This window comes from Cupriavidus sp. UYPR2.512 (assembly GCF_000379565.1).
Classification (GTDB): Bacteria; Pseudomonadota; Gammaproteobacteria; order Burkholderiales; family Burkholderiaceae; genus Cupriavidus.
In genome coordinates, this window is the sequence record NZ_KB903155.1 from 1 (window position 1) to 46,652 (window position 46,652).

The following is a 46,652-nucleotide window of genomic DNA, read 5'->3' on the forward strand; positions in this document are numbered from 1 at the left end:
AATCTGTTCAAGCACAAGAAGGCTCGCTACAGGGGATTGGCCAAAAACGGTGCGCAGTGCGACACCTTGTTTGCGCTGGCCAATCTGGTGATTGCAAAGAAAGCGTTGCTGCAATCAATGGACAATTCCGTCTGCAAGGCGGCATAAGGCGTGAAACCCGGGGCAAAAGCCCCAAAAAATGAAAATTTCCAACTGGCAAGCCGTCAAATCTGCTGTTGGTTGACAAAAAAAATCGGCATCACACTGGCAACGCTGCGCGCTGACGCTTTGTTCAGCGATTCCCTAGCACTCCTAGGAAAGCTGTTTTCGAATCAACGCTACCTTTGCCTGAGTGCCATTCACCCAATAACCACCCAAGAAGCATGAGCTCCACATGGAACAGACCGTACGGGAACGGGCGAGGAGTCAGGACGCTTGCCAGAGCAATCACCAGGATGCACGTGGTCCATGCCGCGTAAATTCTGCTCGGCCATGTGTTCCAGCCGAGAAATACGAATATCGTCATAAGAGCGTAGAAAGCCATTTCGAACTTCAGGCTCCAGAATACGCCGATCAGGTTACTCACCCCGACAAAGCCTTGGAGCATTGTCAGATTCACAAGCACGTCAACCGAACCTGCCCCCGTTGGCAAGTCAAATACTCCGGCCGCGCTCATGAGCACGGCAACGGCGATCGATATCCAATAAATAGGATACAGCCGCATGATGCGGTGCCCCCAAAATACACCCAAACTTGACGCTCCGTTTATGGAGCGCGGAATGATGTACCCGCTGATCAAAAAGAACAGCGAGACGCCAGCCTGGCCAAATTGGAAAGTTGAGCTGATGAGGTCTCGCAAAAACTCGGAATGCCCCTCGCCGAAGTGAGAGAGAACCACAAGCAGCACCGCAACACCGCGCAGCGCATCCAGAAATTGCAACCTATTTCTATCCACCTCGCACCCCCTCCATGATTTCCCCTGAACCTTATCGCATCTGATCGGTCCACCATAGACGAGCCTCAACTTTGGGGGATCTGGGAAAAGCAAGCCACGGACTACGTCGCCATCTCATCCGACATGAAGCCGACAAATACCTGCTGCTTTGCGAACTCATCATATGCCTGCGCGATGAAGTTCGAGTCCATGGAAGGGGTGAAACTTACGTATCAATTTTCGACGTGCTGCCATGTTTCCCCGCCTGTGATCTTCGCGGGGCGAAGTCAGGCTACGCGACCGTAATGATCCTCAAAGCGTACGATGTCATCCTCGCCGAGATAAGAGCCAGACTGAACCTCTATGAGCTCAAGTGGAATTTTTCCAGGGTTCTCTAATCGATGGGTTGCGCCAATGGGAATATACGTAGATTGGTTTTCGGATAGAAGCATTTCTTTATCGCCATTGAATACTTTGGCTGTACCTCGCACCACAATCCAGTGCTCAGCTCGATGGTGATGCATCTGAAGACTGAGTGAGGAATTTGGATTAACGATGATTCGCTTCACCTGGAAGCGATCACCTCGATCAATTCCTTCATACGAACCCCACGGACGAAAAACTTTACGATGTGTGATCGATTCCTGCCGGCCGCTAGCTGCTAATCTAGCGACTACCTTTTTAACATCTTGGGATTTATCTTTGGTCGCGACGAGAACGGCATCGGCAGTTTCAATAATAATTAGATTATCTACGCCAATGGCCGCAACCATGCGATGCTCTGCTCTGATGTAGGTGCTATTCACTTCTTCGATCAAAACATCGCCGATTAGGCTGTTTTCGTTTGGATCAACCGGGGCCACAGCCGCAAGAGCATCCCAAGAACCAACATCGCTCCAACCTAGGTCAGTTGCTGCAACGACGACTGCGCGCTCGGTTTTCTCCATTACGGCGTAGTCAATGGAGACGTTTGGCGTTGTTTCGAACGCGGCCCTATCGAGTCGGATGAAATCCAGATCACGGGTACTTTTCGTTAGCGCCGCCTCGCACTGATCCAAAACAGCCGGGGCGTGGTGTCGAAGTTCGTCGAGATAAGTTGACGCCTGCAGCATGAACATCCCGCTGTTCCAGAGATGGCTGCCATCCTTCAGAAACCGGCTAACCGTAGCCGAATCTGGCTTTTCGACAAAATCCTCTACTAGATATACACCATCTTCCGGACTCAAGGATTTGCCGCACCGGATGTAGCCATAGCCAGTGTGGGGTTCGGTCGGTCGTATGCCAAATGTTATCAGATGGCCATCTTTGGCGATCTCGGCCGCGGCGGTGGCTAACTCAACAAAAATCTGATCGTTCCGAATAATGTGATCCGCGGGTAATACCAGCAGGATGCTGTCCGGGCTTATCTCCGTCGCGAGAAGCGAAGCCACTGCTGTGGCAGGAGCAGTGTTTCTGCCGACGGGCTCGAGTACTATTGACGACGGGATCACGGCGATGTCGCTTAGTTGCTGAGCCACTAGAAAACGTTGCTCCAAGTTCGTCACTACGATAGGTTGCCTGACGTTCTTGATTCCATTCAAGCGAAGGACCGTCTGCTGGAGCAACGTATGGTTGCCAACTAGTTGTAGATACTGCTTCGGATAGCCACCGCGCGACATTGGCCAAAGCCGCGTTCCGCTTCCACCACAGAGGATGACAGGGTAAATGTTCATTCTCTTCCTAAAATTCAAATAGGGGACTGGGTGATTAGAGATGCATAGACCTTAGTCACCAACTACAGATGTGGCACGTGCAGACTCAACGGTTGCGGTGTTACTAGCGGAAGCTGCCAATGAAAGGAGCAGGCTTTCGTAGGAATTTAGTATCTTATCCCACGTGAAACTATCCGCGTGGCGCTTGATGCTGGATTTCCGCATCTCCGAGAGTGGTGCATTCCCGTTGATAATTTCCTCGATTCGCATTTCGCATTCATCTTCATCTGAAAAATACAATGCTTTAGACCCAGCAACCCAGCGATTAAATGAGTTGTCATGCGCGAGGACGGCCGAACCGGCCCCCAAGGCCTCAACTAAAGAGGGGTTCGTTCCGCCGACTGTATGTCCATGGATGTATGCGGAATTGTAAGCACGCAATGCAGAGAGTGTTTGCTTTTCATATATGGCGCCAGGAAATATTACCTCGGAACTGGCAGAGTCGAGAACTTCACGATGAAAACTATTGGAGTCGGGCGTATACTTTCCTAGAACAACAAGCTTGCTGTCGCGTTTCTTTCTGGAGAACGCTTTTACTATTTCGAGTATTGAATTCTCCCGTTCCGGGCGAGCAATTATTGTGAAATAGTTGAACGGTTGAAGTCCGAGCTTCTGTAGATCGTCAATGTTTGCGGCGTGAATCGGATCGGCCCCATAGGGAATCATGGTGATTTTGTCTCTGCTCACCCGCGTTGCGAGATGAGTAGCGATATCAGGATGATCGGCAATCAGATGGTTGCCGACGATGCAACCGATTCTTTCGTTAAACCACAACCAGAGTCGCTCGTGAGTTTTCCACTTGTCTCGCTTCCACTCAATGCCATCCATGTTGATGACGTTGGTAATGCGACTGAAACGATATGGTGCACAAAAAATAGCCGTGTTGTAGCCGAGCGTCAGAACGAGGTCGTAGTTGGATTGTAAAACGTGTCTTACTGAGCGCCAGTCGAACGATATCGTTCCCAAGGCGCCAGTCCGGCCGACGGGAATTACGACACGGTCGATGCCTTCCCATCGGTCCGTGCGTATTGACCCGGGTTGCCCTTCTTCCTGGCAATATACAGTTACCTGCCAGCCGACCTTTACCAGGTGGAGTGCCAGGCGTTCAGCGAATGTTTCAAACCCACCATGGCGGGCAGGTACGCCTCGGGTCCCGAGAATGGCTAGACTCTTCCTCGCAGTAGTCTTGGGCATGAAGTGTATTCCTTGGGTCGACTCGAGTTTTGTGCAAACTATTAATATTCTTTTGGCAAAAAAACATTCGACGGATTTATGCAGTCCGTTTATAGGAAATAATCAATTTCTTTGAATGTTTTCCCTTCTGCATCTTTGGCGGAGACTACAGGTGTAGCTGTGATCGGCCATTGAATGGAAAGTGATGGGTCATTCCAGAGCAGTGATCGTTCGTGCTCCGGATGCCAATAATCGGTTGTCTTGTAAAGAAACTCAGCCGACTCGGATATCACGACAAATCCGTGCGCAAAGCCCTCGGGCACCCAAAGCTGCCTCTTGTTCTCAGCCGACAGCGTAACACCCACCCACTTGCCAAAGTTCGGTGAGTTGCGACGCAGGTCCACAGCTACATCGAAGACTTCCCCGGTCACGGCGCGGAGAAGCTTGCCTTGAGGGTGCTCAATTTGATAATGCAGCCCGCGCAAAACGTTGCGCGCCGAGCGCGAATGATTATCCTGCACAAATTCACGCTTGAGCCCAGTCGCAGCTTCAAAGGACTTTTTATTGAAGCTCTCAAGGAAGAATCCACGTTCGTCGCTAAATACCTTGGGTTCGATGATTAGAACCTCGGGTAGGGCGGTGGGAATAACATGCATGCTCATTTGATAGCTTCTAAAATGATTTGCGTCAGGTATTTGCCATAGCCGTTCTTCGACAGCGGTGTGGCGAGTCGAGCCACCTGCTCGGAATCGATCCACTTGTTGCGGTACGCGATCTCCTCAGGGCACGCCACGACGAGCCCCTGCCGATTCTGCAGCGTGGCAATAAAACTAGCAGCTTCGAGCAGCGAGTCGTGGGTGCCGGTATCCAGCCAGGCGTAGCCGCGGCCCATGATTTCAACGTCGAGCTGCGCCATGCTGAGATAGCGCTTGTTGACATCGGTGATTTCGAGCTCGCCGCGGGCCGACGGGTTGATGTCCGCCGCAATGTCGCAGACCTGGTTGTCGTAGAAGTACAGGCCCGTGACGGCATAGTGCGAGCGCGGCTGGGCCGGCTTTTCCTCGAGTGAGACCGCGCGGAAGTCTTTGTCGAACTCCACTACGCCGTAGCGCTCAGGGTCGTGCACGTGATAGGCGAATACCGTGGCGCCTTCCTTTTGTGAGGACGCGCGCTCGAGCTGGCGCACAAGGTCGTGGCCATGAAAGAGGTTGTCGCCCAGGATGAGCGTAGAAGGATCGTTGCCGATGAAGTCGCGGCCGATAATGAAGGCCTGCGCCAGGCCGTCCGGCGAGGGTTGCACGGCATATTGGAGGTTGATGCCCCAGTCGCTGCCGTCGCCGAGCATGTCGGCGAAGCGGGGCGTGTCCTCCGGCGTGGAGATGACGAGGATGTCGCGGATCCCTCCCAGCATCAGCGTGGACAGCGGATAGTAGATCATCGGCTTGTCGTACACGGGCAGCAGTTGCTTGGACACCGAGCGGGTGATCGGATAAAGCCGAGTGCCGGAACCGCCGGCGAGAATAATGCCTTTGCGCATGGTGCGAATACTCAGTGGAGGATCTGGTCCAGCAGCAATCGAATGCCTTGTTGCCAGTCCGGGAAATGGATGCCGAAGGTCTCGCGCAGCTTGCTGGTATTCAGCCGTGAATTGGCAGGACGTGGCGCCGGCAATGGGTACGCGGTAGCCGGAATTGCTTCGATGTGCTCCAGGTTCACCTGTAGCGGGACGCCCCGAGCTGCTGCCATGCGTAGCACCTCAGTGGCATAGCCATGCCAGCTTGTCTCGCCAGCGGCCGCCAAGTGGTAGACGCCGGCGGCAAACGCGGCTGGCCCACCAGACAGCCAGTGGCGCGCCACAATCTGGGCAGTTACGTCGGCTATCAACGAGGCGGTTGTGGGCGCACCGAACTGGTCAGCGATAACGCGCAAGCTGTCGCGCTCGCGGCCGAGCTTGAGCATGGTCTTGGCGAAGTTGCTACCGTGCGCGCCGGCCACCCAGCAGGTGCGCAGCACTAAGGCCTGCGCGCCGGCCGCGGCGATGGCCTGCTCGCCGGCGAGTTTGCTCTTGCCATAGACGGATTGCGGGTTGACTATGTCGGTCTCAACATAGCTGCCGTCCTTGCTGCCGTCGAATACGTAGTCGGTGGAGTAGTGCACCAACAAGCTGCCCAGCGTCTTGGCTTCCTCGGCCAGGACGCCCGGCGCAACACTGTTGATGGCGTAGGCTGCCTCGATGTCGGTCTCGGCCTTGTCCACGGCGGTGTAGGCGGCGGGATTGACGATCACGTCTGGGCGAAGCTCGCGCACAACGCGGCGCAATTCGTCCGGTCGCGAAAGGTCGCAGCCGGCGCGATCGAGTGCTACCACGCGACCCAGCGGCGCCAAGCTGCGGCGCAGTTCGAAGCCCACCTGACCGCTGCTTCCCGTTACAAGGAGCGTCGGGATTGAGGGGGTCTTATGCCGCATATTGCTTTGCCACCCAGTTGCGATACTCACCTGACATCACATCCTGTACCCAGCCTTGGTTATCCAAGTACCACTGCACGGTCTTGCGTAGGCCGGTCTCGAAGGTCTCAGCCGGCCTCCAGCCGAGTTCGCGCTCGAGCTTGCGCGCATCGATGGCGTAGCGCCGGTCATGGCCGGGACGGTCCTTAACAAAGGTGATCTGGTTGCGATATGAACCAGCAGCCTTCGGACGCAACTCATCGAGCAGGTCGCACAGCGTGTGTACGACGTCGAGGTTGGTCTTCTCGTTCCAGCCGCCCACGTTGTAGGTCTCCCCCAGGCGGCCATGTGCAAGCACCTCGCGAATGGCGGCACAGTGGTCGCCCACATAAAGCCAATCGCGCACGTTCAGACCATCGCCGTACACGGGAAGCGGCTTGCCGCCTAGCGCATTGGAGATCATCAGTGGAATCAGCTTCTCGGGGAAGTGATAAGGGCCATAGTTATTCGAGCAGTTCGTGGTCAGCACCGGCAGCCCATAGGTATGGTGATAGGCACGCACGAGATGGTCGGATGCCGCTTTGGAGGCTGAATATGGGCTGTTAGGCGCATACGCGGTGGATTCCGAGAACTGCCGGTCATTAGGGCCGAGCGAACCAAATACCTCGTCGGTAGACACGTGGAGGAAGCGGAAGGCCGCACGGGCTGCGTCGTCCAGGCCGCCCCAGTAAGCGCGTACGGCCTCCAGCAGCGTGAAGGTGCCGACGATATTGGTCTGGATAAACTCGGCGGGGCCACTGATCGAGCGATCGACGTGACTTTCAGCGGCGAAATGCACCACGGCGCGCGGGTTGTAGGTGGTCAGCAGGCGGTTCAGGGCGGCACGGTCGCAAATATCCGTCTCCGAGAAAACGTGACGGCTATCGCCGTCGAGCGAGGCCAGCGTCTTGAGATTGCCGGCGTACGTGAGCTTGTCGACGTTGACTACTTCGTCGGCGTTGGCATCGGCCAGCCAGTCCAGAACGAAGTTGCCTCCGATGAAGCCCGCACCGCCCGTAACGAAAATACAGTTGCGCATAGATGAATAAGGGAAAGGGTTAGGCGGAGGCGGCCATGGATGTGGTCGCACCCACAAGCGGGGTGCTACTTCTGCCACCGCGAAAAGGCGCCCAGGTGCATCAGCTTGTTGTGAAACTCCCGATTGAGCGCCTGCGCTTTGCCCGGGATACTTGCCCACCACGAGCAGAGCTAAAGAACACGATGGCGGGTGCGAGATATAACCCCACGGCGTGAGCTGTGCGGTAGCCTTGAGGCTCGGACGGACAGATCAGTACGCATTCCGCCCCGTCCACCCCTTGAACGCCGTCCAGAAAATAATCCTCACATCCATCCAGAACGACCAGTTCCGGATATAGAAGATGTCGTGCTCCACCCGCTTGGCCATCTTGTCCAGGGTGTCGGTCTCGCCGCGGTAGCCGTTGATCTGGGCCCAGCCCGTGATGCCGGGCTTGACGCGGTGACGCATCATGTAGAAGTCCAACTGCTCCTTGTACATATTGTTATGCGCCATGGCATGCGGCCTCGGGCCAACCACGCTCATCTCGCCCCTGAGCACATTGATAAACTGCGGCAGCTCATCCAGGCTGGTGCGGCGCAGGAAGGCGCCGATCGGCGTGATGCGGCTGTCGCCTTTGGTGGCTTGCGTGACGGTGCCATGCTCGGCGTGGACCTTCATGCTGCGGAACTTGTAGACGTGGATGACGCGGCCGTCCATGCCAAGGCGCTCCTGCTTGAAGAAGACGGGGCCGGGCGAGTCGCGCTTGATCAGGATGCCAATGATCAGGAACAGCGGCGACAGGGCGATGAGGACGAGCGCAGCAAAGGTGCGGTCGAAGATGGCCTTGATCGTGCCGCGCACGCCGAGCGCGGGCGGTCTGTTCATTTCCACCGCGGGCATGCCGAGGAAGTTGCCGACGTTGTGGTTGAGCAGGTCGAAGTCGAGCACGCTCGGCATCCACTTGATGTCAATGAAGTCATTGCGCAGGGAGAAGTTGATCTCCTGCATCAGGCGGAACTCGCTCATCGGCAGGGTCAGCCAGATCTCATCGATCCCCTGATCGCGTGCGAACTCGGGGATTTGGGCGCTATCGGTGATGCGCCGGCGTCCTTCCGGAGTGGGCTCGCCTTCGGGGGCGTAGATGCCGCTGATCTTGAATCCGGTGGCGTGGCTGGCGGTCGCGCGGCGGTACATCTCCTGTCCGGTACGGCCATAGCCAACGATAAGCACGCGCTTGCTGTTGGCGCCGGTGACGCGCAACAGGTTGAGAACGACGCGGCTGGCCACGCGCAGGCCCAGCAGGCCGGCCAGCGAGAAGGCGTACCAGTAAACCATCCACAAGCGGGAGAGGGCGTCGGCCTGGTGCAGCAGGTAGGTCAGCAGAACGCTGATCAGCCAGACCAGGCTCCAGGCGGACAGCAGGCGCGTGGCGAGCGAGAACAGGCTGCGGCCGCGCCATGAGCTGTAGAGGTCGAACCCGGGCAACACGATGAAGGCGATCGCGCAGCCAAAGTACTGGACGAACAGGTGGATCGGGGCGTGCGCGCTGGCAAAGCGCGCTTCAGTGGCCAGTATTGCCGCAAGCCAGATGGCGCCGGCGTCGAGCAGGCGAACCATCAGCGCGAGCTGATCGTGATGCCTGGCAAACATATCGCGATAGACACCCATTTGCTTCCCCCGAAGCGTTCGCGTAATGGGCGCTCAAGCGAGTGCCCATACCTTTTGTCTCCTCCGAACTTGCAGGCCGCGCACAGGGTCGGCCAGGCTCGTCGCTGGCATGCATCTTGGTGTGCATGCTCTTGGCGCGGACAAAGCAGAGTCGTGCGGGACTGCATTGCGGCAGTCGGTTCCATGGCGTGGCTGCGGTCAGCTAGCGACCGGCCACTGGCCGCATCCTTGAGTGCCGTCCCTGGAACTGCAACGCTCTCTTCCTGCCGGCGCGCTGGTGGCGCCGGTGTGCTTCGTGTTTCTGGTGCGAATAGTGCGGTGCAGCGTGACCCGTCGGTACCCTGCGTAAGAAGGGAAAGTGGGGCGATGTTTGTGTGGCACCTTTACGTCGAGACCTTCCGTTTTGAGACGCATGGTCAAGTGCGAGGGGCCGCCACGGCTAGAGTCTTGCGTTGGCATTGCGCGCAACGCAGTAGTGCCGATCTCAAGCCGGTGTCACGGCAATCTTCAGCAGGATGCAGCAAGACATGAAAGGAAACGTTTTTACCCGCGATGAGCTGGATGCCTATTTTTCTTCCTTCGTGGGCATGGAGGGAGGCAACCCGGCGGCAGCGGTCTGGATTTGCGATCATGTGCCCACCACGGTGGGCTTGCCGCTGGCGGCGCCGCTGGCTCCGCAGCGAGTGCCGAACGCCTGGGACGCGCACTTTCGTGTCGCTCACGCACACGATATGGCAAGGTGGCAGACGCACCAGCGCATCGCGCGCATCATGTCGGCGGCCTGGGAAATGGTGTTGTTCGCCCGGCGCGATAACTGCAGCTGGCAGCGCTATCTTGCCGAGTATCTCTACCGTGCACGCGGCTGGGAATTCAAGCTGAGCCTGTTTCCGTTGCCGACTCGCGCGGACAACGGGCTGCCCTGGAAGCGGCTGTATGGTCAGCAGCCCGAACTCAATCCCAAGGTCAACTACCTGTCAATGTGCCGCAACGGCGGACGCTTCCGCTTCATCGAGGCATTGCGCCGGCGCCAGCGCCCCAAGGTGGTGATCTGCCTGGGCGAGCGTCACGAGGATGACTACCTGCACGCGTTTGGCATGCGCGGCCAGCCATACACCGAGCATGTCCTGAAGCCGGCTGACCAGGTACGGGTACTGCGCGTCTACCAGGACCAGGGCACGCGCCTGGTTGTCTGCCCGGCGGTGGCCGGCGCTGCCGGCCTGGGATCAGACGTCCTGTTGAATGCAATGGGGCACTTCATCAGCCAGTGGCTGACGATCGCCGATTTCCAGATGCGGCCAGAAGAGCCCGATCGGCGCCGACAGGAAGAGACCGAAGCCTCGGTGTGACACCGTTTGGCCACTGCGGCCGCGGTGTCATCACGCGGCATGACGCTGCATCCATTGCTGATAATCCTTGCCCTGGACTGCGTTCGCGGCTTGCCAGAAGGCACGGTTGCCGGCGTCGGTGGCGTAGGCCCGCAGGTCGCGCGGTGACATGCCGAGGGTGCGGCGGAATGCGCGCGTAAAGTCGGACGGGCTGTTGAAGCCCAGCCCGTAGGCGATGTCGTTGACAGCCAGGTGAGGGTAGCGCACCAGGTCCTGCGCGGCAGCCCGCAGCCGGCTCTTGCGGATATAGGCTTGCACGCCGCCTTCGGGTTCGAACAAGCGGTAAAGGGTGGCTCGCGAGATTTCCAGCTTTGACAGCAGCCTGGTGGGCGACAGTCCGGCCTGGCCGGGATCGGCGTCTATCAGCCGACGGGCGCGTGCCAGTACGGCGCTGCGCACCGCGGCGCGAGCGCTGCTGTCCAGGCCCACGCCTCGCCGCAGGGCCCCGACCAGCAGCTCCACGCCGGTGTGCATGGCGTGCACGGCGGCCTCGGGTGTCATGGTTGGCAGATCGCGACTGAGCGCGACGGCGTGTGCGACGGCCAGTCGGCTCAGCGGTGTGTCGGTTTCGACGATGCGTCCGTGCGCGGCCTCGGCTTCCATGAAAATGGCATCCATCGTTATGCGCGGGACGAAGAACGAGAGCGCGCGTGTGGCCTCGCGCCGCATCTCAATCGGCTGCCCAAGGTCCGTCAGCAGAATACCTCCGTGGCGCGGCTGCGGATTGCGGCGCTCACCCACCACTAAGCCGGCGCTGCCTTCGACGAAGACCTGTATCGCGTGATGCCGTGCCGAGTCAGTCGAGATACGCGCGAGGCTGCGTTGCAGCGTGACGCCGTCACAGCGGCAGTCCGTGAAGGACATGTCCGCGATCAGGTAGCGGTCAATGGCTGCGTGGAAGGGCGCAAGGAGGCTGTCGCGCGTGACGTCCAGGTCCATGACGTGCCCAACGCGTTGTCGCCACGCAAGTATCTGACCTCTGGCGGCCTGCGATCCATCGGCACCTACCTCGAAGTGGCTGTGCGGCAAGCGTTCGGGTTCGGCGCGCGTGAGCCGGCTAGCGCGGCGCGGTGAGGCAGGGACGTTTAGCACTATCGATGACGCGAAGCTTGGTGACTGGTTACCGGCCGGTGCAGAACAGAACATCGGCGCACGAGGGCGACTTTAACCCAAACGCACGACGTACGTGTGACAGGCGGGCACGCTTGTAGCTTGACTTGCTATGGGTTTATTGAGGCCTCGCGCGCGTAATTGCCGTGATATTGCGTTGAACGTTACCCCGCTTACGAAGGGAAACGAGATGACAACGTATCCCTCGAATGGGGGGAGAAAACACGCGGATTCGCGCGCAGAATCCGGCCGCTGCCTAGTTTGTGTGGTGCAACAAATCGCTGAGCGGGGGCTCAGCCTTTTGGCATCCTTTACTCACCCACGCGGTAGAGGCATGAAAACAGAACCGAATACAGTGTTTACGCGTGAACAGCTCGAAGAATATTTCGCGTCGTATGTAGGGATGGAAGGGGGAAATCCGGACGCGCCAGTCTGGTTTTGTGACAGTTCACCGCATCCGAGAGCCGAGTCGATGGTGGCGCCGCTGGTTCCGCACGCGCAACCCAGTGCGTGGGACGCTGCGTACCGCCACAAGCACCGCGACCACATGGAGCGCTGGCAGTCGCACCAGAAGATTGCAAGGATCATGGCCGCAGCGCGCGCACATTTCTTCAACACGTCCCTGGGCGAGCGGGACTGGAAGCATTACTTCGACCATCATCTGTACGCGCCGCACGGCGCGGAGTTCAAGCTCAGCCTGTTTCCGCTGCCAGCGCGCCTGATTAACCAGACACCGTGGTCGACGGCATTCCGCGGCCAGCCGGAGCTTGTGCCCAGGCAGCGTTACCTCGAGCTTTGCCGCGACGGTCAGCGTTTCGCCTTCATCGACAGGATCCGCCGGCTCTGGAAGCCAAAGGTGGTGGTATGCCTGGGCGAGCGGCACGCCGACGATTTCGTGCAGGCGTTCGCTCTCGGGAATGTGCGCGGCGCCGACCACATCCTGCAGCCCGCTGACTTGCCCAAGACCCTGCGCGTGCTGGAGCACGACGGCACCACGTGGATTATCTGCCCGGCATTGGCCGGCGCAGCGGGATTGACGTCAGACGTGTTGCTTGACGCAATGGGGCAATACATTGCCGGCTGGCTGGGACCGGGCGATTTCCCTGCGCTCTGCTCTGGTGCAGACGGCTGTTAGCAAGGCCGTAGTGAGTCACGGCGGACGTGCGTTGGCGATGCTGCAGTGCGGCTTACGAGGCTGCGCGCAAGCACAGGCTATCCCCCGCCAAGTAGGGGTGACACAGATTTGGGGATTTGTTTATCTGTGTGCTGGCGCGATCTGCAAGCTGCTGCAGCAAAAACCGCTTGCGAGCCGAAGCGTGGCACGACAGGGCAGCGTAGGGCGCCGGAGACTGTGTGCGGCAGTATTCCGTCGCAGGATTACCCACCATGTATCGACGTACCGAAGTATCGATCTCAGGAGAGAGAAGCGTGCAAACCAAAACCCGGAACATCTTCACCCTCGGCATCATGGCTGCCGCCGCGGCAACGCTTGTTGCTTGCGGTGGCGGCGACGATTCGCCCTCGCCGTCCCAGCCTTCTGCCACCGTGAGCGGCAAGGCGGTGGACTTCTACCTGTCCGGCGCGACGGTCACCTTCCTCGATTGCAGCAACAAGACCGCGACGACGAATGCAACCGGCGACTTCACCTTCCCGGCCGGTTGCACCACGAGCGCGCTCAAGGTGACCGGCGGCACCGATATCGGTACTAACCAGCCGTTCACCGGGGTGCTGCAGGCACCGGCGGTGACGTACAAGGAGGGCGTGACACCGGTGATCTCGCCGCTGACCACGCTGGTGGCGCAACTCGGCCCGACCCAGGCCGCAGCACTGGCGGAGAAGCTCGGCCTGGCAGGCAAGGACCTGGCCACGCTGGACCCGATGCAGGACGCTGCCACGCTCAGGGCGGCGGTCGTGGTACAGCAACTGGTCGACCAGGTCGCCAAGACGCTGACGGGCCTGGCCACGGGTGGCACGCTGACCGCCGAGGCTGCGGCCGCAGCGGCTGCCAAGGCGGTCGCCAGCGCCGTGGCCGGCGCGTCGGGCACGGCTGACCTGGCCAGCAGCGCGCTGGTGTCGAACGTGGTGTCTGGCGCTGTGCAGAACGCCCAGAGCGGCCTGCCCGCGAGCCTGCAGTCGAACATTGCCGCCGTGGCAGCCAACGTGGCCGCACTGGCCGGCCCGCTGATCACGAGCCAGGTGTTAAGCGTGAGCACGGCGCTGAACGACATCGCGCTGAGCAGCAGCCCGGCTGATACGCTGTCGCAGCTGAAGGCAAGCGGATCGATCAACGTCGTGACCGAGAGCGCCCAGTCCTCCACGACCACCGCGCTGGTCAAGGCCGTGACGCCGACCGCTCTGACCGATGCGTCGAACGCGGCCAAGCTGGCCGCGCTCGGCGACGCCGTGTCGACCGGCAATACCGCCGAGATCCAGCAGGCAGCCGCGGACCTGGGCAGTGCGGTGGACAGCACCGCGATCAACAACGTGGCGAACGCGGTCAAGCTGACCAACTACGTCCTGCTGTCCAACCTGACGATCAACGGCCAGGCTTACCCGATCACCGACACGATCTCGGTCACGGGCGGCACGCTGAGCTCGATCAAGGTCGCGCTGACGCAGAATGGCGATGCCTTCAATGGCGGCCCGTCGCAAGTGCGCGCTGGCCTGAGCTATGCCTACGGCGGCAACCAGGTCGACGTCATCATCGAGAACGTGACGCTGACGTTCAACGGGTCGCAACTGGTGGATGTGGTGGTGCCGGCCAACACGACTTATTCGTTCGAGATCAGCGGCAATGTGTCGGCTGCCGCAAGCCTGACCAATGGCGTGGCGGACAACCTGTTCGACAGCGCCAATGGCGGCTCGCTGAACCTGCCGTTCACGGTGTTCCTTGGCAAGCTCAAGTCTGCCGGCGCGCTGAGCCAGGCGCAGGTTGACGCCCTCACGCCGAAGTCACCCAGCACGTTCCCCGTGACGTTTGCGCTGACAGGTATTAGCGGCAAGGACGTGAAGCTGGGTGCGCTGGTCGACGGCAACGTGGAGAACGCCAAGACGGCGTCGGTGAGGACTGACGCGGCCAAGGTGACCGGCGACGGCCTCAAGACTACGGTTACGCTCAACCCCTGACCGGCGCGTAGTGGTGCCTTCCGCCAGGATGGGGAAGGCCATGCCCCCGGTCATCCGGACGCATGCCTCAGGGCAGTGCCACGGGTGGCCGGGTTCTTTTTGTGTCTGCGTCGAGTCCCTGGGGACGCGCCACGAATGAGGCTTGCCCCGCGGCCTCGGAGTCTTCTATGCAGCTGTTTCGCAAGCGCCGGCTGGATCAAGCCTGCGCGCTGATGCTGGGCCTGTCGTGCGCGGGCGCGGCCAGCGCCGCGCCGGACGATGTATTCATGCTGGCCGAGCCCGCCACGGGCGAGTTCACCTCGGTGCGGGTGGAGGCCAGCTACGACATGGTCAATAGCACCGTGGATGTCTTCAACCTGCGCGGGCGGCAGGGCCCCGTGTCGGACAACGCCGGCGACTATAGCGGTGGCAAGCTGATGCTGGGCTACAAGTTCTCGCCGTATTGGTCGGGGTCGGCCACGTACTGGCGCCGCGGTATCGATTACGGACAAGACCATAACCAGATCGACAGCTGGATGTTGGCCATGCACTACGACCCGCTGGCCGAGCCTGGCGCGCGCGATCGCATCATGGTGCGCTTCTCGCTATGGGGAGACCACTCCGGCAGCCTGAACCGCTCGACGCCGGTCACGGTTCGCAACACGACCTTCAACAGCCTCACGGTGAACAATGCGAATGACGTCCAGGGCCAGGCCGACGTCATCTTCTCGGGCGAGCTGACCGAGCGCAACCAGCTCACGGGTTTCGTCGGGCTCGGGATCAGCCGTGTGAGCATCGGGAGCATCAATACCCGTCTGCAGCAAGGCAATTGCAACTTCAATGTTTCCATCGGCTCTGACAATATCGCCAACGGCGCGCTGGCCGCACCGTGCCGCGCTGGCAATGCCACCCTCCAGTCGGCCTCGTTCGCAGTTGATGCCAGCCGGTTCGGGATCAATTTCAACGACGATTTCAACTACACGGCCGGCTACCTGAACCTGGGCGGCTCATGGCGCTGGAAGTACGAGAACTTCGCCGCGCGGCTGGGCTACCAGTTCCAATACCTGCTGCGCAGCAATGTCGATAGCCGCGCGGAAACCTATGGCTACTCGCCGATTCGCTCGAACCATACGCTGGGGCTGGAGCTTTCGTATGCGGTAGTGAAGAACGTGGAGGTGTTCCTGCGCGGCCAGGCGTCGCTGTACAACTTCGTCGGCACCATTCCGTTCCTCTATAACGCCACGACCGCTGGCAAGCTGGACCGGTACTACGGCTACGGCTCGATCGGCATTCGCTTCTCCGGGTTCTGAAATCGAGATCCAGACCCGGTCCCTCTCTTTCAACAGACATAGAATGGCTTGGAGGCGCGTGTAGCTGGCCAAGTAGTAGCGTTGATTCCTGTTTGTCACCAAGCCAATTTCGCTATGTCGCAATACACCCGGCTTGCAGTTCGAACCTTGGGCATCGGTACGCTCATCGTTACCGTGGCCGTAGTCTTCCGGCACGCATATCTGCGCGTTGCCGCCGAGGCCGGCATTGCCAGCCCAGCAGAGGCGCCCAGGGCAACGATGTTGAAGCAATGCGAGGCTATGCACAGCCGCCTGAAGAGTCACCATGTTTCCGAAAAAGCCGCAGAAGCAGACCGGGATCCGCGCGCCCTTTGTATCGAATCGTGATTGCACGGGCGCTGACATCGCTGCTGGATAAACAGCGACGCTTGCAGTCTTGTTCGTGAACCACCGTATGCGAAACCGCACGGACGGTGGTGTGAGAGGGTTGAGGGGGGCTCACCAACTCAATGGCAGGCAGCTTTGTCAGGCAACCACGCTGTCTGCCGGGTGATGGCCATGCTGCTCCAGGTAGCTGCGGAAGTCGGCGCCGACTTCCTGGTGCTTCAGCGCGAACTCCACGGTCGCCTTCAGGTAGCCCAGTTTGCTGCCGCAGTCATAGCGGCGGCCCTGGTAGCGATAGGCCAGCACCTGCTCCTGGCTTAGCAGGGACTGGATCCCGTCGGTCAGCTGGAACTCGCCGCCGGCACCGGGCTTCAGCTCGCGCAGGTGGTCGAAGATGCGCGGCGTCAGGATATAGCGGCCGACCACGCCCAGGTTGGAGGGGGCATCTTTCGGCGCGGGCTTTTCCACGATGCCGGACATCTTGATGACGCCCTCGTCCCATTCGCGTCCGTCGACTACGCCATAGGAGCGGCTCTGCTCCGGCGCGATCTCTTCCACGCCCAGCACCGAGCAGTTGTAGTGGTTGTAGATGTCGACCATCTGCTTCATCACCGGCGGATTGCCGTCGATCAGGTCGTCGGCCAGCATGATGGCAAAAGGCGCGTCGCCCACCAGCTTGGCTGCGCACAGCACCGCGTGGCCCAGGCCCAGTGCTTCGGGCTGGCGCACGTAGAAGCACTCGACGTTGGCCGGCTTGATAGAACGGACCGCGTCCAGCAGCGCCTGCTTGTTCTTGGCCTCGAGCTCCACTTCCAGTTCGTAGGCCTTGTCGAAATGGTCCTCGATCGCGCGCTTGGAGCGGCCGGTGACAAAGATCATCTCGGTAATGCCGGCGGCCATGGCTTCTTCCACGGCGTACTGGATCAGTGGCTTGTCGACGACGGGCAGCATTTCCTTCGGGCTCGCCTTAGTGGCGGGGAGGAAGCGGGTGCCCAGTCCCGCGACGGGGAAGACGGCCTTGGTAACGCGGTTGTCCATATCCTGTGTTCCTTCTGAATGTTTAGTGGTTCAATCAGCTTCCACAACTCGTCATCAATGATCGGTTTTGCTGTCACCCTGATCCGTCGTTACGATGGCTCAGCCAACAACTTCTGCCTGCGGCGCGCAGTTACGACCGACGCGGCAGCATGCACGCTCCAGCCACGTCGCGCGACGTAGCAGTTCGATGCCAGCCCGGTGGCATTTCGCATTGAGCAGCTGTCGGAATTTTGCATAAGGCAGGCTCGAAAGCATGCGGGCGCGATTGGGGCTGGCCTATCCCGGCGCCTTCTTCCTGGCGCTGAAGTCCAGGTCCTCCGCACCAGCGGCTTCCCCTTTGCCAAGGCCTTCGGGGAGCTTTCCCTTTCAAGAATACGTGCGCACTACCTTGGTCTTGAGCGGCCATGGCCGCGCGGCGAGTATCCAGATACAGAGAAGCGGCCCAAGAAGCGGGATCAAGGAAAGATAGGCATATAGCGCGCTGAATCGCGCAGACTTGAACACAATCCGGAATGGAACGAACCACGCCGCCTCGAAGGCGACGAACGCTAGCAAATAGAGCATCGCGGCTTACCGGTGAGGTTGACCCAGAGCGAAGCGCATTCCTGGTTTATTGTGCGCTGCAACTTGATTCTACCTACTCGTCAGCTGGGCCGATCCCCCCTCAGTAAGGGACTGCAAGCGAATGGGTCCGACCTCAAGTCCCTCCCCACTTGACGTTAGCGTGCGGCCGAAACAGCGGGGAATGCACGTGCGCACAGGCCTCGTGAATGTGCCTCGATCATGGTCTGGAAGGGCGCGTGGTTTCCATACGCCGCGGTGGTGACGAGGATGAGCGCAGCAGCGGCGGCAACCGGTCGAAATGGTCTGAATTCAGCGCGCGTGAAAGCGCGAACAAAGAGCGCGCCAATTGCAGCGCCCAAAAACCAGCCCGCGATGACTTCGGGAACCGTATGCGCATGATCGAAGACCCTGGCGACAGCAGTCAGCAGGCCGACAAGCAAGCCGGCGATGGCGCCGATGCCAGCGTTGCCTCCCATGCCCCGGGAGAGGAGTGCGATGGCGACGGTCCAGACAGCAGTCGACAAGGTCGTATGCCCGCTGATCATGCGAAATCCGATCGAGGAAATCTCGAATCCGCATCCGGCGTACAGGACTTTAGTGATGCCGGTGAGTGCCATGCCGGCCGACAGAAGCAGTATCCAGCGGATGGCCAGGCCGGGAGCCGATATTCCCAGCCAGACAGCGCATGCAATGGCGACTGGTAGCGTCAATGCGGCATCGCCGACATCGCTGATTGCGTTCCACATGGTTTCTTTGGGCAGAGAAGATGCCGCAGCTTAGCGCAACCAGAAGAAACTGCGTTCAGAGCAATCGGCGGGCGGTGGCGGCTTGGGGCAAGCTGATATAGCACGACGGCATATGCCGCGATGAGGCGCAGCAGGTCAAGGCAAGATGGCCAGCGGAGTCGCCGGGCGGGTTCTTCATTTCGGAGCCTTTGGCTGCTGGAGTGTAGAACTGCCCATGGACGGGTACAGAGATGGTGAACGCGGCTGGGAACTTGTCATTCCGCTTCTGTCAGACGATGTGTCTCCAAACTGGGAGCCGCCTGCTGTGCCGCTATAGCGCTTCCCAATATCGGCGTTCACGCCACCCGCGGAGTAGCTTTGCATTTGGCCAGAGCCGTAGCTGGCACCGCCGTACTGCGTGCTACCCGTCTGGCCGTAGCTGGCCACACCAAGACGCTGGCCGGCATGGGCGCCGCCGGCAACCAGCACGAGTATCAAGAGGGATGGAAATTTCATTTGCAGCCTCCTAATGAATGGGTGCGCACAGGCCTTGTCTTGAGCGGCCCACGTTGGAACTGCAAGTGATTATTGTGCGCTGCAACCTGATTCTACCGAGTCGTCGGCTATGCCGATCCCTTCGAAGTAGGGGATTCCAGGCGCTTGCTCCGGACTCGAATGGCTCCCCCACCGCGGCCATTCCGAGGCCTGAGCACCCGCCGCAGCCGTCCGTCCGGCTGCGCCTGCTTTCCGATCATTGATGCCGCGCCGGCCGCGCGGCGCAATCAGAACGGCAGTGGGCCCACGGCGGATTGCGGCGGCACCGGCGGGAACGCGATCAGTCCGGTCTGGCGCTGCAGCGCATAACGCACGTAGACGCCGGCATACCATTGGCGATAGTCGCGCGCGTTGTCGATGCCCACCAGGCCGCCCACATAGAGTTGCTGCGCCGCCTGGTATTCGATCGAGCCGACCAGGTTGTAGGCCAGGCCGGTCTTGGACTGGCCCGGGTAGACCGCGCTGGTCGCGTTGGTCAGGCCCTTGCTGTTGGCTGCGGCCACCGCGGCATTGGCCGCCGACTGGGCCGCCGCATCAGTCGGGAAGTAGTTGGAGTCGTCCTCGCTGAAAGCCTGCACGCCAAGCGCGCCACGCACGTTGTAGGCCAGGCGTCCGGCGCGGCCCGACAGCGAGAGCGGCACCGTCACCGCGAAGTAGGTCTGCGGGCTGAAGTACCCGCCCTGGCCGAAGGTGAAGTAGCGCAGGTTCTCCGCATACCCCATCGAGGTAAAGTTCACACCGCTCATCAGGCGCTGGTCTGGGGTGTCGATCACGCGCAGGTAGAAGCCGCCGCCGCCTTCCCAGCGCGTGTTGCGCTTGACGTCGTGGCCGGTCAGCAGTCCGTAGCCGCCGTAGCCGTAGATGCCGAAGAGTCCGTCGTCCCAGCCCACGTCCGCGCGCGCGCTGCTGTTCATCACGCCGCCCCATTGCTGGCCCGTGCGCTCGTCGCGCACGCCCGCATAGGACAGCAGGCTGTCCGTCACTGGCCGGCGCGAAGCGCCGAGCGACAGCGTGGTGCGCTGGGTCAGCGGCAGGTTCAGGCGCGCACCGGCGTTGACGTCGGTGTAGCGGAATCCCAGCGGCGTGCTGCCCAGGTCGGCATTGAAACGGTCGGATTCGTAGGCCACGCCGAGCGACACCCCGAAGGCGTTCTGCGTGCCCGCCGAGGTGGATTTCAGCGGGCTGCCGTTCAGGTTGACCGCCGCGCCGTTCACGCCATAAGCCAGCGGACCGCCGCCAAAGCGCGAGGCGTTGTTGAAGTCGCCGCCGACCGAACCGGCATCCAGCGCCACCGGCGTCACGCGTGCCACCAGCTTGCCGTTGCCCGCCGCCATCTTGGCCTCGGCCGTGACCTGCAACTCGGTGAGCTGGCTCATGCCGGAATCGCCGTTGCGCCCGCGCAGCATGGGGCCGCCCGCGAGCGTGGCGGTGCGCTGGGACTCGATTTCCTGAAGTTCCTGCTGGGCTGTCCTGGGGCCGGTCGGGTTGGCTTGCGAATCGGTGTCGGCCAACCACGGCGCGCGCGACTGGGCACCGAGCGGCTGGCGGGCCGGCACGGCGGATGCGGCGCCGTAGCCGTCGGCTGCGGCCACTGCCTGGGCAGCGGGGTATTGCTGTGCCGGGTATTGCGGCGCCTGATACTGCGCCGCATTCGGAAACGGCGCCGGATACTGCGCGGCCGGCTGTTGCGCCTGCGCGGCAGGATAGGCAGGCGCAGCCGCCACGACCTTCGTGGTCTTGCCGCGCGTGGCGCTGCTGGCGGCCGGCGCGCGCTGCGGTGTGCTGGCCGGTTGCGGGTAGTAGGCCTGCGGCTGGATGGCCAATGCGCCCGCGGCCGGCGCCGTGCCGAGGGGCGCAGGGATATAAGGCTGGCCGTAGGCCTGCGCGCTGGTATGCATCATCACCGGCGGGGGCAAGGCCGCTGCTGCGGTCGGCGCCGGCACGGCCACATAGGGTGCCGGCGAGCCCGGGGGCGGCAGTTGCGAGCTGCCGCGTTGGCCCGGCAGGCCGACAAAGGGGTTGGCAGGGACGCGGTCGAAGCCAGCGGCGTCGGGGCGGGCGCCGGCGGCGCTCTCGGCCGCCACCGCGGCGCGGAAATACTCGGCCGCGCGCGACGTCTTGCCCTGCGCGCGGTAGAGGCGGCCGGCGGCGGTCAGCACCTTGGGCGACCTGGGCGCCTGCGCCAGCGCCATCTGCAAGGTGCCTTCGGCCCAGCTGAACTCCTTGGCAGCGGTGGCGGTACCGATGGCGGCCAGCATCAGGTCCAGGTTGCGCGGGTCTTTCTCCAGCACGCTTTCATACAGCGCGAGCGCCTTCTTGTTCTCGCCGGCCTGCGCGTACATGCGCGCCAGGCTCGCGCGCACGGCGCCGTTGCCGGGGCGCTCGGACAGCGCCGGGGCCAACGTGTCGTAGGCCGCGACCAGGTCGCCGGCTTCGGTCAGCGCATCGGCCTGGCGCACGATATAGGCCACGCGCACGTCGTCGTAGTCGCGCCGCTGGGGCTGGCTCATGCTGGCGCCCGCCAGCTGGCGCAGCACGCCGGCCAGCTCTACGTCCTGCCTGGTCTTGAGCAGGATGGCGGCGTACTGCAACTGCATGCCGACGTCCGCGCGCGGCGTGCGGCTCATCACGCTGCGCATCAGCGACAACGCGCGCACCTCGTCGCCGGCATCGGCGTAGGCCAGTGCCAGCGCGCCAAGCTGGTCGGCATCCTGCTGGGCATAGCGCTCGGCCTCCTGCAGCACGGCCAGCGCGGCGCGCTGCTGGCCGGCGGCGGCCAGCTCGCCGGCGCGCTCGGCCTCGGCGTGCACCCACAGGCGACGCTGCAGCGTGCCCATGTCGCGCGTGCGGTTCTGCGGCGGGATCCGTTCGAGCGCATCGAGCCCGGCTTGCCAGTCGCCGGTCTCGGCCGACAGCAGGGCGCTGGCGTAGAGTGCGTCCGGCATGTCGGGGTTGGACAGCAGCAGGCCGTCCATGATGCCGCGCGCCTGCTCCTTCTGGCCCACCGAGGCAAAGGCGCGCGCCGCGTCCAGGCGTACCCACGGGTTGGTGGGATCGGCCGCCATGGCGTCTTCGAGCGCGCGGCGCGCGCCGGCGGTGTCGCCACGCTTCAGGGCGGCACGCGCCTGGGCACGCGCTTCGTCGGCGCGCAGCTTGCCGAGCGAGCCGACCTTCTCCTGCTGGGCCGGCGTGAGGTTCTGCACCATGGCCAGCGCTTCTGCGCTCTTGTTCTGCGCCGACAGCACGCCCACCAGCCCGCGCGTGGCGTCGGGATTGTCCGGATGCTGCTTGAGCACGCGGCGGTAGGCGGTCTCGGCCTGCGCGTACTGGCCTTCCTCGGCCATCAGGTCGGCCAGGGCGACCTGAGCGGAGGGCTCGCGCGCGTCGAGTTTGATGGCGCGCTCGAGCAGGCGGCGCGCTTCGGCGCGGTTGCCGGTGTTGCGCGCTGCGCTGGCCTGCTCGGACAGCATCCAGTAGGTGGCGCTGTTCTGCGCGGCGCGGTAGCGGCCGCCCGCGCCGCGCCTGGTGGCCTGCTCGAAATAGTCCACCGCCTCGGCAAACTTCTCCTGCTTGAGCCGCAGCACGCCCATGCCGCCGAGCGCGTCGGCATCGTCGGTGTGCTGCGCCAGCGCACTCTGGAAGTGCTCGCCGGCGCGTTCGAGAGCGCCCGCGTCGAGGGCGTCGAAGCCCTGCTGCACAAGCTGGCGCACTGGGCTCGCGCTGGCGCCGGCCACGCGCGCGCCTTCCTGCTGTGGCTGCGGCTGGATCCTGACCGCGTCGAGCTTCGCGCGGATGGTGGCATCGTCGGGATGGCTGGCCAGCCACGCCTGGTACAGCGGCGCATCGGCCGGGCGCCCGCCCAGCCAGGTCAGCGCGCGGCGCCAGCTCTCGCGCGCCTGACCCGCGACGTCGGGGCTCTTGCTGAGCGCTTCGAGCCCGCGGATGCCTTCGCGCCGGGTGGATTCGCGGTAGGTCAGGTGCTGGGCCAGGGCGAGCTGGGCGCCGTGGTCGGACGGATTGGCGCGCGCGAGCTGCTCCAGGCCCTTGCGGGCCTCCTCCCAGCCTTGCGCGGTGCCGCCCAGGGTCTGGTAATACTCGAGCGCGAGGTTGCCCTGCGGCGCGGCGCCGCCGGCGGCCTGCTGGTAGCGCTTGACCGCTTCCTCACTCTGGCCGCTGCGCGCTAGCTGGCGCGCCTGCTCGAGTTGCTGGCCGGTGCCGCCGCTGGTGATGAGCTGCGTCAGCCGCGCCACCAGCGGCGAGCCGGGCTGGGCCTTCTTGAGCCGCTCCAGGTAGGTGCGTGCCGCATCGGCCCGCCCCGACTCGGCCTCGGCCACGCCCATGCCGTACAACGCCTCGGGCTGGTTGGGATTGAGGCGAAGGATTTTCTGCCACGCTTCGGCGGCGCGGTCGCTGCGGCCGCGTTGCTGCCAGTACTTGCCCTGGTCCACCAGCAGTCTGACCGGGTCCTCCTGGGCGGCGGCGGCTGCGGTGAATGCGGTCAGCAGGCTCAGCACGAGCGTTTTCGCGCGCAGTTGCCTGGCGCGTGGCGCCCGCATGGAAATGATCGCGTGTCCGTTCATGGCCGGGCGCTTGCGGTTCGGCATGCTTTCTCCCACTCCAGCTCGAGTTGCCCCGAAGGGGCGAACCGGTAGCGGCCTTCGGCAAAGCCGAGGCCGAATAGTCCCAATACGGTGTCGTAATACGTGGCGGCGGGCTTGCCCGCGGCTGCCGCGCCGAGCATGGCCTCGGCGCGTGCGCGCTGCGCCACGGCGGCCGGCGATCCGGCCGCCTGCAGGAAGGGCACCAGCGCGGCGGAGAAGCCGGCCGGGCCTTCGCCCTCGAGCGCGCCGCTGCCGGCGCGCATGCGCTCGGGCGGGGCAGCGCGCCCCACCATGCGCTGCGCCTGCGGCGCCAGCAGCTTCATCAGCACACGCCCGGCGGCATCGCCGCGCGGCGTCATGCCGGCCCACAGGTATACGCGGATCGCGTCATAGCTGCTCACGTCGCCCGTGACGGGGTCGGCAAGGAAACCCGTGCCGCCCTGGTCGGTGCGGTAGGCAGACCAGTCGGGCACGATGCCCTGTCTCGCCACCGCCTCGACCAGGCGCCCGGCCTGCGTGGCAAGCGTGCCCCACGGCCCGGCCGGATCGCCGCCGGCCAGCCGGCGCAGCAACGGCACCGGCAGGTAGCTGGCGTTGAGGCGCCACTGGCGCGTGCCGTCTTCCTTGCCTTCGGCAAAGCCCTGCGGCCCTGGCAGCAACATGGCACCGAAGCCCGGCAGCAACACCACTTCCTGGCGCGCCACCAGCTTCAGCAGTGCGCGCGCCTGCCCGGCATAGCGCGGCTGGCGCCACACGCGGGCCGCCTCGAACAGCGCGAAGGCAAACCACAGATCGGCGTCCGAGGCGGAGTTGGCGTCGATCACGCCCCACGAACCGTCGCTGCGATGGCCCCATTGCCAGGCCGGCAGCTTGTCCTGCAGGCTGCCCGCGCCGAGGTTGGCGATGCTCCATTGCCAGAGGCGGTCGAAGGTGGCGCGGTCATTGGCGATCAGCGCGAACACCATGCCGTAGGACTGGCCCTCGGAGGTGCTGTGCTGCTCGCGCGTGGACGGGTCCAGCACGCGGCCGTCGGCCTGCACGAAGGACGACAGGAAGTGCTGGTACAGCGGCCAGGGGCAGGAGGAGGGCGCCGCGGCGCCCGCCAGCGCCGGCCAGCCTCCCAGCGCCGGCAGGGCGGCCAGCGGTGCGAGCCGGGCCATCGCGCCAAGCCCCGGCAGGCGCGCCAGCCAGCGGCGGCGCGGCTGGTTGATGTTCACGTGGGTTCTCCCCGCTTGCGCCGGTTGGCGCGCGCGCGCAACGAGACGAACAGCAAGGCCGCCAGCAGCAGCGCGGCGCCGCCGATCATCGGCACCATGGTCAGCGACCGCCGTGACAGCCACCACTGCGCATAGGTCCACGGCGGCAGCTTGCCCACATGGTAGTTCTGCTGCGCCGCCAGGCTTTCGACCTCCTTGCTGTGTACCAGCGCCAGGCTGCCTTGCACGCGCTTCACCTGCTCGGGATCGAGCAGCACCTCGGTCATCGCCTGCAGGCCCTGGGGCGCATTGCTGGCCAGCGCCACCACGCTGCGCCCGGACGCCAGCGGCGACTCGAAGCCGCTGAGCACGGCGTCCGTGCTGGCGCTGGTGAGCGACAGGCGCGTCTCCACGGGACGGTTGCGCGTGCCGTCGGCGCCGTTCCACCAGCCCATCACGGTGGAGACGATGTCGGTTAGCGCAAAGTGTTTTTCATTGCCCGCCAGCGAGACCGGCATGCGCTCGGCCCACTGGCTGAACAGCGGCTGGTTCTGCGTGGTGCCGATCACCAGCAGGTCGCGCGCGGCCATCTTCCCGACCTGGGCCGCGCCGGCCACCGCCACGCCGGTGGCCGGGTAGCCGGTGGATTCGCCCATGCGGCCCATCAGCGTGAGATAGGCGGAGTAGTCCTCGGCGCCGGGCTTGTCCGGAAGGATCACCGCGGTCTCGGCAAGGTCGGCCAGGCGCGTGAAGGGGAAGCCACTGTTGCCGAACACCGCCAGGTCCGGCAGCGCGATAAAGTGCGGCAGGCCAGAGACGTCGATGGTGGAGTCGGGATCGATAGCGCCCTTGACGTTGTCGATCAGCACGTCCTTGCAGGCGCCCTGTTTGAGATAGTCGTAGTAGAAATGGAACTGCAGCTGCGACTGCGCGGGCAGCATGAACAGTGGCAGCTCGATGCGCTCATCCACCGGCACCGACCCGTCCGGCAACACCCTGGCCAGCAGCTGGCTGGCGCGGCCGTCCGGGTTCTTGACCGAACGCAGGGCGTAGGCGCGCAGGAACTGCTGGTTGACGTTGATGTTGAGCGTGGACTTGTCCACCACGGGGCGCGGCGTGTAGCGGTACTTCAGGTCGATCGGGATACCCTTGCTGCGCCAGCCGAACAAGTCCGGCGGCAGGCGGAAGTTCACGCGCACCAGGTCGGGGTTGTAGCCGGAGACGTTGAGGTCGCGCACCTCGACGAGTTCGCCGAAGCGCACCGGGCGGTCGCTGCGGATCCAGTTGGGCGCGTCGTAGGGCACGCGTGGCGCGCCCTCGTCGAGCTTGTTGATGGTGGCGCTCTGGCCGGAGAGAGCGCGCGCGCCCAGCGTGAGTGCGCGCGCGGCGGTCTTGAGCTCGGCGCTGTCGCGGCCCATCACCAGCAGCAACTTGGCGTTAGCATTGCCGGGATTCGGCACCACCGCGAGCGCCGGGCCGTTGATGGCCGGCACCGCCACGCCGGCCGGCTTTTCGTCGTTGGTGACAAACACCACCGCGTTGCCGCCGGCGGGCACCTGGTCGAGGGAGGCGGCAAACGACGCCCCGCGGTAGCCGGCCAGCGCGCCGAACCACGACGACACCGCACCGGCGGCTTCCAGCGTGGCGGCCGAGGGCTGGCCCGCGAACACGAAGGGCAGCCTGAGGCGGCCCACGTCGCGGCGGTCGAAGAATGGCAGCGGCAGCAGCGAGAGTTCATTGGCCAGGGCCACCGGCGCGAGCGTCAGCTCCAGCACGCTGCTGTTGCCCACGGTGGCCCACAGGCTGGAGTGGAAGGGGTCCTCGCACTCAGTGGTGTAGTGGCCGATCAGCTGCAGGTTGAGCCGGTTGAACTCGGTGATCAGGCGCGGCTCGATGGTGAGGTCGCGCTCCAGGCTGGTGCCCGCGGTTTCCCTGGGCACCGGCACGGTGGCAGCGACCTCGCCGTTGACCATGACGTTGATGTGCGAGAGCGACGGGATCAGCGCGGGCGAGTATGTATAGCGCAGCTTGAGCCTGGCCGCGGTAACCACTTCGTCGGCCCGGATCGAAAACGGCACGCCGTTGATGGCGTCCACCCCGCGCAACTGGAACGGGGCGTCGGCGCCGAGCTGCTTGAGCGGGATTTGCACGGTGCGGCTGCCGCTGCGCGGCGCGGCGGGTGCGGGACCGGCAGCCGCCTGCGCGGCAACCGTGTCGCGCAAGATATCCGGCTGAGCGGGGCGCTGTGCGCCGGCGGGGTGCACCGCCAGCATGGCGAGTGCGAACAGGGTGCCCATGCGGGTGAGTGCGGGCAGGCGCGGTGTATGGTTCAAACGCATTCTCTTCTTGTGCCAGTGGTCCGTTGCGTGTGGTGCTTGGCGCGCCGCCGCCCGACGGGAGGCTGCGCGTGAACGGCTCTGGCTGGTCAATTGGCGGAAGCGCCGGGCTCGGGCCGGCGCAGCAGCCGGCGCATCTCGCGGCTCAGGTGGAACATCACGTTATGGAAGCCGAGCAGGCCGATGCGCAGGATCTGGCCGGCCGCCATGCCGGGCGCGTCCGGGCGCTTGCGGCCCCACGAATCGATCCAGGCGTCGGCGCGGGCGAAGGTGCACTGGATAAAGGCCATCTCCTCGCGCGGGCTCATTTCCTCCAGCACCAGTCCGGTGTGCGACTCGCCCTGGAACACCACCCTGGCGGGAAACATGTGCTCGTCGTGTTGCAGGTACAGCGAGATCCGCACTGGCTCGCCCACCCGGGCCTCGACGCCATGCGGCAGCCGGATGCCGATGCCGCCTTCGGCAAAGTCCATGGTTTCGCAGACCACGGCGCGGCCGTCGCCGAAGTGCAATGTGGCCGGCACCTTCATCGCCACGCGGTGCGCCTCGCGGATCTGGCGCGTCTCGCTGGCCGCGGCAATGGACGCGCCCAGGATGATGAGGTTGTAGAAGGTCCAGGTCAGGTTGAGCACCACCGTGGTGGCCTCCTGGTGCCACAGGAACAGCCGCAGCAGGCCCACCACCACGCCCAGCAGGTTGAACAGCAGCAGCACCAGGTAGGGGCGCGAGATGACCCAGTCGAAGTACGCTTCCTCGATCACGCCGCCCTTTGGCGTCACGTTGAACTTGCCGGCCGCCGGGTTGACAAAGGCGACCAGCACCGGGCGCATGATGTACCAGGCCAGCACTGATTCGTAGACCTCGTTCCAGAAGGAATGGCGGAACTTGCCCTGGATGCGCGAGTTGGTCATGTTCGCGTGCAGCATGTGCGGCAGCGCAAAGATGGAGATGGTCAGCGCCGAGGCCTGGATCACGTGTGCGCCGAACAGCAGGTAGGCCAGCGGTGCGGTCAGGAACACCAGCCGCGGCAGCCCGTAGAAGAAGTGCAGCATGGCGTTGAGGTAGCACAGCCGCTGCGGCAGCGACAGGCCCGGGCCGAGCAGCGGGTTGTCCACCCGGCAGATCTGCGCCATGCCGCGCGCCCAGCGGATGCGCTGGCCCACGTGGCCGGACAGGCTTTCGGTGGCCAGCCCCGCCGCCTGCGGAATCGCCAGGTAGGCCGTGCCATAGCCCTTGCGGTGCAGCTTGAGCGCGGTATGGGCGTCCTCGGTCACGGTCTCCACCGCAATGCCGCCCACTTCGAGCAGCGGCTCGCGGCGGATGATGGCGCACGAGCCGCAGAAGAAGGTGGCGTCCCACAGGTCGTTGCCGTCCTGCACCAGGCCGTAGAACAGCTCGCCCTCGTTGGGCACGTCCTGGAAAGTGCGCAGGTTCTTCTCGAACGGATCGGGCGAGAAGAAATAGTGCGGCGTCTGCAGCATGGCCAGCTTGTGGTCCTTGATGAACCAGCCCATGCAGATCTGCAGGAAGGAGCGCGTGGGAATGTGGTCGCAGTCGAAGATCGCCACGTACTCGCCGTGGGTGTTCTTGAGCGCCTCGTTGATGTTGCCGGCCTTGGCGTGGCGGTTGTGGTTGCGCGTCACGTGGGTGACGCCCACCTTCTCGCAGAATGCGCGGAACTCCTCGCGGCGGCCATCGTCGAGCACGTAGACGTTGATCTTGTCGCGCGGCCAGTCCATCGACATGGCGGCGAACACCGTGGGCTTCACCACCGACAGCGGCTCGTTGTAGGTGGGGATGAAGATGTCGACGGTGGGCCAGGTGGCGCTGTCGGCGGGCATCGGCACCGGGCGGCGCTTCAGCGGCCAGGCCGTCTGGAAGTAGCCGAGCAGGAGAACCACGAAGGCATACAGCTCGGCCAGCACCAGGCCGATGCCGAACGCCGCGTCGACCCAGTTGCCCAGGCCGATCGTCTCCGTCAGCCGCCAGTACATATAGCGGCTGGACACCGCAACCGACAGCACCACCATCATCAGGGTGGCGAGATGACCCTTGACCCGGTTCAGCCACAAGGCCAGCACGATGCAGGCCGTGACAAAGCCGACCTGCTGCCAGAATTCCAGCGGCACCGTGACCACCAGCGCAAACATGCACAGCGCCAGCACCAGCGCCAGGGTGCGTACCGGCCTGCTGCTCCACAGCGGCAGTTCCACGAAGCCATTGCCGAACCGCTGCAAGGCCGCCGACAACGCGTTGGGGGAGCGCATGGACTGGTCTGGCTTCACGCGGCTTCTCCATGGGCCGCCATGGCGCGGCGCAGCCACGCGGCGCAGCGCTGCAGGTCGTGCGTGGCCTGGCTATGGGGGTTGTACTCGAGCACGCTGCGGTCGTAGGCAAGCGCCTCGGCCACGGCCTGGTCCTGGTGGATCACCCCCAGCACGCGCTCGCCGAGCTGGGCGCGCAGCACTTGCACCACGTCCTTGCCGAGCTGGCGGCTCACGTCCACCTGGTTGATGACCAGCACGTGGCCAAGGTAATCGGGACGCCCTTCGCAATAGGTGCGGATCAGGTCTTCCATCAGGGGCATGGTGGCGTACGAGGCGGCGTCCGGCAGCGAGACCATCACGCAAAGCTGCGCGCACGACAGCGCCTGCCGCATATAGGGCGAAGGGCCCGGCGGCGTATCGATGACCACCACGTCGTCGCGCCCCAGGCCCAGCGTGCCGAGCTGCGTGCGCAGCCAGCCAGGATGAGTGACCAGATGGGCCTCGAAGGCGGAGCGGTCCCCTTCGTTGAGCGAGCCGAACGGCATCAGCACCACGCGCGAGCGGCCGCGGTACATGCTCTGCTGCCAGGCCTCGCCTGCCAGCGTGGCGCGCGCGTGGCCCGACACCTCGTGCGGCGGCATGCCGAAATGCAGGCGCAATGCATTCTGCGGGTCAAGATCGACCGCGAGGACATGCTCGCCGGCCATGGCCAGGGCTTCGGCGAGGTTGGCCGACAGCGTGGTCTTGCCCACACCGCCCTTGGCCGAGACGACTGCAATGATTTTCACGAGCGATTCAGCCGATCGAGGAAGGAACGGCGGGCGGGCACCCGCTCGCTGGCCGGAGCCGGCTGCGGGCGGCCTTCGAGCCGCGCGAATACGCGCGACAGTTGGGTGCCGGCCGCGACCGGCTGGGTAGGCTGGACCGGGCTTGCCCGCTCCGGCTCGGCGGGCTCGGGTGTGGGCGTCCAGATGGCGGCGGGGCAGGAGGATGCTGCAGGCTCGGCAGCAGGAGTGAGACCGGATGCGTGGCCAGATGAGGGACCTGAAGCGGGCGGCACCGCCGGGACAGCCTGGGCCAGCGCCTGCGGCGCCGGCGGCATGCCTTCGGGCGTGCGAAAGCGCGGCGCCATCGCGGGCGCCTCGACCGGGATTGCCATCGGCCTTACCGCGGCCGTCATGGCCGGCGACGCTACGGGCGCAACGGGTGCCCCCGCAGGCTGTCCAGTGGGATGCACCGGCGGCACGAGGCCGGCGCCGTCCGCCCGCACCGCCGACAGCAGCGGCCAACGCTCGCGCGCTTGCGCCGCGGCGTCCTCGCGCACGATCTCTTTATAGGCTTCCGGCTTGCCGCCAAAGCGCTGGAACAGCTGGGACAGGTCGTCTAACTGGCTCATGGTTCTGACTCACGGAGAGGAGTGCTGTTGCTGGGGAGGCCGGCCAGGCAGGGCGGGCCCGCGTCGCCTCAACGGCCAAACCGGAATTCCAGGCACCCGGCAGCATCGATCGGCGTACTTTGGCTGACCTTCAGGGTGTCGGACGAACCCAGCATGCGAAACCAGTGCTGGTAGGCCCCTTCCAGGAATGCCGGCGACCAGCTGCCGGATGACTCGCCAAGCGCCGCCTGCAGCGGCGCGCAGTAATGCCGGATCACCAGCGCGCCGCCAGCATCCTCGATGCTGGCCCATCCCCAGTCCACGTCCAGCCAGATCTGCGCAAGCGCCCGCTCGAGTTCGGCCAGCGTGGCACAGTTGCCCGGATCAAACCGCTGGGCAAACCGCACGCCAACGCGCCACATGAGGGCGCGCAGGCTGGGCGGGTCCATCACCCCCGAGAGTTCCTCGGCCAAAGCCGTCAGCACGTCACGCCATTGCGAGGAACAGTGGCGCTCGGTCAGATATTGCAAGATCGCTTGATTCATCCCTAAAAAATCCTGTCTCATAAATACCTGGCGCAGCCGCGCCCGTGCTAAGGCGCGCAAGCCCAATTGGCGGCTCCGGCGTCCGCAAATCCGCATTGCGCGGACCCCAATCGGCGAGCCTGACAGCTTCCATCCGCGGTGGGAAGCCTCCCCCTGCTAAAGCGGGGAAACGCAATTTGCGAACATGTGGGAATCCTGATTCGCCACCGGGTCCTTTGTCGCCCCGATATCCGCGAGAAGCATGCGCAATGGTTCAGCGCGACTTTTGCGTCATTGACGTTGACGCGATGATGGCAATCAGGGGAACAGCGTGAACCGGAGCCGCCAGCAGGCGCAAGCACAGCTTTCAATTGATTGACGGGAAATAAGACCGAAGAAGGGCGTTCAAAAAATCTAAAGATGCTAAGCAGCAGTGCATCGTGAAGGGGCGCGAGTACTTCGAAGAAATGGGGAGCGGTACTTCGCGCCCCTGATTTCTATGCAGTGGTACCAACCTGCCTCAGATTCGGCCCACTACCAGCAAGTTGACAGCGCCGGCTTTCTAGCCATCCTTGCAACCACGCCTCCTCCTCACCTGGCGTCGGCCAGGTGAGGCAGGCAGCGATGATGCAGCTTACTGTTACGGAGCAACCACGAACACATCTGTGCGATTCGCCGTATTGCCTGAGTTCGCCTGGACAAAGAAGGGCACAAAGGCATTTCCCATTGTCGCCAACCCTTCATAGTCGCCGACAAAGAAGCCCGATGCCGCGGGTGCCGTCTTCATATCGAAGGGACCGGCCAGATGCACTTCGCCGCCGAACGAAAGGCCCCCGTTGCCCGAGGTGGTGAGCCAGTAGTCCGTCGGCAGCGTGGTGGTGTTGCCGGTGGCCAGGCTGCGGAAATCGTAGTAGGTCACAGCAACGATCCCGGCAGAATTGACTCGCACGGACGGCGTGAATGCGGGACGTCCGGTAGGCGTATTGACGCGAATCGGAGTGCTCCAGGTCTGGCCGCCGTCGCGTGATGTCGACATGGCGATCTCATCGTACAGCCCGCCATTGAAGCGCGAATCCTGCCACACCACATAGAGTTGCCCGGTTGCCGGGTCGATGGCGGGCTCGGGAATGATGTCCCCGGTGCGCACTGCTTCGCCGGTATTGGGATCCGTCACCCCCACCGTGCGCATGTCGGCGATGACATCAGGCTTGGTCCAGCTGGCGCCATCGTCGGTCGACATGACGAACGCGAGCTTGGACGCGGTGATATTGAAGGGCGGCCTGATGAGGTTGAAGAAGTTGTAGAGCGTGCCGTTCTGCGAGTTGACCACGATCTGGTTTCCAATAGTCTGCTGCCGCGATGGGGTGTTCACGATCACTTTCGGCGGGCTCCAGGTCAGGCCGCCGTCGACAGTCTTGGAGAACAGCGCGGGTCCGCGGAAGGCGGCCGTGTGCAAATTGGCATACGGATTGGCATTCGGCTGCTCGAGACGGTCCCATACGGCGTAGGCAACGCCAGGGGTGACCGGATTGGCCGTCACCGATTCCTTGTCGTTGAAGAACTGCGAAGAGGGTTCGTTATCCGCAATGATGGCACTTAGGTTTTGCCAACTCTTGCCGCCATCGCGCGAGACCGCGGCGCCGACCGCATTGCTGTTATTGGAGCGGTTGAACGAAATCGAGATCGCATAGGCGGTGCCGTCGGGCCCGATCGACACCCACGGGTCGGAGGCGCGCTCGTAACCGAGCCCGCCGGCGCAGGCACTGAACGGCAGGACCGTCTGCGTCCAGGTCTTGCCGCCATCGAAGGAGGAACCGGCAACCAGACCACGTGCGCCGCCATCCGACCAGCGGTCCTGCTGCCACACGCCAATGAAATTGGTGGGGTTGGCGGGATTGATGGCCAGATAAGGTTCGACCTCTGCATTCAAATAATTTATGCCGGTGCCGCCGCCAACGGTGCATCCGGCAAATGGGCTGGGGCCGGAAACCAGCGTGGCCGCCTGGGTGGGTGGGCTGACCGTCAAGGCTGCGCAGAGCGCGGTTCCGGCTAGCAACGGGATAAGCTTGTTATTGCAAGGCATGAGGACCTCCTCCAATTGCAGACGGCTCGCCTCAGCTTAGGCAACTTGTCTCGTTGGCAAGATGACGAATTGTTAATTCTGTATGAGACCTCGCTTCTTAACCTCCGGCTTACAAGCGGTGCTTTCCTGATCCATGTTTCGGCTGGGGCCGGGCGATGGCATGGGATGGAGCAGGTGCCGCCCGCGCGGCCCGGCGTTCATGCAATGCAGTTTGCCGCCGCGGCGCTGTCCCTGGGGGGCGACGCTGGGTTATGCCGGTCGCAGCGGCTTGCGCTGCACTGTGCGGTTCGAAGCAAAGCGTGCCTCATGGCTTGTGTTTGCCGCTCGAACAGCCAGCGGTGCCTCCGGCGAGAGCGTCAAAAAGGACAAGAGCGCAACTCACGGCGACGTTGACCGTAATATGGCCGTGCAGCGCCCAAGGCGCTTCGGCAGCGGCCACGCGTAGCCACCCTGCGTCGGCCCCAAAGAGCCAGCCCTGACCTGCGGAGGAGAGGGGCGGTGCAATCAGAACCGCCTTCTTGCTCAAGTAAGCACAACTTCGAGTCAGGTTCGCCGATAGAGAGCACCTCACCGGCCCGATTCGCTGTCAAATTTTATTGAACATTTTGTCAATTTGAATCGAGATTGTATAGCGGTGTTATCCAAGCAAGAATGTTAGGCTGACCGCGATGGGGACCAGCCCACGTCCGAGGAAGCTTCCGCTTCCTTCTGTCGCACCGTCGTCGGCGATGCACTGCAGTCTTCATCGCCGGTACCGACATTCGCGATTCCGGCACGCCGCAGCCAGGGTGCTGGGCTGCGGCAGCCCTGCCGGCATCGCGTGACGCCAGCCCGACATAAGCTACGATTATTCACAGACGGCTCGTGCCTCGAAACAGCCCATGGAGACAAACAATGCAGACGCCTGACCAACCCCAAGGCATCGACTTCCCGCTTGAGGGCGTGCGTGTACTCGACCTGTCGCGTGTGTTTGCGGGACCCCTGTGTGGCCAGGTCCTGGCCGATTTCGGCGCAGAGGTGGTCAAGGTGGAACACCCCGGCCGCGGCGACGACACGCGCGACTGGGGCATGCGCATCGGCAAGACCGAGACCACCTACTACAACAGCATGAACCGCAACAAGCGGTCCATCACGCTGGATCTGCAGAGCAAGGAAGGCGTGCAGATTGTCTACGATCTGCTGCCGCAGTTCGACGTGGTCATCCACAATTTCAAGACCGGCGGGGCCGAGAAGCTGGGCCTCGGCTACGAACAGCTCAAGGCCATCAAGCCCGAGCTGATCTACTGCGCGGTTTCCGGCTACAACAGCAGCGGCCCCGAGGCCAAGCGTCCCGGCTACGACCTGGTGATCCAGGGAGAGGCCGGGCTTATGGCGCTCAACGGCGAAGCCGACACGCCGCCGCTGAAGTTCGGCGTGGCCGTGGTGGACCTGATGACCGGCATGTATGCCGCGCAGGCGGTGCTGGCGGCCTTGTTCCGCCGCGAGCGCAAGGGCAAGGGCCAGCTGATCGAGATGGCACTGTACGACTGCGGGCTGATGGTTACCGGCTATTACGGCCTGGACGCCATGCTGCTCGGGCGCGACCCCGCACGCTATGGCAATGCCCATCCGTCCATCGTGCCCTATGGCATGTTCGAGTCCGCCGATGGCCCGCTGATCATCGCCGTGGGCAACAACAGCCAGTTCGACAAGTTCTGCCGCCAGGTCATCGAGCGTCCTGACATCGTCGAGGACCCGCGCTATGCCACCAATGTGGAGCGCGCCAGGAACCGCGAGACCTTGACCCCGCTGATCACGGGCCTGATCCGCGGTTTTGCGCGCGACCTGCTGCTGGAGCGCATGACGGCCTGCGGTATTCCCTGCGGCAAGGTGGCGGGACTGCACGAGGCATTGACCAGTGAGCGGACCCGCGAGGGCGGCCTGCTGCGCGAGATGCCTCATCCCGTGGCAGGCAGCACGCACGTGTTCGCGCCCCCTTACCGCCTGGATGGCCAGCGCCTGCCGATCCGCAACGCGCCGCCGACGCTGGGCGAGGGCACGCGGGCGGTACTGCAAAGCCTGCTGCAGATGAGCGATGACCAGCTGCAGGCACTGCAGGCCCGCGGCGTACTGACGCTGCCCGAGGCACCACAGAAGGCCTGAGCATTCGCGCCGCGCGGATGCTCATGGACGTCCGCGCAGCCCTGCCCGGCAAGGGGGGCTTGGGTTCCCTTGCACTGATTCAACTGGAACAACAATCGTGCGTACTCGAAATTTCACCCGTATGGTCCACTCCCGGCGCCGTGCCATCCTGGCGCTGGCCGCGGTGCCGCTGCTGGTCGGCAGCGCCTTCGCGCAATCCTGGCCGAGCAAGCCGATCAAGCTCGTGGTGCCGTTCCCGCCGGGCGGGCCCACGGATACGGCGTCGCGCATCGTCGGCCAGAAGCTGGCCGAGCGCCTCAAGCAACCGGTGGTGGTGGAGAACCGCGCCGGTGCATCGGGTTCCATCGCTGCCGCCCAGGTGGCCAAGAGCGCGCCCGACGGCTACACGCTGATGATGCTGGCCACGCCCACGCTGCTGGCGCCGCACCTGTACAAGAAGGCGGGCTACGACACGACCAGGGACTTCACGCCGGTGGCCACCGTCTATGACCTGCCGATCGTGGTGGTAGTCAACCCGACGTTGCTGCCCAACGTGACGGACCTGCCCAAGCTGATCGCACAGGCCAAGGCACAGCCGGGCAAGCTCAACTACACCAGCTCCGGCGCGGGCAGCTTCGGCCACCTGAGCATGGAACTGCTCAAGCAGATGGGCGGCTTCGAGATGCAGCACGTGCCCTACAAGGGCGGCGTGCCCGCGATCAGCGACACCCTCGGTGGCCAGGTCCCGATTATGTACGCCGACCTTGTCGCCGCGCTGCCGCACATCCAGGCGGGCAAGCTGCGTGCCATCGCGGTCGGCTCGCCGCAGCGCGTGAGCATGCTGCCCGACGTCAAGACCATTGCCGAGCAAGGCTTCAAGGGCTACGACGCCGTTTCCTGGGGCGGCCTGCTGGCGCCGCCGGGAACGCCCAAAGAGGTGGTGGACCGCGTCGCTGGCGAGGTCGGCAAGATCCTGGCTGACAAGGATGTCCAGGACAAGCTGCTGAAGGCCGGTGCCATTGCCAACTTCCAGGCGCCGGCGCAGATGGGCCAGCGCATCCAGCAGGACTATGCCAAGTGGGGCAAGGTGATCCGCGACAAAGGCATCGCGGTCGAGTAAGCGTCTGCAAGCCGGGCACTCTGCAATGGCGAGCCCGGTGTCAGTCGGCGAGGGCGGGTTGGGGCGCAGCCCAGCGTAACCCGCCAGGTATTGTCATCCGCCGTAACCCAGGCCGGGACAAGACGGGGGCGCAAGGTGCCGCTCGAACCAGCCGATCGTGAGTGCCGCGATGTCTTCCAGGGCCCTGGGGTCATCAAATCCGCGGCCGCTGGTCGGGATGAGCCTCAGTTGCCGCGGACAATGCATCTGTTCGAATGCAAGATTGTTGATCTGAATGTCTTTTGGATTGCCGCTGGCACATATCAGCAAGGCAGGGACTTCGAGCTGCTGCAGGGCTGCACTGCCCGCGAGATCCAGCCGCCCCGCAACACAGGCTACAGCGCTGAGTTGCGTCGCGCTGCACGCGGCCGAGCGCAGGGCTGCCGCCGCGGCGGTGCCGGTACTGAGCAAGCCCACAGGCAAGCTTGCGCAGGGCGACCCAGTACGCAGGAAGCTCAAGGTCTGGTCCAATCTTGCCACCAGCTCATCGACGTCCGATTCCGGTGCGTCGTCGACGCGGCTGTCAGGCTGCAGGTCTACGAGCAAGGTGGCGAATCCCTTCGCGCGTAGCTTGCGTCCCAGGTAATGGCTGCGGGCTGCGCGGCGTTGCGCGCCACCGGCATGCACCATTACCGCGACGCCGATCGGGTTCGGCGCCGATTCGAGCATGGCCCGGAGCCGGGTAGTCTGATACGGAATCAGCATCGCCTTGCTCAACGACGGCATGCCCGCCACCGCACTTGGCCGGGCGCGGGTCTGCGGTTGCGCTGGCGGTATTCCTGTCAACTGCCGGACGCGGTCGTCGCTGACCAACTGGAACTCATGATAAAAGTGCGCGAGGTTTTCGATGCGGTCCGGCGTATCCAGGCAGATGACTTCGTCGGCCAGCGCGCGGACCCGGTCCAGCCCGGCTGGGGTAGCGATCGGGAGCGCGCATATGAGCCGGGCAGGGTGCCGCTTGCGCAGGCTTGCGAGGGCCGCATACATCGTTGCGCCGCTCACCAGGCCGTCATCCACGACGATCACCACGCGACCGCCCGGATCCGCTAGCTTGCGAACCGGCGTATACACGGCGCGCTGCCTGCGAAGCTGGTCGAACTGGGCATCACGCTGGCCGCTGGTGCCGCCATTTGCGTTCATAGCGTCCGTGCACCATGTCGCGCCAGAGTCGTCCAGTGCTACGCCAGGAGCGATCCTGCGCGCCATCACCAGGTCGAAGTCAGCGCACAGTGCGTCGGCAACAACGCGACCGACCGGCACGCCGCCGCGCGGAATCGCCAGGACCAGGGCACTGGTTCCCCGATACGCGCGCAATGCCCAGGCCAGTTCCGACCCCGCATGCTCACGCGCCTGAAAACGTGTCTGGTAACGGCTCATCGATATATCTGCCAAGGATCTATTGACGGAGTTTCAGGACGGCGGCGCCGGTAAGCCGGCCCTCGCGCAGGTCGGCCAGTGCTTCGTTGGCCTGCTCCAACGGATACGCGGTGGTATGCGTATGCAGAGGGGTCCGGGCGGCGATATCCATCAGCGCGATGCCGTCGGCACGCGTGAGGTTGGCTACGGAACAGAGGCGCCTTTCTTCCCAAAGCAACTGGTAAGGCATGCTTGGTATATCGCTCATATGAATTCCGCCACAGACCACGATGCCGCCCTTGTCCACGGCGCGCAGCGCTTTGGGAACCAGCGCGCCCACCGGGGCGAAAATCAGCGCGGCGTCCAGCGGCACGGGAGACTGGAGCTCGCTCGAGCCGGCCCAGCACGCGCCGGATTGGTATGCGAGTTGCTGCGCGCCTGCGTCGCCCGCACGGGTGAAGGCGTAGACTTCGCGGCCTTGTGCCACCGCGATCTGCGTCACCAGGTGGGCGGCGGCGCCGAAGCCATAGATGCCGATGCGGCGTGCATGGCTGGCTACACCCGCCATGCGCAGCGTCCGGTAGCCGATCAGGCCGGCGCAGAGTAGTGGTGCGGCGTGTTCGTCATCGTAGCCGGGCGGAATCCGGAAGCAATAGCAGCTGTCTGCAACAACGTACTCCGCATAGCCGCCGTCGCGGGTATAGCCAGTGAATATCGGTGCGTCGCAAAGATTCTCGTGATGACGCAGGCAGTAGCGACAACGGCCGCAGGTATGTCCGAGCCAGGGCACACCCACGCGGTCTCCCGGCTTGAAGGCGGTGACACCGGCGCCGCACGAATCCACCTGTCCGACGATTTCATGCCCCGGAATGAGCATCGGCTTAGGATGGCGCAGGTCGCCATCGGCGATATGCAGGTCGGTCCGGCACACCCCGCAAGCTCCCACGGCGATGCGAAGTTCGCCGGCCCCTGGGTCGGGAACCGGCAAGTTGTGAAGGCGCAGCGGCCGGCCTGCGCCCTCGAAGATCATCGCACGCATGGTTTGGTGGCGCATGGCGTGGCACTCCTTCGCCGCCTGTGGCGCCGTGGCGCGCCTAACCTTCGACCTCGCTGCGGACCAGGAGTACGGGCTTGCTGGTCTTGGCAAGCACGCCTTCCGACACGCTGCCCATCAGCAGGCGCCGGACGCCGCGGCGGCCGTGGGTGCCAAGCACGATCAGGTCAGCATTCCACGCATCGGCCTCGGTGACAATGGTCAACGAGATCCGGCCGGGCGCCACCGGCTTTTCATCCAGTTTTACCGAATTGCGCACGCCTGCTTCGCTGAGCCTGGCCGAGGCGGCATCCAGTGCCTTGCGCCCGTGCGCGGTGATGTTGTCGACCAGTTCCTTGGGGTTGAAGTAACTGGCCTCGAAAAACACGTCGCTGTCGTCGACCACGAACAACGCCTTGACCTCGGCCCCGGTTGCCTTGGCGATGATGATGGCCTGGCTCAGTGCCAGGTCGGAAGAACGGCTGCCATCGACGGCGAGCAGGATGCGCTGGTACATGATGGATCTCCTGAAGGGCAAGGGTGCACTCGATGTTGCGATTCGCTGCATTCAGCGTAGGCGCCGGCCTCGATACGCGCTTGATTTACGTCAACCCGAAGGGGCAGGCGTGGCGAGTAATTGACCGCAAACAGAAGTGATGACCGAATGGCTTGACGGCTCCGCCCATTGCTCGCAGTAGCCTCCAACGCACATCAGGGCGATAAGTGAGCCCTGTCGCCGCAGGCCTGGCCCGTTGATCCGGGTCAAGCGCCGGTCAGCCTAGCTGCCTAGACTGGTGTGTAGTCGAGCGAGAGGGCGATCATGGCTTACGACAGCATCCTGGTTCATCTGGACAGCAATCCGCAGGCACGGCAGCGGCTCGAAGTGGCGGGGCGCATTGCGGCGGCCAGCCAGTGCCGGCTGATCGGCATGTACGCCGGTTTCATTCCCGATCCTGCCTGGTTCTACCTCATGGACGGCGCGCAGCAATATGTTGCGGACGATCTGGCCCGGCGCAAGCAGGTCAGGGAGGACGTCCGGGCGCAGTTTCTGGCTGCAACCCAGGCCATGCCAGTGCGCGCGGAGTGGCGCGCTGCGGAGCTGGGGGCCGTGGCATCAGTGCTGCGCGAGGCCCGCGAGGCAGGCCTGGTCGTTGCCGGCCAGTACGATCCCGGCAATACCGAAGGTCCGGTGGCCCGGCAGCTGCTGGAATCGCTGCTGCTGGAGACCGGCCGACCGACGCTCGTCGTGCCGTGCACGGGCACGTTTCCAACGCTGGGTACGCGCGTTATCGTGGCGTGGAATGGCAGCCGCGAGGCGGCGCGGGCGCTTCACGATGCCGTGCCGCTGATGGCCGGCGCACAGGCGCGCATTCTTTGCGCACAGACTGCAGCCAAGGAGGCAAGAGCCGACGCCACCCCGGTCGGCCACGCCGCGCGCGTGCTGGAGCGCCACGGCGTCGCCGTGGAAATCGAACACGGTCCCGGTGGGGTGGACCTGACCATCGGCGAACTCATCCTTTCGCGCGCGGCGGATTTCAATGCCGACCTGATCGTGATGGGTGCCTACGGACACGGCCGCATGCGGGAACTGGTGCTGGGCGGTGTCACGCATACGCTGCTTGACTCGATGACGGCACCGGTGCTGTTTTCACGATAATGTCAAGTCAAACCAAAGAGTGGAATCACGTCATGGACTTCAGAACCATCCTTGTCGACCTCAGCGAAGATGCTGCACGGTCCGCGCGCATTGAAACGGCAGCACGGCTTGCCGCAAAGTTCGGCGGCAGCGTGGTCGGACTGACGGCAACAGGAACGCACCTGGAGCCGTTTCGTGGAGCGGGCGAAGAAGCGGGGCAATACGCTGTGCTTGCCGCGAGCCATGTGCACAAACTGGCTGCCGCTCACAAGAACGCACTCGACACGCTGACCAGGCAAGTGTCGCCGGCCATTCCCACCCGACACATCGTGGTCGACGCCGAGGCTGGCTGGGCGCTTGCCGACGAGGGCCGCTTTGCCGATCTCATCCTGCCCGCAGCGCCCTCGGCGCAGGCCGATGTGCCGGCTCTGCTGGCTGGGGTCGCGGAGTACGCGATGCTCAATGCAGGCCGGCCCATCCTGCTGGTGCCGGGCGCGGCCGGCCCGCGACTTGGTGGCCATGTCGCCATCGCATGGAACGGCGGCCGGGAGGCTGCGCGTGCGGTAGCAGACGCACTGCCGTGGCTTGTGCATGCCAGCGCCGTTACCGTCCTGGTGGTCAGCGCTGGCAAGCATAGCGCTGCCGGTGAGAAAGAGGCCTATCGTGACAGCGCGGATCGGCTGACAGCATGGCTGCTCAGCCATGGCATCCACGCCAATCTGCTGCTCGGAGAGGGCGATCCCGACCACGTGCTGCCACAACTTGCGGCCAAGGTTCAGGCCGGCCTGCTGGTCGCCGGCGGCTATGGCCGCTCCCGGCTGAGTGAGCTTGTGCTGGGTGGCACCACCCGCGCCCTGCTGCGCCAGTCAGGCTTGCCAGTCTTCATGTCGCACTGAGGCGAACCCTCCTGGTACCTCAAGCCACGTGCCGCCCCGGCATCATGCCCCCATATTCTCCTTCCCCATAAACTCCGCCGTGTGCTCCGGCAGATAGGCGCGGCGGCGATAGGGGAAATTCCGGTTCGGCGCGGGCAGGTTATGTCCTCAGGGGGCTTTGGGACGCGTCGGATAACAGGGCAGTGAGCGCGCGTGAGCAATCAGAACCCATCTTGGGTACCGTACTCCAGCTCCAGTTTGAAAACGGATCCGCTCATGGAAAATCGGCAGTTTCATGTCCAAAGCTGCCGTTCCCAGGCCGAATCTGATTAAGACGGCTTCGTGTATTAAAGCGGTCATCCACGGCTAGGCGGCGCAGGCGATGAACGCTGGCGCGCTTGTGAATCTGGGCCTTGGCCCTTTTTGAATGCACGCTGAATCGTGGCATCGGAGGTAGGCCAGCCCAAACAGGCGCGCGGCAACTGTTGACTTCTGCGTATCCTGCCACACAGATTTCATCAGTGATGAATGCCTGTTGTCGATCTTCGGGTATACAAATAAAAGAGGCCACACAGGAGGATGACACCATGTCAGCACCAAATATTCATGTATTCCACGACCGAGTTGGCTGGGCTTTATTCGTTGAAGGAAAGCGGGAGCCTATTAGCCACTATCCAGGCCAGCGCCAAGCGGTTGCCGCCGCCACGGCCAAGGCGAAGCGGGAACACGCTGAACTCTTGATACACCGACGGGGCGAACGGATAGGCTCATGGGACAGCTACGCTCACGACTTGCCGCAAACCGACTAACCATGAACGGAGCTGCTTGCGCACGTTAACACATCGACGTGCGGATGATGGAGATCACCGCACCCTTCAGAGACGTGGCAAGCCTCCTTTGAAGGCGCGCTGTGACTCGAGTGGCATCCTGTTGGTCCGATCTGACGCGCCAAGCCAGATGACCGCTTCTGGCCGAACTCGGAAGTCCGTCGTGGGCCGGTGATCCGTTGGCCCTCTTGCGCCGCGGAACTTCCGCAATCGACCAGACCCACAGGCGAACTTCGTTCCGGCTCGCCAGAGGGCCGGAAAGCCGGCATACAAGGGGTTAGGCGGCTGCCTGCCTGCGCGGTGATTGTCGTGCGCGCGATCGAGCCGCGATCCCGCCCCGCTTAATGGCGGCTTCCAAGGTAAATGAGACATATGTGCTTCGATGCCAGTCGGCATCGTCGAAATAGACCGCTAATTCTCTCCTTATAAAGGTAGTGGTAGGCCTCGAAGAGGCCAGTTCGCTCTTCTCCTGTGAGACTTCCTTTTGCCCGGCGATAAGCAGGGAGAGTTGAACAATGGAGCGAGCGGCGGTGTAAGGGTCCCCGTTGCGTTTGGAGGTGGCTGCGATTGTTCGAAGTCGGCTACGCTGCTCTTCCACAGATTTATTCCCGATGGGAGCACGTCCTTCTATGAGCAGTGGTTTGTCAAGTTCCTTTGACCCAAACCGGGGGGCGGCCGGCCGATCCAACTTTTCTGCATGCAGCATGGTCTGAAGCCGTTTGTGCGCGCGTCAGACGTGACGTCCGACCACCTGCTATCCGCCGGCGCTTGGCCGGCCTCATCCTGCATGCGCATTACGCCGGAATCGGTTGGTCAGCCGACTACGCAAGCCCAAACGGTCTGAGTTGAACATGCCCGTGCACGTCCTGGGTTGCTGAGGGCAACCGATTTATCTAGATGGGGCATGTCCCTGGGGATGACAGGCACCCACCTGGCGCCGATTGCTGAACTCCCTCCAGAACAATTCGAGCGCGAGGCGCGACGCGCCCACTTCGCCAATCCCCTTCAGGCGCGCTAGGTCATCGCGTCGCTGGCGCGCGGGTGCGGGCAGGCTTGCCTGCCGCGTCTTCTCCAGCGCCGCGAGTTGCTGCTGCGCCAGCGCCAGCCGTTCGCACTCGCGCAGCAGCCGCTCGCGCATTTCGGNCGGCAACGGCGCGCCGTCGTGACACTTCACCTCGTCACGGGCGAGCCGGCCGGCGAAGTGCCTGTGATCCACTTCATCCCAGCAACCGAACGTGGCCAGCAGTTTGCGCATGCGGTCGCGGTGCTGCAGCACTTCCTTCTGCAGTTGCCCGCGATCGCGCATCAGGTGCCGCGACGCTTCGTCCTGCGATGATGGCACGTGCACCACGTGCATGCGGTCGCGCTCGCCGCGTAGCCATGCGCGCAGGTTGATCACCAGCTTGATGACATCGAGCCGGTCGGTCTTCGCGCGCCGCTTGTGGCGTTCAACCGGAATGCTGGCCGGATTGATGACGTAGCACTCGATGCCGCCCGCCTGAAGCGCCCGAGAGATCCAAAACCCGTCCTGGCCGGCCTCGTAGCTTACGACGACGCGCACACCTGCTGGCAGCGACCACTTCTCGTTGTGATGTTCGACCAAGCTCAGAATATGTGCTATGCGGCATATTTTGCACGTCGTTATGGAAAAGGCTGGTTTGGGCGACCCTAAGCCGCCATCTGCTTTTCAGATGGTGGCATCGGGAAACCATGTTTCCGAGTGTACGGACGCATGGCTACGATACTTCTACCAACCCATTCAAAGCGAGAGGAAGTACAAATGGACAGTGCCACCCACCCGTACAGCGTTTTCTGGCAACCCGGCTGCTCGAGCTGTGTGCGCGTCAAGGAGTTTTTGACTCGCCTCGAAATCCCGTTCAAATCGGTCAACGTGCTGTCGGATACCGATGGTCGAAATGAATTGCGCCGGCTCGGCGCGAGGTCGGTTCCAGTGGTCTCGAAAGGGGACCAATACGTCTACGCGCAGTCTATCGAGGACGTGGCACGCTTCGTTGACCGACTCGATGCTGTCATGGACCGGCTGCCACCCGACGTCTTGGTAAAGAAGTGGATGAAGGTACTAACCGTGGCGCTCGCCATCACACCGCAGATGCCGGATGAATTGTTCAACAGCCCCGTATTTCCGGGACGACCGCGCACCTACCGCGACCTCAGCTATCACATCTTCCAGGTCGTAGATGCATTTCTCCAAACGGTACTGGAGGGGCTCGAAGACTGGACAATTGTTGCCAACGTTGACGCACCGGACCGCATCAGTAGCATCGACGACATCCTTCGAGAGGGCACTGAACTCAAGGCAAGGGTGGAAGCATGGTGGGCAAAGCTTGACGATAAGTCCTGCACCCAGGTGCTGAAAATGTTCTACGGCGAACATCCACTGCACCAATTCCTGGAACGCTCCACGTGGCACTCGGCCCAGCATACGCGCCAATTGATTGCCTTGCTCACTGAAAAGGGGATTAAATTGCCAGTGACCCTTTCTGAGGAGGACTACGAAGGCCTGCCAATGCCGCAAGGTCTCTGGGAATAATCCGCTTAACCTCACAAAGCGAACCATTAAATCCCGGCCGCTTCGAGTAAGAGCGGATCGAATCGATTGTCATCAGGATTGCAGCATGACCGCTATCAAACATGCCAAGGTCGCCATCGTCGGATCGGGGCCTGCCGGATACACCGCCGCCCTATATGCGGCGCGAGCGAATCTCAAACCGATGCTCATCGCCGGGCGTGAGCCTGGCGGGCAGTTGACCACGACGACGGACGTGGAGAATTGGCCAGGCGAGGTAAACGGCGTACAAGGTCCCGAGCTCATGCAGCGGTTGCGCGATCACGCTGCACGGTTCGAAACGATGATTGTGGAGGATCACGTCCGCGCAGTGTCGCTCGAGGAAAGACCATTCACGCTTCACGGCGAAGGTGGAACCTACACATGTGACACGCTCATTATCGCGACTGGCGCATCTGCTAAGTGGCTCGGCTTGCCATCGGAAAAGGACTTCATGGGGCGCGGCGTTTCCGGATGCGCCACATGTGACGGATTTTTCTACCAAGGTGAGGACGTCTGCGTGATCGGTGGGGGAAACACCGCAGTCGAGGAAGCACTGCTGCTATCGAGCATTGCCAGTCGGGTCACTCTCGTCCATCGGAAGGACAAGCTCAGGGCCGAGCCGATTCTAGTTGGTCGCCTGATGGACAAAGTGCGAGAGGGTGTCGTTTCCTTGAAGTTGGGAGCCGTCCTTGATGAAGTACTAGGGAGCGAGCACGGAGTCTCCGCGGTGCGCCTCAGCCAACTTGCCGATGGTAAGACTGAAGAGGTATCCGTTAAGGGCTGTTTCATTGCCATCGGTCATTCCCCGAATACCGGCATCTTCGCTGGCAAGTTGGAGATGGACAATGGCTACATCATCACGAGGTCAGGCCTCAATGGCTACGCGACCATGACAAGCATCCCGGGGGTGTTCGCTGCGGGCGACGTTCAGGATCAGGTGTATCGTCAAGCTATTACTAGCGCCGCGACAGGCTGCATGGCTGCCCTCGATGCTCATCGCTACCTCGAGGAATATGCAAACGGCCCGGCGGCTGGAAAGGCAGACGACGATGGACATGCGACAACTGAAGTACTTTCTGAAAGTTGCTGATTTAGGAAGCATATCCAAGGCTAGCGACCAATTGCACGTTGCCCAATCGGCAATCAGCACCCAAATCGCAGCACTGGAGAGCGAACTCCACAACCAACTGTTCCTGCGTCGCTCCACAGGTGTAACGCTGACGGATCCCGGGCGCCTTCTGTATCGCCACGCCCGGCTGATTCAACGTCAGGCGGAGATCGCGCAAGAGGACGTGGCCAACGCTAGTGCCGAACCATGCGGCACAGTTTGCCTTGGCTTACCGTCCGCCATGGCAGAGCTACTTGGCATTGCAATGGCGTTGTTGCATAAATCGAGATTGAAAACAGGGGCTCCTCGGTGANGCTGAACTCAGGCGATACGGACGGATTGCGGGCGAGCGAGCGCGACCATGCGGTTGAGCACGCCCGCACGGATAGCCACTTCGGTGGCCTGCGACCCGATTTCGCGTGCC

The 46,652-nt window shown here is 63.4% G+C and carries 35 protein-coding genes and 3 pseudogenes; 14 read left to right on the plus strand and 24 right to left on the minus strand.

Features of this window, described 5'->3' with window-relative positions:
* Positions 1 to 147: pseudogene (locus tag A3A5_RS43615) on the plus strand (IS5/IS1182 family transposase); the annotation flags it as partial.
* 124 nt (positions 148 to 271) lie between these two features.
* Here A3A5_RS43615 and A3A5_RS40390 read toward each other — a convergent pair.
* From A3A5_RS40390 to A3A5_RS0126555, 8 genes are all read right to left on the minus strand, one after another.
* Entirely contained in the window at positions 272 to 919 is a 648-nt protein-coding gene (locus A3A5_RS40390; RefSeq protein ID WP_018313499.1) for an acyltransferase, read from the minus strand.
* A 281-nt stretch (positions 920 to 1,200) separates the two neighbouring features.
* Positions 1,201 to 2,625, minus strand: coding sequence for a mannose-1-phosphate guanylyltransferase/mannose-6-phosphate isomerase (locus tag A3A5_RS0126530; protein ID WP_026201162.1), 1,425 nt, complete (start codon positions 2,623 to 2,625; stop codon positions 1,201 to 1,203).
* A 51-nt stretch (positions 2,626 to 2,676) separates the two neighbouring features.
* Complete coding sequence (locus tag A3A5_RS42215; RefSeq protein ID WP_081623996.1) at positions 2,677 to 3,858, minus strand: DUF1972 domain-containing protein; 1,182 nt, start codon at positions 3,856 to 3,858, stop codon at positions 2,677 to 2,679.
* 89 nt (positions 3,859 to 3,947) lie between these two features.
* Positions 3,948 to 4,499: a dTDP-4-dehydrorhamnose 3,5-epimerase gene (rfbC, locus tag A3A5_RS0126535; RefSeq protein ID WP_018313502.1), complete on the minus strand. Its 552-nt coding sequence runs from the start codon at positions 4,497 to 4,499 to the stop codon at positions 3,948 to 3,950.
* Entirely contained in the window at positions 4,496 to 5,374 is an 879-nt protein-coding gene (gene rfbA / locus A3A5_RS0126540) for a glucose-1-phosphate thymidylyltransferase RfbA (protein WP_018313503.1), read from the minus strand. The genes rfbC and rfbA overlap by 4 nt, the downstream gene beginning before the upstream one ends.
* A gap of 11 nt (positions 5,375 to 5,385) precedes the next feature.
* On the minus strand, positions 5,386 to 6,303 hold the full coding sequence (rfbD, locus tag A3A5_RS0126545) for a dTDP-4-dehydrorhamnose reductase (protein WP_026201163.1): 918 nt from the start codon (positions 6,301 to 6,303) through the stop codon (positions 5,386 to 5,388).
* Positions 6,293 to 7,360: a dTDP-glucose 4,6-dehydratase gene (gene rfbB / locus A3A5_RS0126550; protein WP_018313505.1), complete on the minus strand. Its 1,068-nt coding sequence runs from the start codon at positions 7,358 to 7,360 to the stop codon at positions 6,293 to 6,295. The genes rfbD and rfbB overlap by 11 nt, the downstream gene beginning before the upstream one ends.
* Positions 7,361 to 7,609: 249 nt before the next feature.
* Positions 7,610 to 8,989 carry an undecaprenyl-phosphate glucose phosphotransferase gene (locus tag A3A5_RS0126555; protein ID WP_026201164.1) on the minus strand — a complete coding sequence of 460 codons (1,380 nt, stop codon included), beginning with the start codon at positions 8,987 to 8,989 and terminating at the stop codon, positions 7,610 to 7,612.
* 545 nt (positions 8,990 to 9,534) lie between these two features.
* On the opposite strand from A3A5_RS0126555, the gene A3A5_RS39400 reads away from it, so the two are divergent.
* Positions 9,535 to 10,353 (plus strand): hypothetical protein, encoded by an 819-nt coding sequence (locus A3A5_RS39400; protein WP_051108579.1) that lies wholly within the window; start codon positions 9,535 to 9,537, stop codon positions 10,351 to 10,353.
* 30 nt (positions 10,354 to 10,383) lie between these two features.
* Here the strand turns inward: A3A5_RS39400 and A3A5_RS0126565 are convergent, their stop codons facing one another.
* Positions 10,384 to 11,331: a helix-turn-helix domain-containing protein gene (locus A3A5_RS0126565; RefSeq protein WP_018313508.1), complete on the minus strand. Its 948-nt coding sequence runs from the start codon at positions 11,329 to 11,331 to the stop codon at positions 10,384 to 10,386.
* 505 nt (positions 11,332 to 11,836) lie between these two features.
* Here A3A5_RS0126565 and A3A5_RS0126570 point away from each other — a divergent pair.
* From A3A5_RS0126570 to A3A5_RS0126585, 4 genes are all read left to right on the plus strand, one after another.
* The gene (locus A3A5_RS0126570) at positions 11,837 to 12,637 is read left to right on the plus strand and encodes a hypothetical protein (protein ID WP_026201166.1); all 801 of its coding nucleotides are present in this window, start codon (positions 11,837 to 11,839) and stop codon (positions 12,635 to 12,637) included.
* A 293-nt stretch (positions 12,638 to 12,930) separates the two neighbouring features.
* Positions 12,931 to 14,628 carry a hypothetical protein gene (locus tag A3A5_RS0126575; RefSeq protein ID WP_018313510.1) on the plus strand — a complete coding sequence of 566 codons (1,698 nt, stop codon included), beginning with the start codon at positions 12,931 to 12,933 and terminating at the stop codon, positions 14,626 to 14,628.
* 167 nt (positions 14,629 to 14,795) lie between these two features.
* Complete coding sequence (locus A3A5_RS0126580) at positions 14,796 to 15,917, plus strand: hypothetical protein (protein WP_018313511.1); 1,122 nt, start codon at positions 14,796 to 14,798, stop codon at positions 15,915 to 15,917.
* A gap of 114 nt (positions 15,918 to 16,031) precedes the next feature.
* Positions 16,032 to 16,283, plus strand: coding sequence for a hypothetical protein (locus tag A3A5_RS0126585; RefSeq protein ID WP_018313512.1), 252 nt, complete (start codon positions 16,032 to 16,034; stop codon positions 16,281 to 16,283).
* A 138-nt stretch (positions 16,284 to 16,421) separates the two neighbouring features.
* On the opposite strand, the gene galU is transcribed toward A3A5_RS0126585, so the two are convergent.
* The 10 genes from galU to A3A5_RS0126640 all read right to left on the minus strand — a co-directional run bounded on the left by galU (position 16,422) and on the right by A3A5_RS0126640 (position 33,544).
* Positions 16,422 to 17,276 (minus strand): UTP--glucose-1-phosphate uridylyltransferase GalU, encoded by an 855-nt coding sequence (galU, locus tag A3A5_RS0126590; protein WP_369797820.1) that lies wholly within the window; start codon positions 17,274 to 17,276, stop codon positions 16,422 to 16,424.
* Positions 17,277 to 18,037: 761 nt separating this feature from the next.
* Complete coding sequence (locus tag A3A5_RS0126600; RefSeq protein ID WP_018313515.1) at positions 18,038 to 18,628, minus strand: phosphatase PAP2 family protein; 591 nt, start codon at positions 18,626 to 18,628, stop codon at positions 18,038 to 18,040.
* Positions 18,629 to 19,389: 761 nt separating this feature from the next.
* The gene (locus tag A3A5_RS0126605; protein ID WP_018313516.1) at positions 19,390 to 23,766 is read right to left on the minus strand and encodes a cellulose biosynthesis protein BcsC; all 4,377 of its coding nucleotides are present in this window, start codon (positions 23,764 to 23,766) and stop codon (positions 19,390 to 19,392) included.
* The gene (bcsZ, locus tag A3A5_RS0126610; RefSeq protein WP_051108581.1) at positions 23,739 to 24,923 is read right to left on the minus strand and encodes a cellulose synthase complex periplasmic endoglucanase BcsZ; all 1,185 of its coding nucleotides are present in this window, start codon (positions 24,921 to 24,923) and stop codon (positions 23,739 to 23,741) included. The genes A3A5_RS0126605 and bcsZ overlap by 28 nt, the downstream gene beginning before the upstream one ends.
* Before the next feature lie 53 nt (positions 24,924 to 24,976).
* Positions 24,977 to 27,298 (minus strand): cellulose biosynthesis cyclic di-GMP-binding regulatory protein BcsB, encoded by a 2,322-nt coding sequence (gene bcsB / locus A3A5_RS0126615; protein WP_026201167.1) that lies wholly within the window; start codon positions 27,296 to 27,298, stop codon positions 24,977 to 24,979.
* Positions 27,299 to 27,384: 86 nt separating this feature from the next.
* The gene (gene bcsA / locus A3A5_RS0126620; protein WP_369797821.1) at positions 27,385 to 29,562 is read right to left on the minus strand and encodes a UDP-forming cellulose synthase catalytic subunit; all 2,178 of its coding nucleotides are present in this window, start codon (positions 29,560 to 29,562) and stop codon (positions 27,385 to 27,387) included.
* 14 nt (positions 29,563 to 29,576) lie between these two features.
* Positions 29,577 to 30,350: a cellulose biosynthesis protein BcsQ gene (bcsQ, locus tag A3A5_RS0126625; protein WP_018313520.1), complete on the minus strand. Its 774-nt coding sequence runs from the start codon at positions 30,348 to 30,350 to the stop codon at positions 29,577 to 29,579.
* The gene (gene bcsP / locus A3A5_RS0126630) at positions 30,347 to 30,958 is read right to left on the minus strand and encodes a cellulose biosynthesis protein BcsP (RefSeq protein ID WP_018313521.1); all 612 of its coding nucleotides are present in this window, start codon (positions 30,956 to 30,958) and stop codon (positions 30,347 to 30,349) included. The genes bcsQ and bcsP overlap by 4 nt, the downstream gene beginning before the upstream one ends.
* A gap of 68 nt (positions 30,959 to 31,026) precedes the next feature.
* Positions 31,027 to 31,548: a cellulose biosynthesis protein BcsD gene (bcsD, locus tag A3A5_RS0126635; protein WP_232431471.1), complete on the minus strand. Its 522-nt coding sequence runs from the start codon at positions 31,546 to 31,548 to the stop codon at positions 31,027 to 31,029.
* 553 nt (positions 31,549 to 32,101) lie between these two features.
* Positions 32,102 to 33,544 (minus strand): sialidase family protein, encoded by a 1,443-nt coding sequence (locus tag A3A5_RS0126640; RefSeq protein ID WP_026201168.1) that lies wholly within the window; start codon positions 33,542 to 33,544, stop codon positions 32,102 to 32,104.
* Between the two features lie 894 nt (positions 33,545 to 34,438).
* On the opposite strand from A3A5_RS0126640, the gene A3A5_RS0126645 reads away from it, so the two are divergent.
* Together A3A5_RS0126645 and A3A5_RS0126650 are read left to right on the plus strand one after the other, a co-directional pair.
* Positions 34,439 to 35,686, plus strand: a complete 1,248-nt coding sequence (locus A3A5_RS0126645; RefSeq protein ID WP_018313524.1) for a CaiB/BaiF CoA-transferase family protein — start codon at positions 34,439 to 34,441, stop codon at positions 35,684 to 35,686.
* Positions 35,687 to 35,807: 121 nt separating this feature from the next.
* The gene (locus A3A5_RS0126650) at positions 35,808 to 36,785 is read left to right on the plus strand and encodes a tripartite tricarboxylate transporter substrate binding protein (RefSeq protein WP_018313525.1); all 978 of its coding nucleotides are present in this window, start codon (positions 35,808 to 35,810) and stop codon (positions 36,783 to 36,785) included.
* 93 nt (positions 36,786 to 36,878) lie between these two features.
* On the opposite strand, the gene A3A5_RS0126655 is transcribed toward A3A5_RS0126650, so the two are convergent.
* Genes A3A5_RS0126655 through A3A5_RS0126665 form a run of 3 tightly spaced genes read right to left on the minus strand, consistent with a single transcriptional unit; the run spans position 36,879 to position 39,730 of the window.
* A complete protein-coding gene (locus tag A3A5_RS0126655) occupies positions 36,879 to 38,201 on the minus strand; it encodes a phosphoribosyltransferase family protein (protein WP_018313526.1) in 1,323 nt (440 codons plus the stop codon).
* A gap of 19 nt (positions 38,202 to 38,220) precedes the next feature.
* Positions 38,221 to 39,234 carry a zinc-dependent alcohol dehydrogenase family protein gene (locus tag A3A5_RS0126660; protein ID WP_018313527.1) on the minus strand — a complete coding sequence of 338 codons (1,014 nt, stop codon included), beginning with the start codon at positions 39,232 to 39,234 and terminating at the stop codon, positions 38,221 to 38,223.
* Between the two features lie 40 nt (positions 39,235 to 39,274).
* A complete protein-coding gene (locus A3A5_RS0126665) occupies positions 39,275 to 39,730 on the minus strand; it encodes a universal stress protein (protein ID WP_010809284.1) in 456 nt (151 codons plus the stop codon).
* A 303-nt stretch (positions 39,731 to 40,033) separates the two neighbouring features.
* Here A3A5_RS0126665 and A3A5_RS0126670 point away from each other — a divergent pair, with 303 nt between their 5' ends.
* The 3 genes from A3A5_RS0126670 (at position 40,034) to A3A5_RS42220 (ending at position 42,533) form a co-directional block, all read left to right on the plus strand.
* Positions 40,034 to 40,870 carry a universal stress protein gene (locus tag A3A5_RS0126670; RefSeq protein ID WP_018313528.1) on the plus strand — a complete coding sequence of 279 codons (837 nt, stop codon included), beginning with the start codon at positions 40,034 to 40,036 and terminating at the stop codon, positions 40,868 to 40,870.
* Positions 40,871 to 40,902: 32 nt separating this feature from the next.
* Positions 40,903 to 41,745 carry a universal stress protein gene (locus tag A3A5_RS0126675; protein WP_018313529.1) on the plus strand — a complete coding sequence of 281 codons (843 nt, stop codon included), beginning with the start codon at positions 40,903 to 40,905 and terminating at the stop codon, positions 41,743 to 41,745.
* Positions 41,746 to 42,311: 566 nt separating this feature from the next.
* Complete coding sequence (locus A3A5_RS42220) at positions 42,312 to 42,533, plus strand: DUF2188 domain-containing protein (protein ID WP_081623998.1); 222 nt, start codon at positions 42,312 to 42,314, stop codon at positions 42,531 to 42,533.
* A 937-nt stretch (positions 42,534 to 43,470) separates the two neighbouring features.
* Here A3A5_RS42220 and A3A5_RS39405 read toward each other — a convergent pair.
* Positions 43,471 to 44,181: pseudogene (locus tag A3A5_RS39405) on the minus strand (transposase); the annotation flags it as partial.
* Between the two features lie 150 nt (positions 44,182 to 44,331).
* On the opposite strand from A3A5_RS39405, the gene A3A5_RS39410 reads away from it, so the two are divergent.
* The 3 genes from A3A5_RS39410 to A3A5_RS42225 all read left to right on the plus strand — a co-directional run bounded on the left by A3A5_RS39410 (position 44,332) and on the right by A3A5_RS42225 (position 46,541).
* Positions 44,332 to 45,102: a glutaredoxin domain-containing protein gene (locus A3A5_RS39410; RefSeq protein ID WP_018313531.1), complete on the plus strand. Its 771-nt coding sequence runs from the start codon at positions 44,332 to 44,334 to the stop codon at positions 45,100 to 45,102.
* 85 nt (positions 45,103 to 45,187) lie between these two features.
* Complete coding sequence (trxB, locus tag A3A5_RS39415) at positions 45,188 to 46,210, plus strand: thioredoxin-disulfide reductase (protein WP_018313532.1); 1,023 nt, start codon at positions 45,188 to 45,190, stop codon at positions 46,208 to 46,210.
* Positions 46,176 to 46,541, plus strand: coding sequence for a LysR family transcriptional regulator (locus A3A5_RS42225; protein WP_157637305.1), 366 nt, complete (start codon positions 46,176 to 46,178; stop codon positions 46,539 to 46,541). Before trxB ends, A3A5_RS42225 begins: the two co-directional genes overlap by 35 nt.
* Before the next feature lie 8 nt (positions 46,542 to 46,549).
* Here A3A5_RS42225 and A3A5_RS43620 read toward each other — a convergent pair.
* Positions 46,550 to 46,652, minus strand: a pseudogene (locus A3A5_RS43620) (IS5/IS1182 family transposase); the annotation flags it as partial.

Excerpts from the sequence above, each read along its gene's own strand:
- A3A5_RS0126570 (WP_026201166.1), top strand. The coding sequence starts at position 11,837 with ATGAAAACAGAACCGAATACAGTGTTTACGCGTGAACAGCTCGAAGAA.
- A3A5_RS0126605 (WP_018313516.1), bottom strand. The coding sequence starts at position 23,766 with ATGCCGAACCGCAAGCGCCCGGCCATGAACGGACACGCGATCATTTCC.
- A3A5_RS0126585 (WP_018313512.1), top strand. The coding sequence starts at position 16,032 with ATGTCGCAATACACCCGGCTTGCAGTTCGAACCTTGGGCATCGGTACG.
- A3A5_RS0126650 (WP_018313525.1), top strand. The coding sequence starts at position 35,808 with ATGGTCCACTCCCGGCGCCGTGCCATCCTGGCGCTGGCCGCGGTGCCG.
- A3A5_RS39400 (WP_051108579.1), top strand. The coding sequence starts at position 9,535 with ATGAAAGGAAACGTTTTTACCCGCGATGAGCTGGATGCCTATTTTTCT.
- A3A5_RS0126670 (WP_018313528.1), top strand. The coding sequence starts at position 40,034 with ATGGCTTACGACAGCATCCTGGTTCATCTGGACAGCAATCCGCAGGCA.
- A3A5_RS42220 (WP_081623998.1), top strand. The coding sequence starts at position 42,312 with ATGTCAGCACCAAATATTCATGTATTCCACGACCGAGTTGGCTGGGCT.
- A3A5_RS0126655 (WP_018313526.1), bottom strand. The coding sequence starts at position 38,201 with ATGAGCCGTTACCAGACACGTTTTCAGGCGCGTGAGCATGCGGGGTCG.
- A3A5_RS0126580 (WP_018313511.1), top strand. The coding sequence starts at position 14,796 with ATGCAGCTGTTTCGCAAGCGCCGGCTGGATCAAGCCTGCGCGCTGATG.
- bcsB (WP_026201167.1), bottom strand. The coding sequence starts at position 27,298 with ATGCGTTTGAACCATACACCGCGCCTGCCCGCACTCACCCGCATGGGC.
- bcsA (WP_369797821.1), bottom strand. The coding sequence starts at position 29,562 with ATGCGCTCCCCCAACGCGTTGTCGGCGGCCTTGCAGCGGTTCGGCAAT.
- A3A5_RS0126640 (WP_026201168.1), bottom strand. The coding sequence starts at position 33,544 with ATGCCTTGCAATAACAAGCTTATCCCGTTGCTAGCCGGAACCGCGCTC.
- A3A5_RS0126675 (WP_018313529.1), top strand. The coding sequence starts at position 40,903 with ATGGACTTCAGAACCATCCTTGTCGACCTCAGCGAAGATGCTGCACGG.
- A3A5_RS0126645 (WP_018313524.1), top strand. The coding sequence starts at position 34,439 with ATGCAGACGCCTGACCAACCCCAAGGCATCGACTTCCCGCTTGAGGGC.
- A3A5_RS0126555 (WP_026201164.1), bottom strand. The coding sequence starts at position 8,989 with ATGTTTGCCAGGCATCACGATCAGCTCGCGCTGATGGTTCGCCTGCTC.
- rfbC (WP_018313502.1), bottom strand. The coding sequence starts at position 4,499 with ATGAGCATGCATGTTATTCCCACCGCCCTACCCGAGGTTCTAATCATC.
- A3A5_RS0126660 (WP_018313527.1), bottom strand. The coding sequence starts at position 39,234 with ATGCGCCACCAAACCATGCGTGCGATGATCTTCGAGGGCGCAGGCCGG.
- bcsP (WP_018313521.1), bottom strand. The coding sequence starts at position 30,958 with ATGAGCCAGTTAGACGACCTGTCCCAGCTGTTCCAGCGCTTTGGCGGC.
- A3A5_RS0126565 (WP_018313508.1), bottom strand. The coding sequence starts at position 11,331 with ATGGACCTGGACGTCACGCGCGACAGCCTCCTTGCGCCCTTCCACGCA.
- A3A5_RS0126665 (WP_010809284.1), bottom strand. The coding sequence starts at position 39,730 with ATGTACCAGCGCATCCTGCTCGCCGTCGATGGCAGCCGTTCTTCCGAC.
- A3A5_RS0126530 (WP_026201162.1), bottom strand. The coding sequence starts at position 2,625 with ATGAACATTTACCCTGTCATCCTCTGTGGTGGAAGCGGAACGCGGCTT.
- rfbA (WP_018313503.1), bottom strand. The coding sequence starts at position 5,374 with ATGCGCAAAGGCATTATTCTCGCCGGCGGTTCCGGCACTCGGCTTTAT.
- A3A5_RS42225 (WP_157637305.1), top strand. The coding sequence starts at position 46,176 with ATGCGACAACTGAAGTACTTTCTGAAAGTTGCTGATTTAGGAAGCATA.
- A3A5_RS42215 (WP_081623996.1), bottom strand. The coding sequence starts at position 3,858 with ATGCCCAAGACTACTGCGAGGAAGAGTCTAGCCATTCTCGGGACCCGA.
- bcsZ (WP_051108581.1), bottom strand. The coding sequence starts at position 24,923 with ATGGCCCGGCTCGCACCGCTGGCCGCCCTGCCGGCGCTGGGAGGCTGG.
- trxB (WP_018313532.1), top strand. The coding sequence starts at position 45,188 with ATGACCGCTATCAAACATGCCAAGGTCGCCATCGTCGGATCGGGGCCT.
- A3A5_RS39410 (WP_018313531.1), top strand. The coding sequence starts at position 44,332 with ATGGACAGTGCCACCCACCCGTACAGCGTTTTCTGGCAACCCGGCTGC.
- rfbB (WP_018313505.1), bottom strand. The coding sequence starts at position 7,360 with ATGCGCAACTGTATTTTCGTTACGGGCGGTGCGGGCTTCATCGGAGGC.
- rfbD (WP_026201163.1), bottom strand. The coding sequence starts at position 6,303 with ATGCGGCATAAGACCCCCTCAATCCCGACGCTCCTTGTAACGGGAAGC.
- A3A5_RS0126600 (WP_018313515.1), bottom strand. The coding sequence starts at position 18,628 with ATGTGGAACGCAATCAGCGATGTCGGCGATGCCGCATTGACGCTACCA.